At 59.0% G+C, this 56,570-nt stretch carries 55 protein-coding genes (2 of these 55 running past the window's edge); 30 read left to right on the top strand and 25 right to left on the bottom strand.

Translation table 11 applies throughout. The features are described 5' to 3' along the window. Window positions 1-530, top strand: the 3' portion of a protein-coding gene (locus F8B91_RS08085; RefSeq protein WP_196503202.1) for a hypothetical protein. The gene continues 193 nt to the left of window position 1, outside the view; only the last 530 of its 723 coding nucleotides appear in the window; its start codon lies beyond the left edge, outside the window; its stop codon occupies window positions 528-530. 54 nt (window positions 531-584) lie between these two features. On the opposite strand, the gene F8B91_RS08080 is transcribed toward F8B91_RS08085, so the two are convergent. From F8B91_RS08080 to F8B91_RS08070, 3 genes are read right to left on the bottom strand one after another with little or no spacing between them, the layout of a single operon-like run. Then, window positions 585-1,208: a glutathione S-transferase family protein gene (locus tag F8B91_RS08080; RefSeq protein WP_196503201.1), complete on the bottom strand. Its 624-nt coding sequence runs from the start codon at window positions 1,206-1,208 to the stop codon at window positions 585-587. Continuing rightward, on the bottom strand, window positions 1,208-2,218 hold the full coding sequence (locus tag F8B91_RS08075; protein ID WP_196503200.1) for a universal stress protein: 1,011 nt from the start codon (window positions 2,216-2,218) through the stop codon (window positions 1,208-1,210). Before F8B91_RS08075 ends, F8B91_RS08080 begins: the two co-directional genes overlap by 1 nt. Further along, window positions 2,215-3,762 (bottom strand): SLC13 family permease, encoded by a 1,548-nt coding sequence (locus F8B91_RS08070; RefSeq protein WP_196503199.1) that lies wholly within the window; start codon window positions 3,760-3,762, stop codon window positions 2,215-2,217. The genes F8B91_RS08075 and F8B91_RS08070 overlap by 4 nt, the downstream gene beginning before the upstream one ends. Window positions 3,763-3,835: 73 nt before the next feature. Here F8B91_RS08070 and F8B91_RS08065 point away from each other — a divergent pair, with 73 nt between their 5' ends. From F8B91_RS08065 to F8B91_RS08050, 4 genes are all read left to right on the top strand, one after another. Next, a complete protein-coding gene (locus tag F8B91_RS08065) occupies window positions 3,836-5,227 on the top strand; it encodes a M20/M25/M40 family metallo-hydrolase (protein ID WP_196503198.1) in 1,392 nt (463 codons plus the stop codon). Further along, a complete protein-coding gene (locus F8B91_RS08060; RefSeq protein WP_196503197.1) occupies window positions 5,228-6,625 on the top strand; it encodes a M20/M25/M40 family metallo-hydrolase in 1,398 nt (465 codons plus the stop codon). A gap of 71 nt (window positions 6,626-6,696) precedes the next feature. Continuing rightward, complete coding sequence (locus tag F8B91_RS08055) at window positions 6,697-7,305, top strand: hypothetical protein (protein ID WP_196503196.1); 609 nt, start codon at window positions 6,697-6,699, stop codon at window positions 7,303-7,305. A gap of 8 nt (window positions 7,306-7,313) precedes the next feature. Then, complete coding sequence (locus F8B91_RS08050) at window positions 7,314-7,649, top strand: nuclear transport factor 2 family protein (protein ID WP_196503195.1); 336 nt, start codon at window positions 7,314-7,316, stop codon at window positions 7,647-7,649. A gap of 6 nt (window positions 7,650-7,655) precedes the next feature. On the opposite strand, the gene F8B91_RS08045 is transcribed toward F8B91_RS08050, so the two are convergent. The 4 genes from F8B91_RS08045 to moaA all read right to left on the bottom strand — a co-directional run bounded on the left by F8B91_RS08045 (window position 7,656) and on the right by moaA (window position 10,981). Continuing rightward, complete coding sequence (locus F8B91_RS08045; protein WP_196503194.1) at window positions 7,656-8,300, bottom strand: pyridoxamine 5'-phosphate oxidase family protein; 645 nt, start codon at window positions 8,298-8,300, stop codon at window positions 7,656-7,658. Between the two features lie 91 nt (window positions 8,301-8,391). Then, complete coding sequence (locus tag F8B91_RS08040) at window positions 8,392-8,883, bottom strand: isoprenylcysteine carboxyl methyltransferase family protein (RefSeq protein WP_196503193.1); 492 nt, start codon at window positions 8,881-8,883, stop codon at window positions 8,392-8,394. Then, window positions 8,880-9,935 carry a type III polyketide synthase gene (locus F8B91_RS08035; protein WP_196503192.1) on the bottom strand — a complete coding sequence of 352 codons (1,056 nt, stop codon included), beginning with the start codon at window positions 9,933-9,935 and terminating at the stop codon, window positions 8,880-8,882. Before F8B91_RS08035 ends, F8B91_RS08040 begins: the two co-directional genes overlap by 4 nt. 47 nt (window positions 9,936-9,982) lie before the next feature. Then, complete coding sequence (moaA, locus tag F8B91_RS08030) at window positions 9,983-10,981, bottom strand: GTP 3',8-cyclase MoaA (RefSeq protein WP_196503191.1); 999 nt, start codon at window positions 10,979-10,981, stop codon at window positions 9,983-9,985. 78 nt (window positions 10,982-11,059) lie between these two features. Between moaA and F8B91_RS08025 the strand changes: the two genes are divergently transcribed. After that, on the top strand, window positions 11,060-11,755 hold the full coding sequence (locus tag F8B91_RS08025; RefSeq protein WP_196503190.1) for a DUF1194 domain-containing protein: 696 nt from the start codon (window positions 11,060-11,062) through the stop codon (window positions 11,753-11,755). A 5-nt stretch (window positions 11,756-11,760) separates the two neighbouring features. Next, the gene (locus tag F8B91_RS08020) at window positions 11,761-12,447 is read left to right on the top strand and encodes a DUF1194 domain-containing protein (RefSeq protein WP_196503189.1); all 687 of its coding nucleotides are present in this window, start codon (window positions 11,761-11,763) and stop codon (window positions 12,445-12,447) included. Here F8B91_RS08020 and F8B91_RS08015 read toward each other — a convergent pair. Then, window positions 12,444-13,895 (bottom strand): amidase, encoded by a 1,452-nt coding sequence (locus F8B91_RS08015; RefSeq protein WP_196503188.1) that lies wholly within the window; start codon window positions 13,893-13,895, stop codon window positions 12,444-12,446. The two genes, F8B91_RS08020 and F8B91_RS08015, sit on opposite strands and share 4 nt — an antisense overlap. Before the next feature lie 75 nt (window positions 13,896-13,970). On the opposite strand from F8B91_RS08015, the gene F8B91_RS08010 reads away from it, so the two are divergent. Beyond that, on the top strand, window positions 13,971-14,585 hold the full coding sequence (locus F8B91_RS08010; protein ID WP_196503187.1) for a dimethylsulfonioproprionate lyase family protein: 615 nt from the start codon (window positions 13,971-13,973) through the stop codon (window positions 14,583-14,585). Next, window positions 14,582-15,532, top strand: a complete 951-nt coding sequence (locus F8B91_RS08005; RefSeq protein ID WP_196503186.1) for a DMT family transporter — start codon at window positions 14,582-14,584, stop codon at window positions 15,530-15,532. The genes F8B91_RS08010 and F8B91_RS08005 overlap by 4 nt, the downstream gene beginning before the upstream one ends. Here the strand turns inward: F8B91_RS08005 and F8B91_RS08000 are convergent. Continuing rightward, the gene (locus F8B91_RS08000; protein WP_196503185.1) at window positions 15,529-16,149 is read right to left on the bottom strand and encodes a CGNR zinc finger domain-containing protein; all 621 of its coding nucleotides are present in this window, start codon (window positions 16,147-16,149) and stop codon (window positions 15,529-15,531) included. The genes F8B91_RS08005 and F8B91_RS08000 overlap by 4 nt on opposite strands. Before the next feature lie 83 nt (window positions 16,150-16,232). On the opposite strand from F8B91_RS08000, the gene F8B91_RS07995 reads away from it, so the two are divergent. Beyond that, window positions 16,233-17,006: a DUF2066 domain-containing protein gene (locus F8B91_RS07995; RefSeq protein ID WP_196503184.1), complete on the top strand. Its 774-nt coding sequence runs from the start codon at window positions 16,233-16,235 to the stop codon at window positions 17,004-17,006. Here F8B91_RS07995 and F8B91_RS07990 read toward each other — a convergent pair. Next, window positions 17,003-18,583 carry a trimethylamine methyltransferase family protein gene (locus F8B91_RS07990; RefSeq protein ID WP_196503183.1) on the bottom strand — a complete coding sequence of 527 codons (1,581 nt, stop codon included), beginning with the start codon at window positions 18,581-18,583 and terminating at the stop codon, window positions 17,003-17,005. The two genes, F8B91_RS07995 and F8B91_RS07990, sit on opposite strands and share 4 nt — an antisense overlap. A 152-nt stretch (window positions 18,584-18,735) precedes the next feature. On the opposite strand from F8B91_RS07990, the gene F8B91_RS07985 reads away from it, so the two are divergent. From F8B91_RS07985 to F8B91_RS07975, 3 genes are read left to right on the top strand one after another with little or no spacing between them, the layout of a single operon-like run. Next, window positions 18,736-19,128 (top strand): hypothetical protein, encoded by a 393-nt coding sequence (locus F8B91_RS07985; RefSeq protein ID WP_196503182.1) that lies wholly within the window; start codon window positions 18,736-18,738, stop codon window positions 19,126-19,128. Between the two features lie 37 nt (window positions 19,129-19,165). Further along, on the top strand, window positions 19,166-19,651 hold the full coding sequence (locus F8B91_RS07980) for a copper chaperone PCu(A)C (protein ID WP_196503181.1): 486 nt from the start codon (window positions 19,166-19,168) through the stop codon (window positions 19,649-19,651). A gap of 4 nt (window positions 19,652-19,655) precedes the next feature. Further along, window positions 19,656-20,255 carry an SCO family protein gene (locus F8B91_RS07975; RefSeq protein WP_196503180.1) on the top strand — a complete coding sequence of 200 codons (600 nt, stop codon included), beginning with the start codon at window positions 19,656-19,658 and terminating at the stop codon, window positions 20,253-20,255. 59 nt (window positions 20,256-20,314) lie between these two features. Here F8B91_RS07975 and F8B91_RS07970 read toward each other — a convergent pair whose 3' ends face one another. Both F8B91_RS07970 and F8B91_RS07965 read right to left on the bottom strand, forming a co-directional pair. Continuing rightward, complete coding sequence (locus tag F8B91_RS07970; RefSeq protein WP_246714991.1) at window positions 20,315-20,902, bottom strand: HupE/UreJ family protein; 588 nt, start codon at window positions 20,900-20,902, stop codon at window positions 20,315-20,317. Between the two features lie 64 nt (window positions 20,903-20,966). Further along, complete coding sequence (locus F8B91_RS07965) at window positions 20,967-22,178, bottom strand: cytochrome P450 (protein ID WP_196503179.1); 1,212 nt, start codon at window positions 22,176-22,178, stop codon at window positions 20,967-20,969. 41 nt (window positions 22,179-22,219) lie between these two features. Between F8B91_RS07965 and F8B91_RS07960 the strand changes: the two genes are divergently transcribed. From F8B91_RS07960 to F8B91_RS07920, 9 genes are all read left to right on the top strand, one after another. Further along, window positions 22,220-23,458: a multidrug effflux MFS transporter gene (locus F8B91_RS07960; RefSeq protein ID WP_196503178.1), complete on the top strand. Its 1,239-nt coding sequence runs from the start codon at window positions 22,220-22,222 to the stop codon at window positions 23,456-23,458. Window positions 23,459-23,527: 69 nt separating this feature from the next. Next, window positions 23,528-24,787, top strand: a complete 1,260-nt coding sequence (locus F8B91_RS07955; protein ID WP_196503177.1) for a sarcosine oxidase subunit beta family protein — start codon at window positions 23,528-23,530, stop codon at window positions 24,785-24,787. After that, window positions 24,784-25,029: a sarcosine oxidase subunit delta gene (locus F8B91_RS07950; RefSeq protein ID WP_196503176.1), complete on the top strand. Its 246-nt coding sequence runs from the start codon at window positions 24,784-24,786 to the stop codon at window positions 25,027-25,029. The genes F8B91_RS07955 and F8B91_RS07950 overlap by 4 nt, the downstream gene beginning before the upstream one ends. Continuing rightward, complete coding sequence (locus tag F8B91_RS07945) at window positions 25,029-25,487, top strand: endonuclease domain-containing protein (RefSeq protein ID WP_196503175.1); 459 nt, start codon at window positions 25,029-25,031, stop codon at window positions 25,485-25,487. The genes F8B91_RS07950 and F8B91_RS07945 overlap by 1 nt, the downstream gene beginning before the upstream one ends. After that, on the top strand, window positions 25,484-28,399 hold the full coding sequence (locus F8B91_RS07940; RefSeq protein ID WP_196503174.1) for a 2Fe-2S iron-sulfur cluster-binding protein: 2,916 nt from the start codon (window positions 25,484-25,486) through the stop codon (window positions 28,397-28,399). Before F8B91_RS07945 ends, F8B91_RS07940 begins: the two co-directional genes overlap by 4 nt. Next, the gene (locus tag F8B91_RS07935) at window positions 28,392-28,886 is read left to right on the top strand and encodes a sarcosine oxidase subunit gamma (protein WP_196503173.1); all 495 of its coding nucleotides are present in this window, start codon (window positions 28,392-28,394) and stop codon (window positions 28,884-28,886) included. Before F8B91_RS07940 ends, F8B91_RS07935 begins: the two co-directional genes overlap by 8 nt. A 91-nt stretch (window positions 28,887-28,977) precedes the next feature. Next, a complete protein-coding gene (locus F8B91_RS07930; RefSeq protein WP_196503172.1) occupies window positions 28,978-31,257 on the top strand; it encodes an NADP-dependent malic enzyme in 2,280 nt (759 codons plus the stop codon). After that, window positions 31,254-31,598, top strand: coding sequence for a DUF1491 family protein (locus tag F8B91_RS07925; protein ID WP_348641726.1), 345 nt, complete (start codon window positions 31,254-31,256; stop codon window positions 31,596-31,598). Before F8B91_RS07930 ends, F8B91_RS07925 begins: the two co-directional genes overlap by 4 nt. Before the next feature lie 72 nt (window positions 31,599-31,670). Continuing rightward, window positions 31,671-31,871, top strand: coding sequence for a hypothetical protein (locus F8B91_RS07920; RefSeq protein WP_196503171.1), 201 nt, complete (start codon window positions 31,671-31,673; stop codon window positions 31,869-31,871). Between the two features lie 26 nt (window positions 31,872-31,897). Here the strand turns inward: F8B91_RS07920 and F8B91_RS07915 are convergent, their stop codons facing one another. From F8B91_RS07915 to F8B91_RS07900, 4 genes are all read right to left on the bottom strand, one after another. Next, window positions 31,898-32,452, bottom strand: coding sequence for a hypothetical protein (locus F8B91_RS07915; RefSeq protein WP_196503170.1), 555 nt, complete (start codon window positions 32,450-32,452; stop codon window positions 31,898-31,900). Further along, window positions 32,449-32,997: a DUF1214 domain-containing protein gene (locus tag F8B91_RS07910; protein ID WP_196503169.1), complete on the bottom strand. Its 549-nt coding sequence runs from the start codon at window positions 32,995-32,997 to the stop codon at window positions 32,449-32,451. Before F8B91_RS07910 ends, F8B91_RS07915 begins: the two co-directional genes overlap by 4 nt. A gap of 52 nt (window positions 32,998-33,049) precedes the next feature. Then, window positions 33,050-35,347 (bottom strand): transglycosylase domain-containing protein, encoded by a 2,298-nt coding sequence (locus tag F8B91_RS07905; protein ID WP_196503168.1) that lies wholly within the window; start codon window positions 35,345-35,347, stop codon window positions 33,050-33,052. 93 nt (window positions 35,348-35,440) lie between these two features. Next, window positions 35,441-36,352, bottom strand: a complete 912-nt coding sequence (locus tag F8B91_RS07900) for a LysR family transcriptional regulator (RefSeq protein ID WP_196503167.1) — start codon at window positions 36,350-36,352, stop codon at window positions 35,441-35,443. 74 nt (window positions 36,353-36,426) lie between these two features. Here F8B91_RS07900 and F8B91_RS07895 point away from each other — a divergent pair, with 74 nt between their 5' ends. Beyond that, on the top strand, window positions 36,427-37,821 hold the full coding sequence (locus F8B91_RS07895) for an MFS transporter (protein WP_196503166.1): 1,395 nt from the start codon (window positions 36,427-36,429) through the stop codon (window positions 37,819-37,821). Window positions 37,822-37,830: 9 nt separating this feature from the next. Then, window positions 37,831-38,289 (top strand): YcgN family cysteine cluster protein, encoded by a 459-nt coding sequence (locus F8B91_RS07890; protein ID WP_196503165.1) that lies wholly within the window; start codon window positions 37,831-37,833, stop codon window positions 38,287-38,289. A gap of 4 nt (window positions 38,290-38,293) precedes the next feature. On the opposite strand, the gene F8B91_RS07885 is transcribed toward F8B91_RS07890, so the two are convergent. The 7 genes from F8B91_RS07885 to F8B91_RS07855 form a co-directional block, all read right to left on the bottom strand. Then, entirely contained in the window at window positions 38,294-38,578 is a 285-nt protein-coding gene (locus F8B91_RS07885) for a formate dehydrogenase subunit delta (protein WP_196503164.1), read from the bottom strand. Window position 38,579: 1 nt separating this feature from the next. Continuing rightward, window positions 38,580-39,347 carry a formate dehydrogenase accessory sulfurtransferase FdhD gene (fdhD, locus tag F8B91_RS07880; protein ID WP_196503163.1) on the bottom strand — a complete coding sequence of 256 codons (768 nt, stop codon included), beginning with the start codon at window positions 39,345-39,347 and terminating at the stop codon, window positions 38,580-38,582. Continuing rightward, entirely contained in the window at window positions 39,344-42,208 is a 2,865-nt protein-coding gene (gene fdhF, locus F8B91_RS07875; protein ID WP_196503162.1) for a formate dehydrogenase subunit alpha, read from the bottom strand. The genes fdhD and fdhF overlap by 4 nt, the downstream gene beginning before the upstream one ends. 9 nt (window positions 42,209-42,217) lie before the next feature. Then, window positions 42,218-43,774, bottom strand: a complete 1,557-nt coding sequence (locus tag F8B91_RS07870; protein WP_196503161.1) for a formate dehydrogenase beta subunit — start codon at window positions 43,772-43,774, stop codon at window positions 42,218-42,220. After that, on the bottom strand, window positions 43,771-44,271 hold the full coding sequence (locus F8B91_RS07865) for an NAD(P)H-dependent oxidoreductase subunit E (RefSeq protein ID WP_196503160.1): 501 nt from the start codon (window positions 44,269-44,271) through the stop codon (window positions 43,771-43,773). Before F8B91_RS07865 ends, F8B91_RS07870 begins: the two co-directional genes overlap by 4 nt. Window positions 44,272-44,365: 94 nt before the next feature. After that, complete coding sequence (locus F8B91_RS07860; protein WP_196503159.1) at window positions 44,366-45,247, bottom strand: hypothetical protein; 882 nt, start codon at window positions 45,245-45,247, stop codon at window positions 44,366-44,368. A gap of 396 nt (window positions 45,248-45,643) precedes the next feature. Continuing rightward, entirely contained in the window at window positions 45,644-46,117 is a 474-nt protein-coding gene (locus F8B91_RS07855; RefSeq protein WP_196503158.1) for a hypothetical protein, read from the bottom strand. Window positions 46,118-46,427: 310 nt separating this feature from the next. On the opposite strand from F8B91_RS07855, the gene F8B91_RS07850 reads away from it, so the two are divergent. After that, the gene (locus F8B91_RS07850) at window positions 46,428-48,017 is read left to right on the top strand and encodes a hypothetical protein (protein ID WP_246714990.1); all 1,590 of its coding nucleotides are present in this window, start codon (window positions 46,428-46,430) and stop codon (window positions 48,015-48,017) included. A gap of 5 nt (window positions 48,018-48,022) precedes the next feature. On the opposite strand, the gene F8B91_RS07845 is transcribed toward F8B91_RS07850, so the two are convergent. Both F8B91_RS07845 and F8B91_RS07840 read right to left on the bottom strand, forming a co-directional pair. Continuing rightward, window positions 48,023-48,760 (bottom strand): DUF4386 family protein, encoded by a 738-nt coding sequence (locus tag F8B91_RS07845; RefSeq protein ID WP_196503157.1) that lies wholly within the window; start codon window positions 48,758-48,760, stop codon window positions 48,023-48,025. A gap of 58 nt (window positions 48,761-48,818) precedes the next feature. Then, on the bottom strand, window positions 48,819-49,709 hold the full coding sequence (locus tag F8B91_RS07840; RefSeq protein WP_196503156.1) for a LysR family transcriptional regulator: 891 nt from the start codon (window positions 49,707-49,709) through the stop codon (window positions 48,819-48,821). 168 nt (window positions 49,710-49,877) lie between these two features. Between F8B91_RS07840 and F8B91_RS07835 the strand changes: the two genes are divergently transcribed. The 5 genes from F8B91_RS07835 to F8B91_RS07815 all read left to right on the top strand — a co-directional run. After that, window positions 49,878-50,327, top strand: coding sequence for a DMT family transporter (locus tag F8B91_RS07835; RefSeq protein WP_196503155.1), 450 nt, complete (start codon window positions 49,878-49,880; stop codon window positions 50,325-50,327). 333 nt (window positions 50,328-50,660) lie between these two features. After that, window positions 50,661-52,403, top strand: coding sequence for an NF038122 family metalloprotease (locus tag F8B91_RS07830; protein WP_196503154.1), 1,743 nt, complete (start codon window positions 50,661-50,663; stop codon window positions 52,401-52,403). A gap of 96 nt (window positions 52,404-52,499) precedes the next feature. Continuing rightward, window positions 52,500-53,042: a hypothetical protein gene (locus F8B91_RS07825; RefSeq protein ID WP_196503153.1), complete on the top strand. Its 543-nt coding sequence runs from the start codon at window positions 52,500-52,502 to the stop codon at window positions 53,040-53,042. Next, on the top strand, window positions 52,969-54,222 hold the full coding sequence (locus F8B91_RS07820; RefSeq protein ID WP_196503152.1) for a terminase large subunit domain-containing protein: 1,254 nt from the start codon (window positions 52,969-52,971) through the stop codon (window positions 54,220-54,222). Before F8B91_RS07825 ends, F8B91_RS07820 begins: the two co-directional genes overlap by 74 nt. A 90-nt stretch (window positions 54,223-54,312) precedes the next feature. After that, window positions 54,313-56,570: the 5' portion of a baseplate multidomain protein megatron gene (locus F8B91_RS07815; protein WP_281432933.1), read on the top strand. 169 nt of this gene lie beyond the right edge of the window; 2,258 of the gene's 2,427 nt are visible here — the first part of the coding sequence; it begins with the start codon at window positions 54,313-54,315; the stop codon falls past the right edge of the window.

Here is a 56,570-nt window from a genome sequence, read left to right as displayed (position 1 = left end):
CAAGGAAGCAGGCTGAAACCGTGGGCGCTCCGCCGCCGCCATCGCGCGTGGCAGTGCCCGCACCGGTGAGTTCGCCGCAGGACAATGCCAAGGCCGGGGCCTTTTTCAACAAGAAGACGCCGGAGGCAGAAGCGCTGTCCGCCGCCGAGGCAGCAGTGGCTTCCGTGGCCGGCATTTCGCGCGATGAAGCCGACGCCGCGCTGAAGGGTGCCGGCGTGCAAGTGACCGACACGATCAACGCGCTGGAACAGGCCAAGAAAGACATCATCAAATCCATCGGTGGGATGGATGCAGCAGACGCCGCTGAAGATGATGATCGCCCCGGACCGGAAGATCATGCCGAGGCCGCTCAAAGCGCATCGGGTGCCGAAGGCCTGTTTGTCGTCGAGGAAAAAGTCATCCGTGGCCGCGCCGCACGCGTGCTTTCCGATGACACGATCGAAGCCGAAACCGATGAAGGTTGGATGCGCTTCGAAGATTTCGACCACCTGAACGAATATCTCGACTCGATGGAAGAGCAGGCGGGTTAACTTCCCCGCTGCTATTCGCGATCACGTCATGCCCGCGTAAACGGGCGTTTCTTTTCAAGCCTTCGCCTTCCTCGGCATCAGATCATACGGATGCTTCCAATGTGGCAGCGCCTTGACCCGCTCGGTCCAAGCCGTCACATGCGGCAGCACTTCGAACGGCAATTCATCACCGTAATAGAGATACCCCACCAGTGAAATGTCAGCGATGGTAGGCCTGTCACCGAGCAGGAATGCCCGGCCTGCGAGGTGCTTGTCCAGCACACCCATCGATCCATTCACCCGCCCGCGCAGCCATTCAATCACGGCAGGATCGCCGGTTTTGGCCAGCGTGACCAGGAATCGCAGCGTGGCGATGTAGCTGGTGAATTTGTGATTATCCCACAGGATCCAGCGCAAGATTTCGCGCCGCTCATCCGCATCGCGGCCGGAGAATTTACCGGTCAGGGATGACAGATAATCGAGGATCACGCCGGACTGGCTGAGCATTTTGCCATTGTGGTCCAGCACCGGCGCTTCGCCCATTTCATTCACATCAGAGCGATACGCATCGCCGCGCGTCTCGCCATTGAAGAAATCGACCAGTTCCGGCCGCCATTCCAGATCGCACAGATTGAGCATCAGCGCGGCTTTATAGGAATTGCCACTCTCGCCAAAACACCACAGTTTGAATTCCGCCATCATCGCACCTCCAGAACGCTAGTCGCCGCCCGCCGCACCACTTCCGTCGCCACCGATCCGCGTAACAGGCGCTCCATCTTGGTGCGCCGCTCGTCATTGACCACAATGGTACCGTAGTTGTTGCCCACTTCGACAATAGAGGTGGCCACATCCCCCACGGCAACTCTCGCCTCAAGCGTAGTGATGCCCATGGCTTTGAGTAGGGCCTGCGCATTGGCCACCGCCTCTTGCGCCGCTGGACGCGCCGCTTCATCGGGCGCCACGGAAAGCAGGCTGATATCGCGTTGCATCACATGCGCCAGCACAGCACCGCGCCGCACCAGTTGCATCGAGCGCGCCGTGCCATCAATGGCGAACAGAAAGCCCATGCGCTCATTCTGCTTTCTGGCCACCATCACCGAACAGGGCGCCATAGTGGCAATGGTTTGCACCACGCCGGAATCAAACAGCGACCGGAATTCCGAGCGCCACCGCGAAGGCGCGCCCACGATTATGAGGTTATACGGCCCCAACTCATATTGATCGAGAATGCCCACCGCCACATCAGGCGCGGTCTTTAGCTTCAGCACCACGCTGCGCCCGGTTGGGCCTTTATACTCAATCTTGTTATCACCCGCCGGATCGCCCCAGGCATCCTGGTTCTGCACTTCGCGACTCCAGTCGCTCACATCGAGCCCTTCGGCCTTGAGGATATCGAGCGCGCGTTTCAGATGGCTCACCCCCGGCAGCTCGAAGCCGGATTCCATCATGTTCTGCCGCGCCAGCCGCACTTGCAATCCGCCCGAATGCAGTCCCGTATCGATGGGCCGCACGTAGAGAATAATGATGTCGCATTCATCCGACGCGCCAAACCGCGCCGCCTTGCGCACGCTGATGAAGCTTTCGTCTGTTCCGTCAATGCAGGCCAGGATGCGGAACCGGTTGCGCCGCTGCGCACGCAGATGCGACACGGTTTTCTGGATGGCGGCTTCCTGCCGGTCCGGCAGCACATTGCGGCGGAACAGGCTCATGATAATTGCGGCCAGTAATATTGCGCCAGCAGCATCAGCACCATGAAGGACAGGATCATCATGCGCACGCCAATTTTCATAAAGTCAGATGCCTTGAGATAGCCTGACGCATACACAATCGTGAACGCCGGTTGCGCTGCAGGCGTCAGATATCCAAAGGCTGATGAAATCGCTGACAGGAAACCAGTGGCCAACGGATCATGCCCCGAAGCCACCGCCGTGTTCAGCACGATGGGCGCCAGCACCGCCACGGCAGCACCCGCAGTCATTGTGTTGGACACGAAAATGGTGAGCACTGAAATGGTGAAGTTGAACGGGAACAGCCCATTGGCATTCACCGCTTGCATGCCATGCAGCATGCTGTGCGCCACCCATTCGGCAGCGCCCGTGGCCTTCATTTCCACGCCCAGCGAAATCGCGGCAGCATAAAGCCAGATCACCCCCCAGTTCACGCCGGCATTGATGTCTTCCCAGCGCACCAGGCCGAAAATCAGAAACGCTGCCGTGCCGGCAATCGCAATCGTGCCCAGGCCCAGATGCTGCGAAAAGCCGACCCAGGCGGTGATGGTGACGCCGAAAATCAGGATGGTCATCCATTCCGAACCACGCATCGGCCCCTGCATGGCAACCTGCGTGCGCAGCCGCGCGATGGAGCGCGTCATGTCAGTGGTTTCGGGCTTGAAGGTCCAGGCCAGCAGCAGCGTGACGAAGGGCAGGCGCAGCAGGAACATCGGGAAGGCGTAAAGTGCCCAATGCAGGTAATCCATGATGTAGCGGTTGGTGGCCGGGTCCTCCGGGTTGAAGAATAGCGATTTCCAATAGGAAATCATGATGGCATTGCGCGCGCCGCCCGATGGCGTGGCTACGCCGGCAATCGAGCAACCATAGCAGATCGAGAACAACAGCACGGCGGCCACATTGCGCACTTTGGTGGGTTCATTCGAGGTCAGTGAAATCAGCGTCACGCCCACCGGCAGCATCATCGCCGCCACTGTATGTTCACCGATAAAGGCCGCCAGCAAACCGCACACAACGACCAGTCCGAAACTGATGGCGTAAAGATTGGTGCCAGTGATCCGCACGATCCACCAGGCAATGCGTTTGTCGAGACGCTGCTTCACCACCGCCACGGCCAGCATCAGCGAGCCCATGATGAACAGCACAGAGTCCGTCATCAGGCTCTGCGCCACCACCGTGGGGTCAATTCCCAGCAGCACCACTTCGCCGACAATAATCAGCAACGGCACTGTGGGCAGCGGCACCGCCTCGCTGGCAAACAGGATCGTCGAGATCAGCGACATGCACAGAACGATCTGGCCCTGATGCGTCAGCCCCGCAGGCGTGGGCGCCGTCATCAGTGCAAAGCCAAGGAACATGGCAATGATGAACCAGCGCCGCTTCCACAGCAGCGAGAAATCGATGAAATTCTTCCAAAGGACATAGCGCTGGTAACCGCGCCGGCGGATGCGGTGAAGGCCAGACGACACCTCGTTTGCCAGCAAACTGTCGCGGGCTAAGAGGAAGCTGGCCTGTTCTGCGCTCATCGCGTGGTCTTTGCCCTTTTGCAGCGGCCCGTGGTAAAGTTAACGCCGGAACCCCGGATTCGCCACGCCAGCCATGCTTCAAGCCGTACTCTCAAAAATCGATGCCGCGCAAGAAGAAAGCTTGGAAATTTTGTTCCGCTTGGTGAAATTCCAGAGCATCGCAACCGACCCGGCTTTTGACAGTGAATGTATCGCTTGTGCCCACTGGCTGAAGGCCCATTTGGAAAGCTTTGGCGGCCGGGCCAGCTTGCACAACACCACGGGCCAGCCGGTGCTTCTGTCCCGCTGGAACGAAGGCCAGGCCAGCCTGCCGCATGTTCTGTTTTACGGCCATTATGACGTGCAGCCAGTCGATCCACTCAACCTCTGGGCCACGCCACCTTTCGAGCCACGGATCGGCAAAACGGCCAGCGGCGTGAAGGCCGTCTTCGGCCGCGGTGCCGCCGACGACAAGGGCCAGTTGCTAACCTTCCTAGAGGCCGTGCGCGCCTGGATGGCAATTCACGGCACGCTGCCCTTCCGCCTCACCGTGCTGCTTGAAGGCGATGAGGAGGGCAACAGCGATGTGCTGGATGCTTTCCTGAAGGAGCAGGGCGCGGCGCTGAAGGCCGATATCGCCATGATCTGCGACACCGAAATGTGGGATGCCAAAACACCCGCCATCACCACATCGCTGCGCGGCTGTATCAGCGAAGATGTGGTGGTCACCGGGCCACGGCTCGATTTGCATTCCGGCTATTTCGGCGGCCCCGCCCGAAACCCGCTGAAGGCGCTCTCGAGCCTCATCGCCAAGCTGCATGACGCCAAGGGCAAGGTCACCGTGCCCGGCTTCTATGACGGCGTGAAGCCGGTTTCCAAAGCCAAGCTTGCCAATTGGAAACGCTTGAAGCTGACGGAGAAGGAAGTGCTCGGCCCCATCGGCCTCAAGACTTCCGCAGGCGAAAAGGGCTTCACCCTGGCCGAGCAGCTCTGGGCCCGGCCCACGCTGGAGGTCAACGGCTTCTGGGGCGGCTATACCGGCATCGGCGGCAAGACGGTTCTGCCCGCCAAGGCGCAAGCCAAATTCTCATTCCGTTTGGTCGAAGGCCAGAAACCAAAGAAAGTGCGCGCCGCCTTCCGCGCTTTCATGAAGGCGAACCTGCCGCCCGATTGCAAAATCAGCTTCCATTCCCATGCCGGTGATTCAACCGGCATCGCCGTGAAGGAAGACAATCCATGGATCGCCGAGGCCGCAACCGCCCTGAGCGAAGAATGGGGTGTGAAGACCGCATTGGTCGGCAGCGGCGTTTCGATCCCCGTCGTCGAATGTTTCCGCAAGCATCAGAAAATGGAAAGCCTGCTCGTGGGCTTCGCCCGGTTTGATGATGCGGCCCACAGCCCGAACGAAAAATATGATCTTGAAAGTTTTCACCGCGGCACGCGCTCTTGGGCGCGGCTGTTTGGCAGCATTGCAAAAAGGACGTGAATGATGAGTGTAGATAAAGTTGTCAGCGCAGCAGAAGCCGGCTTCAAATCCAGCCTCGACAGGTTGTTTGAACTTCTGCGCATCCCGTCCATTTCAACCGACCCCGCCTATGCCGGCCCCTGCGATGATGCCGCCGCCTGGCTGGTGAAAGAGCTCAAGGCCTTGGGCTTCGAAGCAAGTGTGCGCCCCACGCCGGGCCGCCCGATGGTGGTGGCGCATTACACGCCGCAGGGTGCCACGCCCAAAACACCGCACGCACTTTTCTATGGCCATTATGATGTGCAGCCCGTCGATCCGATTGAGCTTTGGCACACCAAGCCTTTCGAGCCCACGCTGAAAAAAGGCGCCGATGGCGTGGAGCGCATCTATGGCCGCGGCACGGCGGATGACAAAGGCCAGCTGATGACTTTCGTTGAAGCCGCCCGTGCCTGGATCGCCACCACGGGATCGCTCCCGGTAAAGGCTACTTTCCTCATCGAAGGGGAAGAAGAGTCGGGTTCGCCCTCACTCATTCCCTTCCTGAAAGCCAACAAGGCAGAGCTCTCCTGCGATGTCGCCTTCGTCTGCGACACTGGAATGTGGGACGAGAAAACCCCTGCAATTACAACCCGCTTGCGCGGCCTTGTTCATGAGGAGGTTGAAGTCGAAGGCCCATCGATTGATCTTCACTCCGGCATGTATGGCGGCCCTGCGACGAACCCTATCCGCGCATTGTCGAAGCTGGTCGCCTCGCTGCATGACAAGAATGGCAAGGTCACCATTCCGGGATTCTATGATGGTGTTGCGCCACTGTCCAAAGCCACCAAGAAGCAATGGGCCTCGCTGAAATTTTCGGAAAAGAAGTTCCTTGGCAGCGTGGGCTTGAAATCCGCTGCCGGTGAAAAAGGTTTCAGCGTGCTGGAGCAAATCTGGGCGCGGCCCACAGCGGAAGTGAACGGCATGTGGGGCGGCTATACGGGTGCGGGCACCAAGACGGTGATCGCTTCCAAGGCGCATGCCAAATTCACCTTCCGTCTGGTCGGCAAGCAAAGCCCGCAGAAAGTGCTGAAGGCATTTCAGGCCTTCGCCAAAAAGCAGATGATGCCCGATGCCAAACTCCGTTTCTCCGGCAAAGGCAGCGGTGCACCTGCATCCGAGATTGCTGATGGCAGCGTTTACATCCAGAAATCTGCAGCGGCCTTGAAGGCCGAATGGGGCAGGGAGACGATGCTGATTGGCGGCGGTGGCTCCATCCCCATCGTGCGCCACTTCAAGGATATTCTGGGCATGGATTCGGTGCTTGTGGGCTTCGGCCTGGATGACGATGCCATCCACAGCCCGAATGAGAAATACAACCTCACCAGCTTCCAGCGCGGCATCAAAAGCTGGGTGCGCATTTTTGGTGCGCTGGCGAGATGAATTTGTCGCTTTTCAAACGTCAAAAATCCTGATATTTAAGGTTGTGGGACGCAATTTGAATGGGGTGAAATATGAAGTTCCTTAAGAACTTTGCTATTTTGAATTGCAATCTTTGCTTGTTTGCTCCCGTTGCTCAGGCGGCAAGTGGCGATACAATTGAAATCAACCCGCCTGCAAAACTTATGTCAGGTTCTGCGCCTTTCAGTTTTGGGTTAAGGGCAAAACAGGCAGCAAGTTCGGGCGTAGGTTGGATCTGGTTTGGAATTCGATCAGGCGATTGGTGGACGCAGTTGGACCCGCCCCAACCGCAAAACGGACTTTATGCGTCTGCCTGTACCGTCCATGGTTCGCCAGCAGGGGTGTCATCGGAGCTTCAGCCAGCCAATCCCGGTGAAGATGCTCAAGAAAAGGGTTTTGACACCGGTTTCCAATGTGGTCGCGCTTTTGGAATGGCTGTCAACATAAATGGGTGTACCGCAAAATTCCAGGCTCACGGATATTCACATACTGATGCACCCCTGATCACCTATATGGGCTTTAGCGTTTTGGAAATTGAGCTGAAAAAGCGTAACGACCACAAGGGTTCCATGAAGGTGGTTGTTTATACTCCGGCTGGAAAAAATATGATGTCCGGCGAAGTAACAGGCGCAATCAACATGCCATCCTGCAACTTGCATTAAGCCGCGCCTTGCATCAGCTAAAACAGCGTTTGGCAAACTACACGGCAGCCCTCAACCGGTTTGACATGGACACTGTGGAACGGATGTTCGCGGAGGATGCCGTCTATGCCTCGCCGGGGTTAGCTTCAGTAATACAGGGTAGGGCGGCAATCATGGCCGCCTTCCGCGCCTATTTTGCGAAGCATCCAGATCAGGTGAATGGAGACGAGGATGTCCGCGAAGAAGGCCGGTCGGTAACGGCAAGATGGACCTTGCGTTCATCTAGCTCTCAGCGCAGCGGCATGCAGGTGATCCGCTTCAACGAGGCAGGAGAAATTGATCGCATCGACGTGACGGACGACTAAAGAACTTCACCCAATCCGGTATTTCGTCACATGCTCCGGCGGTGTCAGCCCCTCCGGCAGTCGTGGGCAATCCATCGGTGCGAGGAACTGCGTCTGCATCGGAATCACCCCGGCCCAGATCGGCAGGGCGAAATCTTCTTCATCATCGCCCGGCCCGCCATTGCGAACCTTGGCAGAAACCTCATTCAGCTCCAGCCCCAGGATCATCGTGGCCTTGAATTCCTGCTTCGACATTTCGCGCAGCATCTCCCAGCGGCCGGGAAACAGCGTGTCGACGAAGGTTTTCATCTTCTGCTCTTTCTCTGCCGGGTCGCTCACCTTGAAGGCTTTGCCAAAGGCCATGACCGAGCGGTAATTCACCGAGTGATTGAAGGCCGAACGCGCCATCACCATGCCGTCAATCAGCGTGACATTCACGCACACTTCCGCATCCTCGCTGGCTTCGAGCGCGCGGCTGGCGGATGAGCCGTGCCAGTAAATATGGTTGCCCTCGCGCCATTGCATGGTGGGCGTCACAAAAGGCACGCCCTTAAAAATGTAACCCACACTGCAGAAAGGCTGCGCATCCAAGATGGCATGCACCGTGTCGGCATCATAGGCGGCCCGCTTGGCCAGGCGCTTGATGCGGGTTTTGTCTGAAGGTGCGTTCATGTCATTGGCTCCGTGGTTCCGGGATGACGCATATAGAGAACCCAGACCGGCCTTCAGGTCCAGTCCGGAATGAAATCTGGATCCCTTTGTATCAATTGTCGCCGCGCAGGGCCCGGTTTTCCACGCTGATGCGCAGCCGCAAAATGGCAAGGTTGATCAGCCCGCCAACAATGGCATAGCCATAAAGCCCGAAGGCCAGCGGCAGGATGAAAATTTCCGCCGCAACCACAGCATAATTCGGATGGCTGAAAAACCGGTACGGACCGCGCGCCACCAGCTTCTCACCCGGCACGATCAGGATGCGCGTCGTCCATCTTTCGCCCAGCGTGGCCAGCACCCAGAGCCGCAAGCCCTGCAGGATCACAAAGCCCGCAATGATAAACCAGTCCACTTCAGCGCCGCGTGCCAGCCAGAACAAGCCCAGCAGCCAAGCCGCGTGAAAGCCCACGATCAAGGGATAATGCGTGGCACCCACTTCATGCGCGCCGCTGGCAAGAAGCTTCGCCGTGTTGCGCCGAGCCAGAACCAGTTCCAGCAGCCGCTGAACCGCCACCAAGGAAAGAATGATGATCGACCAGCTCATGCCGGCTGCATGGTCATCATGCTGGCGGTGAAGCCGGGGCCGAGAGAGCCCAGCAGGCGGCGCCCTTTCCATTTTTCTTTCAAGGCCCGCGCCAGCACGAACATCACTGTGGCGGCAGACATGTTGCCATAGTCCGCCAGCACCTCGCGCTCATCCTGCAAACGGCCCTGGTCCAGATGGAAGGCCTTTTCCAAAGCGGTGATCACCTTGGCGCCACCGGGATGAAAGCTGAAGGCATCAATATCATCCAGCGTCAGGTTGTGCCGCGTCAGGAAGGCATCGGCCACGGGCCGCAATTCATGCGTGACGAGATCTGGAATATCACGTGAGAAGATGGCGCCGAACCCATCCGGGTCCACCCGCCAGCCCATCACGTCGATGGAATCTGGCCAGGTATGCTCGCCCGCATGTTCAACCGCCGCCAGTCCGCCAGGCCCTGCTTCCAGCACCGCAGCCGCAGCGCCATCGCCAAAGATCGCGGTGGCCACGATATTGGCCTTGGTGAATTCATTCAGCTTGAACGCCAGCGTGCAAAGCTCGATCACCACGAGCAACACTTTCTGCCCTGGCTCGGCCACCGCCAGCCGCGCGGCGAGTGAAAGGCCGGAAAGCCCTCCCGCACAGCCCAGCCCGAAAACCGGCACGCGTTTTACATCGGTGCGAAATCCCAACTCACCCATCACATGCGCTTCCAGCGAAGGCGTGGCGATTCCGGTGGTGGAGACAGTGACGATGGTGCTGATCTCGCTGGCAGCCACACCAGCCTGCGCCAGCGCATCGTGCGCTGCTTTCTTGAACAGGTCCTTGCTGGCGCGCATATATTCAGCCGTGCGTTCCGGCCAGCCCTGCTTTTCATAGAACCATTCCGGCGGGCACACCGAATAGCGCCGCTTGATGCCGGAATTTCCGAAGATCGGCAGCAGATGTTCAAACAGGCTGCCACCCAAACGGCCAAAGACCTTGGCCGCTTCCCGCCGCACAAATTCTGTTTCCACCACATGCGGCGGAACGGCGGTAGCGATACTCAGAATTTTTGCGGCATGTTTTTCCATGGTGGCTCCTTCTGATGAATACGCAGGAACCATCAGGTTGGTTCAGTTTAACCACCGGTCACGCTCATGTGCCGCGCCAGTGCCGGGCGGTTGTGGTCACGGTCGATGATGAAATCATGCCCCTTGGGCTTGCGCGAAATTGCCTCGCGAATGGCGCCCATCACCAGCTCATTGCCGTCAGATGCGCGTAGCGGCGCACGCAGGTCGGCCATGTCATCCTGGCCCAGGCACATGTAAAGTTGCCCCGTGCAAGTGAGGCGCACGCGGTTGCAGCTCTCGCAAAAATTATGGCTGAGCGGCGTGATGAAACCCAAGCGTCCGCCGGTTTCCTTCACGGTGACATAACGCGCCGGGCCGCCGGTCTTGTAGGCGATTTCATCCAGCGTGAATTCGTCCATCAAATCCGCGCGCACTTGAGACAGTGGCAGATATTGATCGGTGCGATCACCCTCGATGTCGCCCAGCGGCATGGTCTCGATCAGGGTGAAATCCATCCCTTCGCCATGCGCCCAGCGGATCATGTCGGGAATTTCAAACTGGTTCACGCCCTTCAGCGCCACCGCATTGATCTTCACCGCGATGCCGGCGTCCTGCGCCGCCTTGATGCCATCCTGCACCTTGGCCAGATCGCCCCAGCGGGTGATGGCGCGGAACTTCGCGGCCTCCAGCGTGTCGAGCGAAACATTGATGCGCTTCACACCATGCCGCGCCAGGTCAGCTGCATATTTGGTCAGCTGGCTGCCATTGGTGGTCAGCGTCAATTCTTCCAGCGCGCCGGTTTTGAGATGGCGGGACAGCGCCTCGACCAACACCATCAAATTCTTGCGCACGAGCGGCTCACCGCCGGTCAGCCGCAATCTCTTTACGCCCAGATCAATGAAGCTGGAACACAGCCGGTCCAGCTCTTCAAGGCTCAAAAGATCAGCTTTCGGCAGGAAGGTCATGTTTTCGCTCATGCAATACACGCAGCGGAAATCACACCGGTCAGTCACCGAAACGCGCAAATAGGAAATATCCCGGCCGAACGGGTCCGTAAGTTGGCTCATTTCCGTTATTTGGTCGGTCTGGCGGCACCCGTCAAGTCACGCCTTGGAGAGGCCCAGTGATCGGTGTAAACAGGTGCCATGCCCTCTTTCACGCCCAGCCGGAGAGAGTTCCTGGGCGCGGCTTTTGCCAGCGCCTTGCCGGGCATGGCTTTGGCCGAACCGCCGGTTGATCTGGCGCTGGCGCTGGCCATTGATTGCTCGCTCAGTGTCGATGATTATGATTACAAATTGCAGCTGCGCGGCACCGGCCAGGCGCTGATTGATTCGACCTTGCTGCAATTGATCGAGCAGGGCGAGAACCATGTCATCGCCGTATCGGCCTTCCTCTGGTCCAGCCCTAAGGCGCAACAGGTGATCGTGCCGTGGCGCATTGTGCGCACCGGGGCCGAAGCCAATGCGGTAGCTGATGCGGTGTTGACCGCGCCACGCACCATCCTGGCCGGATCAACTGCCACGGGAAACGCTCTCGCCTTTGCTGAAAAACTGCTGCTCTCAGCGCCCGTTGCTGCGCGCCGCGTCATCGATGTTTCCACCAATGGCCATTCCAATATGGGCATCGAAGTGAAGCCGGTGCGTGACCGTCTTGTAAGTGCGGGCGTGGTGATCAACGGCCTCGCCGTCACCGATGGCCATCCTGATCTTGCCGCTTACATGAAAAGCAGCGTGGCAGGCGGCGCGGGCAGCTTCGTAATCGAGGCCGATAATTTCAATGCTTATACACGGGCCATCCGGTTGAAACTCTTCCGCGAGATTGCCGGGGCAAGACCCGCCTGAGCACCATGTCTTTCACCCGGCGTGCAGTTCTCACGGGCCTCGGCGCAACAGCCCTCACCCCATCCGCTGAAGCTGCACTCGCGGTGGACTTGGCCTTGGTGCTGGCGATTGATTGTTCGTACAGCGTGGACCCATACGAATACCAAGTGCAGATGCGCGGCACGGGCCAGGCATTTCGCCAGCCAGAAATCCTCGAAGCCGTGCGATCCGGCCCCAAAAAGCAGATTGCCGTTTCGTCCTTCCTATGGTCAGCGCCAGATACCATCACCGTGCTGCTGCCTTGGCAATTGCTGCGCAACGCCGCCGACGCCACAAACATCAGCAACTTCTTCTTCCAAGCCCCGCGCGGAGTAGAACGTGGCACCACGGCCACGGGCTCCGCCTTGCTCTATGCGCAAGGCTTGCTGGACACAGCCCCCAAAGCCGCGCGCCACGTCATCGACATTTCAACCGATGGCACCTGCAATGAAGGCCCGCCAGTGCAGGCCGTGCGTGACGCGCTGGTGGAAAAGGGCACAGTGATCAACGGTCTCGCCATCACCACCGATGTGTATGATCTGGTGGACTACCTGACCAACAATGTCATGGGCGGCCACAACAGTTTCGTGCTCAAGGCCAACAGGTTTGAGGACTATGGCCGCACGCTGCGTGAAAAGCTGTTCAAGGAAATCACCAATGTCGATGTGAACTAATAACCCGGTGGTGCGATGAAGCCGCCGAAATCCTTCTCCAGCAATTCGGCAAACCGTATGGCTTTCAGATCATCATATTCACGGGTGATGATCTGCACGCCTACTGGTAATCCGTCTTCAGCAAGACCCAGCGGCGCTACGGTTGAAGGCAGATAATAGCCGCCGGAATAACCAGCCCAGAAGCGCTGGTCGATCACCGACTGTTGCTTGCCATTCACCGGGATCAGGCGCTCATGCCGCTCGCCCTTGTAGTTCTGCACAAAGGCAGTGCTGGCCGCCACCGGGCACAGCATCACATCCCAATCCTCAAAGAATGCATCCCAGGCCAGGCGCATCTGGTTGCGCCGGTCATGCACGCGCAGCCAGTCGCGGTGCGACAAAGCAAAGGCCCGCGTCATCATCGCCACGTAGGAACGGTCTGAATTCGAAAGCTGCTTGGCACGTGCAACCGCATCGAAATATTGAACGTCGCTCAGTTTCTTGGACGCGGTGGACCGCAGCAGCGTGATGAAAATCTGATAGTTTTCTTCATCCGAAAAATCCGGCGCAGCGGTCATCGAAAGCCTGGCCACGCGCTTTTCCAGCGTGGCCGCCAGCTTCGCGATCTTGTCCTGCACCTGATGGTCCACATCTGTCACAGGACTGGTCAGCTTCACCGCCACCCGAAAATCTTTCAGCGACTTCTGCTCCGGCTTGGGCAGCGACACTTTGTAGGCGCGCGCCTCTGGTTCCGGCGGCCCCGCCAGAATGCCGAGCAGCACAGACAAATCCTTGGCCGAGCGCGCCAGAGGGCCTGCAACAGTAATATCAGCGGTAGAGACTGAGCCCGGCAAGCCATGCCCCTTGTAGGACACCAGCTGATAAGTGGGCTTGTGGCCATAGACGCCGCAATAATGCGCCGGGTTGCGGATGGATGCGCCAATGTCGGAGCCCACTTCAATTGCACTCATGCCGGTGGCCAGTGCTGCCGCAGCGCCGCCGGATGATCCCCCCGGTGTGCGCGACAATTTCCAAGGATTGTTGGTCGTGCCATAAACCGCGTTGGAGCTCTGCCAGTCAGACAAATCCAGCGGCACATTGGTCTTGCCGTACAGCACAGCACCCGCACCCGTCAGCCGTTTGATCGCATCGGAATCGCTGGTGGCGATGTTGTCGGCAAAGGCCGGGTCGCCAAAGGTGGTCGGCGTGCCTGTCCAGTTGAAGCTTTCCTTGGCCGTCATTGGCACGCCATCGATGGGCGAAAGCGGCTCTCCCGCATCCAGCCTTTTGTCGGCCGCCGCCGCCGCCTTCATCGCCTGCGGAATATCAGTCACCACAATGGCATTCAGCGCTTCATTGTGCTTGGCAAACTGGTCGAGGCAGGCTTGCAGCAACTCGCGCGCTGAAATTTTCCGCGCCTTGAGCATTTGGCCCAAATCGGTCGCTGATTTGAAGATGAGGTCCGTCATGCCGGCAGATTACCCATGCGCGAAAAGCGGGCAAGGGGAGGGCGACAAAAATGCGCTGGCCGCCTATGAAAGGCCATGACTTTCGCGACCTCCCGCCGTCTGATTGATACAATTGCCGCTGCCTTGGCCCAAAGTAGTGAACACGGGGCCAGGGAAATCACCCGCCGCCTGGCAGAGCAAAATCTGGATGAATCTCAATTTATCCCGCCAACACCCGTCGCCTTGCCGGTCCTGAGGCACCTGCCGGCCTGTATTGACGAGGCCCGGAAATTTGATGCCAAACTGGGCGCTGACATTGACGCCGTGTCCGCTGAACTGCGCTGGCTGCAAACTTCCGCCTATACCGATGCCATCTTGGGTGAGGGCTTCAGCCTCAATTACGGCTGGGCTGAATTGATCGGACCCAAGGGCTTTTTCACAGGCGACGACTTTTTGCTCGGCCTGCTGATGCTGGGGCCGCAGCGCCACTATCTGGATCACTACCATCCCGCCGCCGAACTCTATTGGCCTTTGACCACCGGCTCCCTGTGGCGCGCTGCACCCGGTGGATTTGTCGAAAAGCCGCCTGGTGCCATCATCTGGCATGAACCCAACCAACTCCACGCCACCAAGACGGGCGACCAGCCGCTGCTAGCCGTCTGGGCATGGCCCAGCGAGACCGCCACCCCAGCGCGTCTGGCCACCTCATGAACCGTCAACTTCTGCTGGGTTATTTCTACGCCGCCGCAGGCTCGGCGCTGTTCTCCACCAAGGCGATCTTCATCAAGCTGGCCTACATGGACAAGGTGGATGCCGCCTTGATGCTCGCCCTGCGCATGATGACGGCGCTGCCGTTTTTCTTGGGCGTGGCGATCTATGTGACCTGGAAAATGAAACGCGAGGGTAAGCCCATGCCGCCGCGCCGCGTGTGGATCATGGCCATCGTGATCGGCTTCATCGGCTATTACCTGTCGGCGCTGCTGGATTTCGAAGGCCTGGTTTACATCACCGCGCAACTGGAGCGGCTGGTGCTGTTCACCTATCCCGTCATGGTGATGGTTCTCGGCTGGTTGTTCTTCAAGGGTCGCATCACCTGGATGGGCTGCGTCGGGGCCGCTGTTACTTATGCGGGCCTGATCGTCGTGTTCCTGAAGGCGCTGCCCGAAGGTGGCCACGACACAATTCTGGGCACCAGTCTGGTGCTGGCTTGTGCCTTCACCTTTGCCGTCTATCAGCTGCTAGCCAAGAATTATATCAGCGTAATGGGCAGCCTGCTGTTCACCGGCGTGGCGCTCACCAGCTCCGCCGTGGCCTGCATCATCCATTACATCGTTGTATCAGGCGGTTTCGATTTCTCCGCCACGCACCGCTTCTATTGGCTGGCAGCGGGCTGCGGTTTCTTTGCCACCGTGTTGCCCAGCTTCATGGTCAATGCCGGTCTGTCGCGCACATCCGTGCAAGCCAGCTCCATGATCGCCTCGATCTCGCCGATCGTCACCATCGTGCTGGCCGTGGCGATCCTCGGCGAAAAGTTTGAACTGGTGGACGCCATCGGTTCTGCAATGGTGATTGTCGGCATCGTGATTTTCGCTGTCACCGACAAGCGCCCGGTATCAGAGCAGAAAGAAACCAACCCGGTGGATATCGAGGCCGCCTAGCTGCTGGACTTTCGGGCCTTACGGAACCGCGCCGCCTTGGCGCGGTTGCCGCAACCATCCATCGAACACCAGCGCCGTGGCTTGGAGCGGCTCGTGTTCAGGAAGAACCCTCCACACCCATCGGCTTCACATTGGCGAATGTCACCTTGCGGCGAAAACAGCACCAACAGGCAGGCCGCTGCCGCGATACGCAGCAGGGGCAACCGCAAGGCGGTTACGGTTTCATCGGCCAATGTCAACAGTTCGCCGAGAGCCACGCCATCACCCAGTTTATCGATGGCCGCTGCAAAGGTTTTTTGGGGCACGCGCCTGTGGGGCAGATTTACGGCGCTGGCCGCGAGCCAGTTCTTTAGCACCGCCCGGAACGCCAGCGCGTCGGCGTGCAGCATGGCAGTGCGTTGCGGATAGTCCTTGGCCACGCGAAGCACATGCCGCATTTCCTTATCAGACAGCAGGTGGGCTGGCCCGCAGAATTCGACCAAGGCACGGTAGGTGGGAACGAAGTCGAGCAGCTCGCCGTCACGCCAGTGCAACGTGTTGGCAAAATCGAGCGCCGGAGTGCCCGCCAGCATCCTCATGCGCCCGAGGGGAGATTGGTAGGCCCGGACGATTTCCATTGATTCCATACTGCCAATATGTAACCCTTTAAACAGTTACTCAAGGGGTGAAAGTTGCTATGGGCAGGGCTTGGATTTCGGTTTTGGCATTTCTGTTCTGCTCGGCGATTGCCCATGCCGATGATGATATCCTTTATCGGGCCGGCGTCATTGTCACAGGGGTCCGCGATGAGACGCGCATTCCGGCTATCCCTACAGGCTTTGAATTGGCGGCCGGCAAGCTGACGGGCAATCCCGATATCGCGCAGAAACCTGGCTTTGCGCCGCTCGCTGCCAAGTCCAGCGGCATGGTCTGGTCTTTCACCTATCACGATCGCCTCTTCGGCAAACCCATTCACGACGAGCAGGGAACGCGCGACCGGCCTTTCGATCTTACCTTTCAGTTCGACAGAAAGATGATGGACGCAGCGATAGCAACACTGGGCGAAAGGCCGTGGCTAACGCCGCGTCCCAGACTGGCCGTGGTGCTGGAAGTGACCGACATGGCGCGCACCTATCTGCTCGCTGCCGATAGTGGACACGGTGTGGACCAGCGGGCCAGCTTCGCGGACGCATCTGCGCGCTTTGCCATGCCAATCACCTTTGCGACGGAGGCCGATTTATCGGCAGCCGGGATCACACCATCCCGGCTTAACGCCGTTTCCCATGACGTGTGGACGGAACTGCTGGCGAAGCTCGGTGCCGATGCGATCGTCACCGGGCATTTAGACTGGGACGCCAAGGCGCTGGGATGGCACGCCGCCTGGCGTCTGCCGCTGAAACCCGAGGCAGGGAGCTGGGAGATCAGCGGCGTAAATTTTGACGCTGCCTTCCGCTATGCCATCGGGGGCGCCGCCAAGCGCCTCCGCCCAAACTAGCTCATGCTGTCCGGCAACACAGCCTTGCGCTGGGCGATGAAATCCTGCAGCGACTGGTCGATGCCGGGATCAAGGGCTGGCGCTTCATAGTCGCGCAGCATCTGCTTCCACTTGGCATTGGCGCGCACCACTATGTCCTTCGAACCCTCGTCCTGCCACTGCTCGAACGAGTTGTTGTCGGCGAGGCTCGAACGCCAGAAGGCCGTCTGGAAATTGGCCTGTGTATGCGCGCTGCCCAGATAATGCGAGCCGGGGCCCACTTCGCGGATGGCGTCCATTGCCTGGCCATTTTCCGAGAAGTCCACGCCTTCGGCGAATTTCTGGAACATGGTCAACTGGTCGGCATCCATGATCAGCTTTTCGTAGCCTGAGGCGAGACCGCCTTCCAGCCAGCCTGCAGCGTGGAGGCAGAAATTCACGCCAGACAGCAAAGTCGGCCACAGCGTGTTGGCGCTTTCATAAGCGGCTTGCGCATCCGGAATTTTCGAGCCGCAGAGACCGCCGCCTGAACGGAACGGCACGCCCATGCGGCGCGCCAGCTGCGCGGCACCGAAAGTGACAAAGGCCGGTTCCGGCGTGCCGAAGGTCGGCGCACCCGATTGCATCGACATCGAAGCCGCGAACGTGCCGAACACCACCGGCGCACCGGGGCGGCACAGCTGGGTGAAAGCAATGCCGACCGAGGCTTCGGCCAGAAGCTGAGTGAGCGTGCCCACGGTCGAGACCGGCGACATGGCGCCCGCCACGATGAAGGGAGAAATCACGCAAGCCTGGTTGGCCCGCGCCAGAACTTTCAAAGCACCGAGCATCACGCCATCCCACACCATGGGAGAATTGGCATTGATCAGCGAGGTCATCACGCAGTTCTGATCGACGAAATCCTTGCCGAACAGCAGCTCGCACATGGCCACCGAATCTGCCGCGCGCTCACCCGAAGTGACCGACGACATGAATGGTTTGTCGTTATACTTGATGTGGCTGTAGATCATGTCCAGATGGCGCTTCGGCACTGGCACGTCCACCGGTTCGCACAGCGTGCCGCCCGCGTGATGCAGGCTGGGCAGCATGTAAACCAGCTTGGCGAAATTGCGGAAATCTTCAATCGTCGCATAGCGCCGGCCTTCATCCAGATTGCGGATAAAGGGAGGACCATACACCGGCGCAAATACGGTGTTGTTGCCGCCGATGGTCACATTATTGGCCGGGTTGCGCGCATGCTGCACATATTCGCGCGGCGCTGTCTTGATCAGTGAACGCACCAGGCCCTTGGGGAAGCGCAGGCGGAACCGGCGCGGCTCATTACCCTGGGTGACGGTCGCACCGGCATCCTTCCACATCTGTACCGCTTCTTCGTCTTCATAGAAGTCGATGCCGGTTTCCTGCAGCACGATCTCGGCATTGTCTTCGATCAGCTGCAGCTGCTCGTCGGTGAAGGGCTCATAGGGCTTGATCGCCCGGCGAATGAAACCTGCTTGGGTGATGGTGGTCGCAGTGCGGGCAGCGCGGCGGGCATCAGCACCACCGCCGGAACGGCCACGGCGGCCAGAGGAAACAGGAGCAGCGGATTCGTCAGTCATCTTGGCCTCGGTTGAAAAACTTTCACCTATTTACGCCTGAAATCACGTCCGAAGGCGGCATCAAGCGGCTTCAAAAGCGCCGGAAACGACGAAATCCATGTGACAGCAATTCTCATGGACCAGCACGGTGCGTATCGCGTAAAATAATACGCATGTGGACCGCTTGCAAAAGGGCAAAGACTGAAATCCGCGCCCTGATTGTGGGCTGGCTCACTGTTGCCTTGCTGCTGCCCGCCTTGCTGGCCCCGGCCGCAAGCCAACCGCTCACGCCGGCCGAAGCGCTGTTCCACCAGATCGAACAGGCCAATTGCCTTGCGATGGGTGAAAAAAGCCCTGCGCCTGGGCAGCACAAAGTTCATGATCATGAATGCTGCCTGCCCAATTTGACTGCGGCGCAGTTTCTGACTGCACCCGCTGTTACATTGCGCGCAGCGGCGGTCACTCAACTCGCGGCCGTTGATCCAGCTAGCTGGAACACGCCCGCCACCCACCCGCATCAAAACCAGTCCGGCATTCCGCGAGGGCCTCCATCTCTCCTCATCTGAAACGCATTCTCTGCATTCAAATTTTGAGGAAGATAAAATGAAACTCTTGAAATCAGTGGCTCTGGCCACCGCTCTTTTTGCCGTCACCGCTGCTGCTAGCGCCCATGAAATGAAATTGGGCAACCTGGTCATCCATCACCCGTGGATCAAGCCAGCGCCCGCCGGCAGCGTGGCCGCCGCCTATACCGTGATCGACAACAAGGGCAGTACTGATGACAAGCTGATCAGCGTCACTGTCGAAGGCGTTCCCACTGTCATGATCCATGACATGAAGATGGTCGGCGATGTGATGAAGATGGATGAACTGAAGGATGGCCTGCCCATTCCGGCGGGGCAAACGGTTGAAGTGAAGCCCAAGTCTTTTCACATCATGCTCATGGGCCTGAAATCGCAATTCATGGAAGGCGAGGAAGTCAAGGGCACGCTCACCTTTGAAAAGGCGGGCAAGCTGGACGTGGATTTCGAAGTCGTGGCACCCGGTGCCGATGATGCCGGCACCATGGCCGGCATGAAGATGAAGTGAGGCAATGATGGCATCTCAACGCTCATTTCGTTTGGCTCTGTGGGGAATGGTGCTGCTCTGCGTGGGCATCCTTGGCCTCGTCGCCTATGGGCAGTTTTCCGGCAAATCCAACACCATCAGCAGTTTCGGTGAGCCTTTCAAGCTCGCCTCCACCGCAGGCGGCGAGCTGGATTCAGCAACCCTGAAGGGCAAGCCTTACGGCTTGTTCTTTGGCTTCACCCACTGCCCGGAAGTGTGCCCCACCACGCTGTTTGAAATGTCCACCGCGCTGAAGGAGGTGGGTGACGCTGGCAAGGATTTCCGGCTGTTCTTCATCACCGTCGATCCCGAGCGCGATACGTTGCCGGTGGTGAAAGATTATCTCGCCAATTTCGATCCGCGCATCGAAGGCCTGGTGCCCACGGTGGCGCAACTGCCCGGCTTGGCCCGTGGCTTCCACATCTACTACAAGCAGGTGCCCACCAGCGATGGCAGCTACACGATGGACCACACCGCCACGCTGTTCCTGATGAATGGAGAAGGCGGGTTGGCCCGCACCATCTCCTTCGATGAACCGAAGGAGACCAAGATCAGTAAATTGAAAATGCTGCTGGCGGGAAAATAACAAAACAAAAAAGCCTGAACTCGCGTTCAGGCTTTTCGCATTTCGCTTCCGTGTGAAACTTAGATCACACCAGCCATCATGCCCAGACCCGCAGCGGCCATAGCGCCGCCAGCAATCTTGAGCACGGCAGGCTTCTGGCCAGCAATGCCAAGGCCCAGCGCAATGCCCGCCACATGCAGCAATGCGGTGGCGGCGATGAAGCCAATTCCATAGGTCACGCCCGAAGCGGCCAGTGGCATTTCGGCACCATGGGCATGGCCATGGAACACAGCAAAGAAGCCAACCAGCGCCATCGCAGCAGCGGTGGGCAAGCTGAAGTCGAGAGCGACAGCAGCGCCCAGCACGATTACCGAAGCGGCAATGCCGAATTCAACGAAGGGAACAGTGACACCATTGATGCCCAGCACGCCGCCCACGCCCATCATGGCCACGAAAGCTGCGGGAACCAGATATAGCGCTTTGCCACCAAGGCGCGCGGCAAAGAGACCGACAGCTACCATGGCCAACAAGTGATCAAGGCCCGAAAGCGGATGCATGAAGCCATGGGTGAAACCCATCGTGCTGCCCACGCCCACATGGGCTTCGGCGGCACCAGCCATGCTGGCCAATGCAAGGGTTGCGAAAATCAATTTGTTCAGACGTGCCATATGCCGCTCCTATTGCTCTTGCTCGGCATCTCCATGATGCCTTCAGGCGTGTTACACAATAGCCTCAGCGCAATTTGACGCGCAAGGCCTCCAGCCCGTGAAAATGATAGACATCCTTGTAGTGTGGCTGTTCCGCCAGCGACATTTTGGGAAAGCGCGCGCATAAAACCTCCAGCGCCACCTGCATTTCCAGTCGCGCCAAGGGCGCTCCAATGCAGAAATGAATGCCGGCACCGAAAGCCACATGGGCATTGGGCGTGCGCGTGACGTCGAATTGTTCGGGGTTGCTGAATTTTGCAGCATCATGATTGGCCGCGCCCAGCATCAGGCCCACGGTTTCGCCCTTCTTCAGCGTGATGCCTTCATATTCAATATCATCCAGCGCATAGCGGGTGAACATATGCAGCGGCGGATCAAAGCGCAGGATCTCGTCCACCAGCTCCGGCGTGACCGGTCCGGTAATGCCGCGCTCCAGCATCGCCTTCAAACCATTGCCCAGCGAATGCACCGTGGCCTCGTGGCCGGCGTTGAGCACCAGGATGGCCGTGGTCACCAACTCATCCTCGGTCAGCTTCTGGCCCTCGCTTTCGGCGCGGATCAGTTCCGACAATAAATCCGATCCGAGATTTTTACGCCGCGCCGCGATCAGCTGGCGCATGTAATCAGAGAAGGCACTGACAGCGGCCACGGCTCTGTCTTCAATCGCCCGGTCGCGCTTGGCCATATACATGGCCACATGATCATGGCTCCACGCCAGGAATTGATCGGCCATTTCAGGCGGTGCACCCAGCAGATCGCAAATCACCAGCACGGGAACAGGCGTGGCAAACGCGGCCAACACATCCACTTCTTGCTGATCAGCAAAACCATCCACCAGCGTGTTGGCCATATCAGTGATCACCGGCCGCAAGCGCTCGATCTGGCGCGACAGAAAAGCCCGCGAAATCAAACCACGCAATCGTGTATGAACCGGCGGCTCCAGCTCCAGCAGCGAATGCTGCTCATGATCAGTGAACACCTTGATATGCTGAGGTGGTTCCGCCCAGCCCAACTCCTCGCGCGTGGCCATATGCAGGATTTGCCGTCCAAAACGCCGGTCACGCAGCAGATTATTCACATCCTCATGCCGGGAAAAACACCAATGCCCATATTGCTCCCATTTGAAGATGGGGCACTCCGCATGCAGCCTCCGGTAGGTGGGGTAGGGGTTCTGGTAGAACTGCGTGTCACGCGGGTCGAGGTCAACCAAACGATGGGTGGAATCGATCTTCATCATGGTCTAATAGACGCCCTCTTTCCCGGAAATCATTAGCCCAAATGACGCAACATCACACGCCAGAATTTGAATTTATCGCACTCGTCGCGCTGCTCACCGCACTTGTGGCCATGTCGATTGACACGATGCTGCCAGCACTTGGCATCATGGCGCATGAGCTGAATGCGGCGCATGAAAATGACCGCCAGTTCATCATTCTTGGATTCTTCGCCGGGCTCACTTTCGGCACGCTGGTTTTCGGGCCGATCTCGGATTCACTCGGCCGTAAATCACCCATCGTGGCAGGCCTGGCGCTCTATATCATAGGTGCTCTTTTGTGTTTCTTTGCGACCTCATTCCCCATGCTGATCATCGGTCGCGTGCTGCAGGGCTTTGGCGCTGCCGGCCCGCGCATCGTGTCGATGGCCATGGTGCGTGACAATGCCGGCGGTGCTGCCATGGCGCGCATCATGTCCTTCGTCATGTCGATCTTCATGCTGGTGCCGATCCTTGCACCCTCGATTGGGCAAGTGGTTCTGTTTATCGGAAGCTGGCGGCTCATTTTCGGTGGTTTCGTCGTCGCCGCCATTATTGCAGGAATTTGGTTGGGCACGCGGCAGGAGGAAACTCTGCCATTGGAAAAGCGCCATCCCTTCAAGGCCAGCGAGCTCGTCGCCAGCGCACTGGAAGTAGTGAAGAACCCCGTTTCGCTGGGCTACACCATGGCGGTTGGCGCCATCTTCGGCGCCTTCACTTGCTATCTGGGCACATCGCAGCAGATCTTTGCAGAGCAATATCATCAGGGCGAGCGCTTTGCGCTGTGGTTTGGCGGCCTCGCGGTGGCCATTGCGGTTGCGATGATTTTCAATGGCCGCAATGTAGTGCGGCTCGGCATGCGCAAAATTTCGAAATGGGCCCTGCGCGGCTTCATCATCACCTGGGCGCTGGTGTTGGCTCTGTGCTTTATCTTCGCCGGGCAGCCGCCGCTCGTGGTGATCGGGCCGATGTTCTTTGTATCCTTCTTCTGCAGCGGGTTGCTGTTCGGCAATTACAATGCACTGGCGATGGAACCCATGGGCCACATTGCGGGCATGGCAGCCGCCGTCACTGGCGCGCTGTCGTCACTCATCGCCTTGGTGTTCGGTGGCATGGCGGGCCGTACCTATGATGGCACGCTGTTTCCGTTGGCCTACGCCTTTTTGGGCTTTGGCCTGCTGGCGCTGGTTTTCTCCGAATGGGCCGAGCGGAACCGCAAGCCGGGCACTGGATCAGTGCCCATCATGGATGCCGGCCACTTCTAAAACAGCTGAAAAGGGCTCAGGTGAATTTCTCTGACTTGCCTTGCACAATTCTGCCGCTAAAAGAACCGGATGGCCAAAGGCTACTCGATATTTTCCATCCTCAAACACGCGGCGCGTGGCGCTGGTCCCTGGCCTGAAGCCTGGGCCAAGCCCACACCGAAACCCAATTATGATGTGATCATTATCGGCGGCGGCGGGCACGGCCTGGCCACTGCCTATTACCTGGCGAAGAACCACGGCATCACCAATGTCGCGGTGCTGGAAAAGGGTTATATCGGCTCGGGTAATGTGGGCCGCAACACCACCATCATCCGCTCCAACTATATGCTCGGCGCCAACACGGCCTTCTTCGAAAAGTCGCTGCAGATGTGGGAGGGCCTGTCCCACGAGCTGGATTTCAACTGCATGGTCTCGCATCGCGGGCAGATCGTGGTGGCGGTATCGCCCGTGCAGATGGATGCCTTCGCCCGCCGTGGCAACACCATGCGCCTGCATGGCATCGATGCCGAACTGTTGAGCCGCAGCGAGCTTGAGAAGGAAGTGCCCTATCTCGATTACTCGAAGGATGCGCGCTTCCCCATCCATGGCGCGATCCACCAGCGCCGCGCCGGCACGGTGCGCCATGACGCGGTGGCCTGGGGCTATGCCCGTGCCGCCTCGCAACTGGGCGTGCACATTATTGAGAATTGCGAAGTCACCAAAATCCTGAAAACCGGCAACAAGGTCACGGGTGTGGAAACCACGCGCGGCAAGATCCTGGCCGATAAGGTGGGCATCGCGGTCGCCGGCCACACCTCGCAAGTGGCCAAGATGGCGGGCATGAAGCTGCCTGTCGAAACCCATATCCTGCAGGCCTTCGTGACTGAGCCGGTGAAGCCGCTCGTCCATCACGTCATCTCTTGGGGTGCGGAACTGTTCTACCTGTCGCAATCCGACAAGGGCGGCATGGTGTTCGGTGGCCATCTCGATGGCTTCAATACCTTCACCCAGCGCGGCCAATATTTCAAAATGAAGGACGTGATGGAATGCGCCGTGGCGCTCATGCCCTTCATGGCGCGCATGCGTCTGTTGCGCCATTGGGGCGGCATCAATGACATGACGCCTGATGGCTCGCCCTTCATTTGTACGACGCCCGTAGATGGCCTCTACCTCAATGGCGGCTGGTGCTATCAGGGCTTCAAGGCCACGCCGGCTTCCGGCCTCACCTTTGCGCATACGATTGTCAACAACGCCCCGCATGAACTCAATGCCGGCTTCGCGCTCGACCGCCTGATGAAGGGCAAGGAGCTTGACGAGCATGGCATCGGCAACTGGACATACAAGCAATGAGAATTCCCTGCCCGCATTGTGGTGAACGCGACGTCAGCGAATTCCGCTATGGCTCGGATGCATCGAAGGCGCGCCCTGAGCATGGCGCCAAGGGTATGAAGACTTGGCACGATTATGTGTTTGTGTTCGACAATCCCAAAGGCCCGCATGTGGAATTTTGGCAGCACACATTGGGCTGCCGCCAATGGTTCCGCCTGCGCCGCGACACATCCACCAATGAAATCCTCGGAGGCGTGGAATAATGCCTGCCTCATCTCCAAGCCAGACCCTCCCCTTCAGGGGGAGGGCGGCTGCGAAGCAGCCGGGTGGGGCCGCTCGTGCCCGCCAACTCCGCAACTCCCCAACAGATGCCGAAAAAAAAATGTGGCACATCCTGCGCGACATCGATTGGCCAAAAGCTCACTTCCGCCGCCAGGTACAAATCGGCCCGTATTTCGCAGATTTTCTCAGTCACCATTTCAAGCTGATCATCGAAGTGGATGGCAGCCAGCATTCAGAAGATGCGGGCCTGCGGAAGGACGCGGCGCGAACAGAATTTCTGAACAAAGAAGGATTCAAGGTCCTGCGGTTCTTCAATATCGACGTGCTGAAAAATTCGGCCGGAGTGCATCACGCTATCGAGTGTGAACTGCAAGCACTCATCCCCACCCCAAACCCCTCCCCACAAGGGGGAGGGGCTGAACAGGTGGTGCAGCCATGACCAAGTTTCGTCGTCTCAGTGAAGGGGGCCGTATTGATCGCGGCCAAACGCTTTCGTTCCGCTACAATGGCAGCACGCTGAAAGGCTTTGCCGGCGATACGTTGGCGTCTGCCATGCTGGCTAACAACGCGATCCTCAATGCGCGTTCGTTCAAATATCACCGCCCGCGCGGCATCATGAGTGCTGGCGTGGAAGAGGCGAATGCGCTGTTCACCATCGGCAAGGATGGCGCTGAGCAGCCCAACACCCGCGCCACAACATTGCCGCTTACTGAAGGCCTCACCGCCAAAAGCCAGAATGCCTGGCCCAGCCCGGCATTTGATTTCGGCGGCATCAATCAGCTGTTCTCGCCACTCTTCGGCGCGGGCTTTTACTACAAGACCTTCATGGGCCCGGTCCAGAAGGCCTGGATGTTCTATGAGCCCTTCATCCGCAAGGCGGCAGGCCTGGGCAAAACCGGCCCGCAAGGCACGTCACAGCGCCATGATTCACGTTACGGCTTCTGTGATGTGCTGGTGATTGGCTCAGGCCCGGCAGGTCTGGCGGCGGCTTTGGCTGCAGCCCAGTCAGGCGTGACCGTGGTTCTAACCGAACAGGATTCAGAACTGGGCGGCAGCATCCTCTCGTCGCGCGATGAGAAATTGCTGCTATGGCGCGAACAATCGGTGGCCACCCTTAGCAAGGCCGCCAATGTGCGCTTGTTGACCAAGGCCACTGTGGCCGGCCTCTATGACGGTGGCCAGGCCATCATCACCATTGGCGATAATCTGTTGGAATCGCTCCGTGCACGGACGATCATTCATGCCACCGGTGCCATTGAGCGCCCGCTGGTGTTCCAGAACAATGACCGCCCCGGTGTGATGCTGGCCTCGGCCTTGCGCGCCTATGCCAACCGCTATGCCGTCGTGCCACAAACCCGCGCCGTCATCGCCACAAACAATGACAGCGCCTATGATGCAGCTTTTGATCTCGCATCCCACGGCGTTTCCGTGTTTGTGGCGGATGAGCGGAAGGATATCGCAGGCGACCTTCTCACCAAGGCCGCCAAGGCAGGTGCTGTAGTTTTCGCCAATAGCGGCATCGCCAAGGTGCATGGCACCAGCAGCGTCGAGTCCGTCGAGCTTTCCGGCCCGCATGAAATCACTCTGAAATGCGATGTGGTCGGCATGAGCGGCGGCTGGAACCCGATCGTCCATCTCACCTCGCATCTGGGCGTGAAGCCGGTTTACAATGAAGCCATCACCAGCTTCGTGCCGGGCAAATTGGTTGCCGGTCACTTCGCGGCAGGCGCTTGCGCCGGGAATTTTGGAACGCGCTCCGCGGTGGAGCAGGGCGAAGCGCAGGCGAAAGCCGCCATCGTGCATCTGGGCAATAGCAATGGTAAATCCGTCGGCGTTGCCCGCCCGGACATTGCGCCCGACAGACCTTATGCTATCTCCAATATCTGGCCCGCCCACAAGGCTCCGAAGGCCTTCGTCGATTTCCAGAATGACGTGACGGCGAAAGACATCGCCCAGGCCAAGGATGAAGGCTATCTGCAGGTCGAGCACTTGAAGCGTTACACCACGCTGGGCATGGGCACCGACCAGGGCAAGACGTCGAACATCAACGCGCTGGCCATGATGGCGAACCTGCGCAATGACGACATCGAAAAGGTCGGCACCACCACCTTCCGTCCGCCTTTCACGCCACTCACCATTGGCGCAATCGTTGGCCGCAGCATGGGCCATCATATGCGTCCCACCCGCCGCACGCCGCTGCATGACTGGCACGAAAAGAATGGCGGTGTGTTCATCGAAGCCGGCCTGTGGAAGCGCTGCTGGTATTACAATTGGGCCGGCAACACGCCCGAAGAAGCTTATCTGAAAGAGATGGACCTCGTGCGCCGCAATGTCGGCATCAGCGATGTGTCCTCCCTCGGCAAGATTGATATTCAGGGCAAGGATGCCGCTGAATTCCTCAACCGCGTTTATGTGAACGGTTTCGCCAAACTGCCCGTCGGTAAGGCGCGCTATGGCGTGATGTTGAATGACGATGGCCTGGTACTGGATGACGGCACCACCAGCCGCATTTCCGATACGCAATATTATATGACCACCACCACCGCCCAGGCCGGCGAAGTGATGAGCTGGCTGGAATTCCTGTTGCAGATGCATTGGCCAGATCTGGACGTGCACCTCGCCTCGCTCACCGATGAATGGGGTGGCCTTGCGGTTGCAGGCCCCAATGCGCGCCGTGCGCTGGAACTGGCCTTCATCCACGAAAACCTTTCAACCGAAAACCTGCCCTATATGGGCGTGAAGGACATCAAGTTTGAAGGTGTCACTTTGCGCATCCTGCGCGTCTCCTTCTCTGGTGAGCTGGCTTATGAAGTGCATTGCCCCGCCAATTATCTGCCTGCTCTATGGGAACGCATCCTGAAAGCGGGCGAGCCCATCGGCCTCAAGCCTTATGGCCTTGAAGCCCTGGCATCCTTGCGCGTCGAAAAAGGCCACGTCGCCAGTCAGGAACTCGATCACCGCAACACGCTGGATGATCTGGGCCTCGGCAAGATGGCATCCAACAAAAAGTCCTTCGTCGGCGAAGTGCTGCGCGAGCGTGAAGACAATATGTCACCTGATCGCTGGAGCCTTGTGGGCCTCGAACTTCTGGAGCCCGACAAGAAGCTGCGCGGCGGCGCCATTCTGTTTGCCGCCGGTGATGAGATCAAGGGCCATGGCCGCGGCTATGTCACTTCGGTCACTTATTCCACCGATCTGCAAACCTTTGTGGCGCTTGGCTTGTTCAAGGAAGGTTTGAAACACGAGAACGAGGAAATCATCGCGGCCTTCCCGTTGAAGGACGAACAGGTGCGCCTGCGCATCGTCAGCCCGCATTTCATCGACAGGCAGGGAACCAGGCTCAATGCTTGAAGCAACATCACCTCTGGGCAAGGAAGCCCGCTTCGAGATTGAAGGCCTCACGCTTTCCGAAGGTACGAAGCTGCAGCTCACCCAATATGCTGCCACGCAGCGCATCCTGGAACGCGAACTGGATGTAAAACTCGAGTTCGGAACCGCGCAGTCTTCCGGTGGCCGCACGGTTTTGCAGGTGAGTGAGGATCAGGTCTGGTCAATCGGCCCGGTTGTCGATTCAAAATCGCTCTATGTCACACCGCTGTCATCGGGCCGCACCCGCATTGTGCTGGAAGGCGACAAGGCACGCGCACTTCTGTTTGCCTGCGCCCCGGTGGATTTCTCGCCATCGGTCTTCAGCACCGGACACTATGTGATGACCGGCATCCACCACACGCCGGTGACCATCCATTGCGTCAAGCCCAACACATTCCATATATACGTGATGCGCACCTTCGCGCTTTCGATGTGGGAATGGCTGACGGACGCCGCTGAAGGCCTCTGATACCGCAGTGCAGTATGACTGGCTGACGCTTGTCATACAATTCAGCTAAGTACAGACTCGTCAAGATTCTGAAAGGCTTGGGTTACAGTCTATGGTTCAACAATCCAACGACGTGCGCAGCGGTTCCCTTCTCTATCACGAGCAGGGCAGGCCGGGTAAACTTGAGATTAGGGCGACCAAGCCTCTGGCCAACCAGCGCGACCTGGCACTGGCCTATTCGCCCGGCGTGGCTGCCGTTTCCGAAGCCATCCATGCCGATCCATCACTGGCCGCCAAATACACCGCGCGCGCCAATCTGGTTGGCGTGGTGTCGAACGGCACAGCCGTGTTGGGCCTCGGCAATATCGGCGCGCTGGCGTCAAAGCCGGTGATGGAGGGCAAGGCCGTCCTCTTCAAAAAATTCGCTGACATTGACGTGTTCGATATCGAAGTCTCGCCCACCAATGTGGATGAGCTGGTGCTCGCCATCTCGGCACTGGAGCCCACTTTCGGCGGCATCAACCTCGAAGACATCAAGGCCCCGGAATGTTTTGAGCTGGAAGCGCGCCTGCGCGAGCGGATGAAAATCCCGGTCTTCCATGATGACCAGCATGGCACCGCGGTGATCGTCGCCGCCGCCGTCACCAATGCGCTCACGCTGGCCGGCAAGGATCTGGCCAAGGTCAAGATCGTGGCGTCAGGTGCGGGGGCCGCCGCACTAGCCTGCCTCAACCAGTTGATCGCCATCGGTGCAAGCCGCGAAAACATCTGGGTCACTGATCTGGAAGGCGTGGTCTATGAAGGCCGCAACAAATTGATGGATCCGTGGAAGGAAAAATTCGCGCAGAAGACCGATGCGCGCGTGCTTTCCGAAGTGATCCATGACGCTGACGTGTTCCTCGGTCTCTCCGCCGCCGGCGTGCTGAAGCCCGACATGGTGGCCAAGCTGGCCAAGGACCCGCTGATCCTGGCTCTGGCCAATCCCAATCCTGAAATCATGCCGGAGGAGGCAATGGCCTTGCGGCCCGATGCCTTCATCTGCACCGGCCGTTCGGATTATCCGAACCAGGTGAACAACGTTCTGTGCTTCCCTTATATTTTCCGTGGCGCGCTCGATGTGGGCGCGACCACCATCAATGAGGAAATGAAGCGCGCGGCAATTGAGGCCATCGCCGGCCTGGCGCGCGAAGCCCCGTCAGATGTGGTGGCCCGCGCCTATGGCGGCGAAGCGCGCTTGTTCGGCAAGGACCAGTTGATCCCTTCGCCGTTTGACCCTCGCCTGATCCTGCGCATCGCCCCCGCCGTGGCCAAGGCCGCGATGGAAACCGGCGTGGCCACGCGCCCGATCACCGACATGGACGCCTATGAAGACAAGCTGCAGCGCTTCGTTTTCAAATCCGGCTTCATCATGCGCCGCATCTATCAGGCCGCGCGCAAATCGCCGGGCCGGGTGATCTTCGCCGATGGTGAGGATGAACGCGTGCTGCGCGCCGCCCAGGCGCTGATCGAGGAAAAGATGGCCACGCCCATTCTGGTGGGCCGCCCGCATGTGATCGAGACGCGCCTCAAGCGTTACGGCCTGTCGATCAAGATGGGCACCGATTTCCAGATCACCAATCCGGAAGACGATCCGCGCTACCGTGACTATGTGGCCACCTATGTGGAAATCGCCGGCCGCAAGGGCGTGACCATTGATGCCGCACGCGCATTGGTGCGTACCAACAATTCGATTATTGCCGCACTCGCATTGCATCGTGGCGAGGCCGAAGCGATGATCTGCGGGTTGGAAGGCCATTACCGCTCCAAGCTGCGCGCCATCACCGACATTGTGGGTTTCGCCCCCGGTGTGAAACAGCTCGCCGCAATGAGCCTGATGATCACTTCGCGCGGCATCGTGTTCCTGGCGGATACACATGTGCAGCCTGATCCTTCCGCGGAAGCCATCGCTGAAACGGTGAAGCTCTGCGTCGAACATATCGGCCGCTTCGGCGTTACGGCCCGCGTGGCCCTCGTCGCCCATTCCGATTTCGGTGACCATGAAACGCCTGTGTCTGCCCGCATGCGCGGCGCGCTGGAAATTATCCGCCGCCAGCAACCGGGACTGGAGATCGACGGCGAGATGCGCCTCAACACGGCTCTGGTGGAAGAAGTGCGTGAGAAGAAGCTCTCGGCCTCCACCCTCACTGGTGAAGCGAACTTGTTGGTGATGCCTGATCTCGCATCGGCCAACGTGGCCTATCAGGCGATCAAGATATTCGGTGATTCACTTGCTGTAGGCCCCATCCTTCTGGGCACCGCCAAGCCCGCGCATATCCTGACCGGCTCGGTCACCGCGCGCGGCGTGATGAATCTCGCATCGATTGCAGTAGCCGAGGCCTGCGCCGGCAAGTGAGTGCCAATATCAAATCACGCATCTGGGTGGAGGCGCTCTTGCGCCGCTGCCAGGCGGAAGGAAAATTCGGCGCGGTGGTGCATAGCGGCGCTGATGAGGCCGGTGCGGTTTTCGTGGCCATCAATCATCTCGATGGCACCTATGACCTGCTGGCCCCGCCTGTAGGGCCTGCGCATAGTGATTATGGCGAACGGCTCTTCACCCAGGTTTTCGAACAGCCCCAACCTTGGGCGGAGCTTGCGCCTTACATTGAACGGCAAAGAAAATTCGATTCCGATCTCTGGCTGGTTGAAATCGAAGACAAACAAGGCCTGGCAGGCCTTAAACCGGCTTCATTTTGAACAATCCATTAGCCTCTTGTTAACCTCCTGGGTTTTAGCTTGGCCCTAACCATATGCGGGTTCGAGAGTGTCATGAGCAATGTGATTTATCTGAAAGGCCGAGAGCAAGGACGCAAGTCCAGGCCGCTGCCTGACGGCATGGCAGCGGAGATCGTGATTTTCCACGGAGTGCGTTTCGAGCGTTTGACCGATGACATGATCGACGACAGCAAGGTCAAGAACCGCCGCCTTCCTTCACGCAACAATCAGGCGATTGCCGAAGATCTCGAATAGAGCGCTTCCCACTTCTCCAACTGAATCTATTTCGGCTCGCAGCGCGTGGCTTTCACCACGTTTTCAAGCTCGGCCCGGCGCAACCCGTCCGCCACTGGCACCCACACCACCACAATGCCCTTGCTGTCGCTCAGTTCGGCGTGCCAGCCCACATTGGAAATGGCATTGTCTTCCTGCTCGTTCTTGCTGGTCAATTGTTGCAGCACGCTGCGCGCCTGTGACAGTTCGACTGTGAAAGCGCCAGAAGCGGCTTCCGCATCATTGATGCCGTAAACCTGCCGCCCGGTGGAATCAAAAATCGAGAAGGTCCAAAGGCCGGCCGGTACCGAAGCCGAGATCACCACCTTGCCCTTGTTCACATCAACCAGGCACAGCCCCACAATGTCATTCTTCGTCGCCGTCGAAACCAGCGCCGTCTGGTCCTCGGGCTTCATGATGAAGAAGCTGTTGGGCGGCATGCCTTCGGTCAGGGTGGTAAGCGTGCGGTGAAACAGCAGGCCCGGCATGTAAAGCACGGTCGCCAGGTAAACCGCAGCCCCCGTGGTGGCCAGCGTGATCAGCCAAAACAGGCGCCCCATCATTCGCAGGTGACTTTCTTCAGGCTGGGCAGCTTCAGGGCCTCATCCTTCTTCGGTGGATAGGGGGCATTGAGCACCAGCGTCACTCGCATCGGCCCGAAATCCTCGACCTGCAGAAGATTGCCCGGTTGCATGTGACGCGAAATTGCCAGCTTCAATTCCTTGTCGCCCGTCAGCACGGCATCGGCGGCGGTCAGCGATATGGCTTTCTGCGGCGTGCCTTCCGGCATGGCATTCACCGACCACCAGCGCGCAGCAGGTTCTTGCCCGCTCAGAATATAGGAACAGGTGGAACGTAGCGCATTGCCATCTTCATCAAGATCGCGCGTGTAATAGGCGGTGTCGTGCCCCGGTGGCAGAAGCCCCAGGCTGCGGAAATGACCGAGCGCATAGATCAGATAGACATCTTTGGGATTGGTGGTTTCCTGCTTCCAGTGCCCGCCTTCACCCACAGAATATTGCCCGGCCTTGCCCAGCGCTTGAACGCCGGCCACATAGCCGGCGACCGCACCGGCAACCAGAACTGCAGGGCCGAAGGAAATCCTCATTTTTGGGGCTGTTCCGTTCTGCAGTGTGGCATCGTTGATATTGCTAACACTTTTAATGTCGCCCGAATAGCAATTCAAACAGGCTCTTGCGCTGTGCCTTGGGTGCAGGCGCCTGGGCCTGCTTGATGCGGGGCTTCTTGCGTGGCGCTGCAGCGGCCGTATCTGAAGACGTCGGCTGGAACATATCAATCATGTTGTTCAGGATGTCCTTGGAATCCGTATCAGCCTGCTCGCCCGCATCCGCCGTTGCGGCGAGGGCTGTGGCTTCATCATTGGATGCCACCTGTGGACTGGCCTGTTCGGCCACCGCATTTGGCAAAGCCGGATCAGGAATGGAGGTGGGCGGCGCTGAATAGCTGCCATCCAGTGGCACACCGGGAATCCCAATGGGCTTCAGGCCAAACTCAGCGACACTCATGATGCGCTTCCAGGCCGGGGCTGGCACCACACCGCCGGTGACAGCCAGGCCTTTAGAGCTGGCCATCGGTGAATTGTCATCATTGCCGACCCAAACACCGGTGAGATAATGCCCGGTGAAGCCCATGAACCAGGCATCGCGGAAATTGGCATTGGTGCCGGTCTTGCCGGCGACGGGCTCAAATCCCAGATCGGCGGCGGTCGCGGTGCCGCTGGTCACAACGCTGCGCATCATGGTGACAAGCTGCGCGATTTTCGCGGCGGGCACCACTTGTGGCAGGTCTTTCTCATTGGTGTCATGATTATAAATCAGCGATCCATCGGGCCGGCGAATTTCCTGGACAGCATAGGGATGCGCCAGCTTGCCGCCATTGGCGATCGTGGCATAGCCGGTGCTGAGATCCATCAAGGTGAGAGCGCTGGTGCCGATCGCCATCGTGGCATAGGGATCGAGATTGCCGGTGATGCCTACCAGGCGCGCAGTCTCTTCCACTTTTTTGCGGCCCGCTGTGGCGTTGTTGTTGCCTGCATAAAGCAGCAGCTTCACCGCAATCGTATTGATCGAATGGGTGAGCGCAGTTTTCAGGCTGATCGCACCGCGGAAGCCGGGCGAGAAATTATGCACGCACCAATTGCCAACGCAGACCGGGCCATCAATCACGATGGTCTCAGGCGTGTAGCCCTTGAGAAGGGCGGTGAGATACACGAATGGTTTGAAAGAAGAACCCGTCTGCCGGTAGGCATTGGTGACGCGGTTGAACTGGCTGTCTTCATAGTCACGTCCGCCGACGATCTGGCGCACCGCGCCGTCCGGCGACATGGTAACAGATGAGGCCTGGGTGAAAAGACGGTCCGGCCCGATATTGTCGATCACATCATTGAGAATGGCCTGCGAGGCGTTTTGCAGGCGGGTGTTGATGGTGGTCTTCACCTCGAGCACATAGTCATTCTTGATGTTCTGCCGCTTCAGCACATCAAGTGTGTCCTTGTAGGCGAAATCGAGAAACCAGTTCGGGCTGGCCAGAATATTTTGTTCGACGATTTGTGCCGGATTGCGCTTTGCCTGCAACAGCTCGCCCTGGGTGATGGCACCCGCATCCAGCATGCGGTAGAGCACCACATCGCTGCGGGCGCGCGAGGCTTCAGGGTTGGCATGCGGCGCATATTGCGTCGGCGCCTTGAACAAGCCGGCCAGCACGGCGGCTTCCGGCAGATTGATATCGCGCACGGATTTGCCGAAATAGAATTGTGAGGCTGCTTCCACACCATAAGTGCCGCCGCCCATATAGGCGCGGTCAAGATAGAGCTTGAGTATCTGGTCCTTGCTGAAACGCTCTTCCAGCCACAGCGAAAGAAAGGCTTCATGCACCTTGCGCTGCATGGTGCGTTCCGGGGTGAGCAGGATGTTCTTCACCACCTGCTGGGTGATCGACGAACCACCCTGTTTGGAGCCGCCATGGGTGTTGTGGATCATGGCTCTGAGCGTGCCGATCACGTCCACGCCGAAATGGTCGTAGAAGCGCGCATCCTCGGTGGCCAGCACCGCCTTGATCAGAACCGGCGGGATTTCATTCAGCGGAATATTGTCATTCTGGCGGATGCCACGGCGGCCGATGATGTTGCCATCCGAGTCGGTAAAGGTGATCGCGTATTCGCGGCCATTGTTGAGCATGGTGGCTGGATCGGGGGCGCGCGGCACGGCATAGGCCAGAAGCGCAAAACAGATCACCACCCCGAAGGTAAAACCATCGTCGATCAGATCAACCAGCACACGCTGCAGGCCGGAAATGCGGAACCATCGGTAAAGCCAGGCAGAATAGCTCCAATAGGCAGACTTGATCGCGCGCAGGGTTTCAAACACGGCCGAGCTGATAAAGGCATCGGCCGTCCACATCATGCGGAAAAAGCGGTTGCGGGTAGGGAGCTGGCTCAACTCTAATGTTCCGTTCTGGCGCTGATTATCGCCCCTGACCACCCAAAAGCAAGTTGCTTAGACGAAATGGTTAGCATCGCTTTTGAGGGCCAATCAGGGCAATTCCATGGAAGCCTGGCGCGCTCTGATCGCCGCCAGAAAAGCGGCAAAAGCTGGGGTGGGCTGGCGGCGGTTGGGATAATACAGGTGATAGCCGGCATAAGGCGGGCACCAATCCTCCAGAACCGGGATCAGCTTTCCCTTGGCGATGTAAGTTGCCAGAACATCCGCCGGCAGATAGGCAATGCCCAGCCCTGAAAGAGCCGCCTGCAGGCGGATATCCACGCTGTTGGTTAAAAGCGGGCCTTCCACCTTCACATTCACGCTGCGCCCGGCCTTTTCAAACTCCCAAGCATAGACATTGCCCAGCGTGGGCAGGCGGATATTGATGCAGGCGTGCCCGGTCAAATCCTCGGGGCGCTTGGGCTTGGGATAGGTTTTGAAATAGGCTGGGGAGGCTGCGGGCAGCATGCGCAGTTCAGGCCCGAGCGGCAGGGCGATCATGTCCTTGGCCACCAGCTCGCCGTGCCGGATGCCGGCATCGAATTTCTCGGTCACGATATCAATGAGGCCGTTATCGACAGTGATTTCCACCTGCACATCAGGGTTTTGCGCCAGGAATTTTTCGATTCGGGGCCAAAGAGCCGAACGCGCTGCATGTTCGCCGCAACTGATGCGGATGAGGCCGGAGGGCTTATCCTTCAGCGCATTGAGGGATTGCAGCTCGGCACTGATCTGGGCGAAGGCCGGTTGCAGCGAACCCAGCAATCGCTCGCCCGCTGCTGTGGGCGCCACGCTGCGCGTCGTGCGAGCCAGAAGGCGAAGGCCCAAGCGCTCTTCCAGCCCCCTGATTGTATGGCTGAGCGAGGATTGCGAAATGCCAAGCTGGGCGGCGGCGCGGGTGAAGCTGCGCTCGCGCGCCACCACCATGAAGGCCTGCAAGGCCGCATAATCAGGCGTTTTCATTTATGAATGCTGCTCATAGGCTTATGACAATTATAGCCCGTTATCGCATGGAACCGGTGGGCCTAGATAGGGGCATGACAACCGCCGCTGTAGCCCACACCATGTTCTCCACCGATAAGACCGAAGCCGACCGCCAATGGGCGGTGCTGACCATTGTTCTGGCCACTTACCTGCTGATTTTGCTCGATACATCCATCGTGATCACTGGCCTGCCGGACATCGCCAAGGATTTCGGCTTCTCGCCCTCATCCCTTAGCTGGGTACAAAATGCTTACACGTTATTCTTTGGCGGCTTCCTCATGGTGGGCGCGCGGGCGGGGGACCTGTTTGGCCGCAAGCGCGTCTATCTCACCGGCGTTGCCATTTTCACTCTGGCCTCATTGGCGATCGGCCTGGCCCAATCAGGCACCATGCTGGTCGTGGCGCGTGCCATACAGGGCGTGGGCGCGGCGATTCTGGCACCCGCTACGATGGCGCTTCTGACCATTCATTTCCCCGAAGGCGAGCCGCGCACCAAGGCGCTCTCAGCCTATGCCGCCACGGCGGGCATCGGTGCCAGCTTGGGCTTGGTGCTCGGCGGCTTCTTCGCCGGCGCTCTCTCTTGGCGCGTTGGCTTTCTGGTCAACGTGCCCGTCGGCATCATTCTCTGGTGGGCGGGCCGCAGCTTGCTGGTTGAAACACCGCGCACCAAGGGTGCGCCAGATATGCTGAGTGCGGGCCTTTCCACCTTGGGCATGGGTAGCCTGGTTTACGGCATCGTGTCCTCAGCCACGGGCTGGGCGCAGATCGAAGCCTGGGGTGCATGTGTTTTAGGGATCGCCCTGCTGGCCGCATTCTTCCTGCGCCAGGCCGGGGCCAAGGCACCGCTGCTGCCGTTGAGCCTGTTTGCTTCCTCCAGCCGCACCGCCTCCTATGTGGCGCGCATGATGTTCATCGGGGCGATGGTGGGCTTCTTCTTTTATGCCACGCAGCTGATGCAAGTGGTGATGGGCATGACGCCGTTTCAGGCCGGCCTTGGTTTCCTGCCGATGACTGCGATGACCTTTGTAGCCTCACTGCTTATCCCGCGTGGCACGCGGCTGATCGGAACGGGTGGCGTTCTGGCCTTGGCTTTCCTCTGCGCGGCTCTGGGCCTGTTCTGGCTTGGCCAGCAACCTGCACATTCCACCTATCTGTGGAATGTCGGCCTGCCGATGCTTTTGCTCGGCATTGGCAATGGCGCAGCTCTTGGTCCTTTGACAGTGGCTGGCATGAGCGGTGTTGCCAAGGCTGACGCGGGCGCGGCCTCTGGCGTGGTCAACACCGCGCATCAATTGGGCGGCACACTGGGCCTGGCCAGCCTGGTTGCACTGGCGGCAACCTTCTCGGATTCTCTGGCCGATCATATTGTGTTGGGATTTAACGCTGCGGCAATTCTGCAACTGGCGGGCCTTGCACTCACATTGCTCTTTGTTGCCCGTCCGCGCTAAAAGGCGGTGATGTCCGAACCATTCTGGAAAACCACATCGCTGGCCGAAATGTCTCGCACGCAATGGGAAAGCCTGTGCGATGGCTGCGGCCGCTGCTGCCTGAACAAGCTGGAAGACGAGGACACCGGCGAATTTCTGTACACGCGCACGGCCTGCAAGCTGTTGAATCTTAAAACCTGTCAGTGTACGGATTATCCCAACCGCGCCAAGCGCGTGCCCGATTGTGTGACGCTGACGCCAAAGAACGTGGCCGAGTTGGGCTGGCTGCCGGAAACCTGCGCATACCGGCGTTTGAACGAGGGCAGGGAACTGTCCTGGTGGCACCCGCTGGTGTCAGGCCGGCAGGAAACGGTGACCGAAGCTGGAATTTCGGTGGCGGGCGAAGTCTATTCCGAAAAGGGCATCAGTGTGGACGAGCTGGTGGAGCATTTGTGGAAGCTGCCGAAGGCGAAGCGCAGGGCCAGATAGCGACTCAAGATTCCTTGGGCTCCATCGGCAGACCTGATTTGTGGTCCACCGGCTCGCGCATGTTGGAGTTATGATTGTCGGGCTTGCGCACCAGCTTGGCGGCTTCCAGCACCAGCGGATCAAAACCAGCACCACCGCTGTCGAGATGCTTGAAAAACTGTTCGCGCATCCGGGGCTCCCAGAAATTATTGAGATGCGACGAGATCTCCTTCTTGGCCTCATCGGTGCCATAGCCCCTGAAGAAGCTGGCGATCTGGTTCGCCATGCGGATCATGTCTTGCTGTTCCATCTCAAACTCCAAACATCATGATGCCCTGCGGCGCGCGCGAGGCCAAACTGATACCAGCCTGTCTGGCCAGCGATAAAGCAAAAGCGGTAGGTGCGGAAAGCGTGGCGAGGGCGCCGAGGCCCACGCGAGCACATTTCTGTACCAGTTCCGACGAACAGCGCGACGACATCAGCACAAAGCCATCATCCGGCACTTGGGCCTTGCGCGCCATGGCGCCGATCACCTTGTCCAGCGCATTGTGCCGGCCCACATCTTCGCGCGCCAGTAGAATTGATCCGTCCACGGAGCAAAAAGCTGCGGCGTGCACCGAATGATTGGCCGCATTCATAGGCTGGTGCTCGGGCAGCGCATCAAACGCCATCGCCACCGCCGCCGCCGCCAGCGGCACAGGCTTCACCTTGTCACGCGGCATGCGTAGAGCGTCAGAAAGTTCGGCCACGCCGCACAAGCCGCAACCTATGCGGCCTTCCATATTGCGCTTCACATAGGCATCGCGCAGCAGATGAGCCTCATCGATGGCCACATCAACACTGTAACCTTCGGGCTGTTGCAACAGCAGGATGCCCTTCACATGCGAATGATGCGCCACGATGCCTTCGCTCAACACAAAACCCAACGCGAAATCTTCAAGGTCCGCAGGCGTTGCCATCATCACGGCATAGGAATTGGAATTGAGCAGAATGGCCACCGGCACTTCTTCCGGCACCAGCCATGTTGCGGCTGCGCCGTTCAGAAGCCCGCTGGCGGAAATGGATGCTTCCGCAATCACTCCGCCGCCACGCGCTTGTTCATTTCCTCGCGGTCTTCCCATTCCTTCTGCCATTCAGATGGCTGGTTGGATGGGTTGACCTGCACGGCCGTCACCTTGAATTCCGGGCAATTGGTGGCCCAATCCGAGAACTCGGTGGTGATCACATTGGCGCCCGAAACCGGGTGATGGAACGTGGTATAAACCACGCCCGGCGGCACACGCTCGGTTACATCGGCGCGCAAGGTGGTGCCGCCGATGCGGCTGGCAATCGACACCATCGAACCATGCTTGATGCCGCGCATTTCCGCATCGGACGGGTGGATTTCCAGAATGTCTTCCGGATGCCAAGCCACGTTTTCAGTGCGCCGCGTCTGCGCGCCCACATTATATTGCGAGAGGATGCGCCCCGTCGTCAGGATCAGCGGGAAGTCGCGGTTGGTCTTTTCCGGCGTGGGCACATATTCGGTCAGCATGAAGCGGCCCTGGCCACGCACGAATTTGCCGACATGCATGGTGGGCGTGCCATCCGGCGCATTGGCATTGCATGGCCACTGGATCGAACCCATCTCGTCCAGGCGCGCGAAGGACACGCCAGCGAATGTGGGCGTAAGCATGGCGATTTCGTCCATGATCTGCGAGGCGTCATCGTAGCGCATGTCATAGCCCATGGCTTGCGCGAGCTCACTTACCACTTGCCATTCCTGCTTGCCTTGCAGCGGCGCCTTGACCGGGCGCACGCGGTTGATGCGGCGCTCGGCATTGGTGAATGTGCCATCCTTTTCGAGGAACGACGTGCCCGGCAAGAACACATGCGCGAAGGCTGCGGTTTCATTCAGGAACAGATCCTGCACGATCAGGCAATCAAGGCTTTCGAGCGCATGGTTCACATGATGCGTGTTCGGATCAGATTGCGCGATGTCTTCACCTTGAATGAACATGCCACGGAAGCTGCCATCAATGGCGGCGTTGAACATGTTGGGAATGCGCAGGCCCGGTTCATTGTCGATCTGCGTGTTCCACACTTCTTCGAACATCTGGCGCACGGCATTGTCCGACACATGGCGGTAGCCCGGCAATTCATGCGGGAACGAGCCCATGTCGCAAGAGCCTTGCACGTTGTTCTGGCCGCGCAGCGGATTTACGCCAACACCTTCGCGGCCGATATTGCCGGTGAGCATCGCCAGATTGGCCATGCCCATCACCATGGTGGAACCCTGGCTGTGCTCGGTCACGCCGAGGCCGTAATAGATCGCACCATTGCCGCCGGTGGCATAAAGCCTTGCGGCACCGCGCACGCGCTCAGCCGGAACGCGCGTCAGTGCTTCCACATTTTCTGGCGAGTGGCGCGGGTCCTTGATGAAATCCATCCAGCGGCTGAATTCCGTCAGGTCACAACGTTCATCGATGAATTTCTGGTTCTGCAATCCTTCCGTGACGATCACATGCGCCAGCGCATTGACGATGGCCACATTGGTGCCCGGCTGCAAAGGCAGATGGAATTGTGCTGCCACATGCGGCGCATTCACCGCTTCGGTTTCACGCGGATCGATCACGATCAGCTTGGCGCCAGCGCGGATGCGCTTCTTCATGCGCGAGGCAAAAACCGGATGGCCCTGCGACGGGTTGGCGCCGATCACCATGATCACGTCAGCCTTGGCGACCGATTTGAAATCCTGCGTGCCAGCAGACGTGCCGAAGGTTTTGGAAAGGCCATAACCGGTGGGTGAGTGGCACACACGTGCGCAGGTATCGGTATTGTTGTTCTTGAACGCAGTGCGGATCATCTTCTGCACCACATAGACTTCTTCATTGGTACAACGGGACGAGGTGATGCCGCCGATGGACTGGCGGCCATATTTTTCCTGGATCGCTTTCAGGCGCGTGGCCGCTGTGCCGATGGCTTCTTCCCAGGAAACTTCCTTCCACGGATCGGTAATCTTGTCGCGCACCATTGGTTTGGTGATGCGGTCCTTGTGCGTGGCGTAGCCCCAGGCGAAGCGGCCCTTCACGCAGGAATGGCCTTCATTGGCGCCGCCATCCTTGTAAGGCACCATGCGGATGACTTCATCGCCCTTCATTTCGGCTTTGAAGGAGCAGCCCACGCCGCAATAGGCGCAGGTGGTGACGACGGAATGTTCCGGCTGGCCTTTGGCGATCACGGTCTTTTCGGTGAGCGTGGCGGTCGGGCAGGCCTGCACGCAAGCGCCGCAGGAGACGCATTCGGAATCAAGGAAGCCTTCATCCATGCCGGCGGAAACGTGTGATGCAAAGCCGCGGCCATCAATGGTCAGCGCGAATGTGCCTTGCACTTCCTCGCAGGCGCGCACGCAGCGCGAGCAGACAATGCACTTGGCCGGATCGAAAGTGAAATACGGGTTGGATTCATCCTTGGCCTTGAAACGGAAATTCTCTTCGCCATTCTCACGCTTCTTGAAAACGTGATTGTCGCCTTCATAGCCATAGCGCACATCGCGCAAGCCCACGGCACCAGCCATGTCCTGCAATTCGCAATCGCCATTGGCCGCACAGGTGAGGCAGTCGAGCGGATGGTCGGAGATGTAAAGCTCCATCACGCCTTTGCGGAGGCCGGCGAGACGGTCGCTCTGCGTTTTCACTTTGATGCCAGCAGCAACCGGCGTGGTGCAGGATGCAGGCGTGCCCTTGCGGCCTTCAACCTCGACGAGGCACAGGCGGCAAGAACCAAAAGCCTTGACCGAGTCCGTAGCGCAGAGCTTGGGGATCTTGGTGCCCAGCGACATCGCCGCACTCATGATCGACGTGCCTTCCGGCACTGTCACCTCATGGCCATCGATTTCCAGCGTGACCATTTTGGTCGACTCTGACTTGGGCGTACCGAAATCAATTTCCTTGATCAGCATGGTCTTGTCCTATTCCGCCGCAAGGCGTTTGGGTTTCGGAAGACCGAAGTCCTCCGGGAATTTGGTGAAGGCGCTCATCACTGGCATGGGCGTCAGGCCGCCCATCGCGCAGAGTGAGCCATCGGTCATCGTGGTGCAAAGATCTTCCAGCAGCACGGCATTGTATTCACGGTTCTCGCCCGCGATGATCTTGTCGATCACTTCAACGCCGCGTGTCGAGCCGATGCGGCAGGGCGTGCACTTGCCGCAGGATTCAATGGCGCAGAATTCCATCGCGAAACGCGCCTGCTGTGCCATGTCCACGCTGGTGTCGAACACGACGATGCCGCCATGGCCGAGCATCGCACCATTGGCCGCCAGCGTTTCATAATCCATCTTGAGATCAAGCTGCTCGGCGCTGACATAGGCACCGAGGGGCCCGCCCAGCTGAACGGCGCGCAACGGCTTGCCCATGTATGGCCCGCCGCCGAAATCCTCGACCAGCTCGCGCAATGTCACGCCGAAAGCCTTTTCGACAATGCCGCCGCGCTCAAGATTGCCGCCCAATTGGAAGGGCATCGTGCCGCGCGAACGGCCCATGCCCATATCGGCATAGGTCTTCGCACCCTTGGCCATGATGTAAGGCACGGCAGCGAAGGAGAGCACGTTATTGATAATGGTCGGTTGGCCGAACAGGCCTTCCAGCGCGGGGATCGGCGGCTTGGCACGCACCATGCCGCGCTTGCCTTCCAGGCTTTCCAGCATGGCGGTTTCTTCACCGCAAATATAGGCACCTGCGCCACGGCGCACTTCCAGCACGAAAGATTTGTCCGTGGACTGAATATTTTCTCCGAGCCAGCCTGCCTTGGTGGCGATGGCAATCGCTTCCTTCAGCGTGCTGATGGCGTAAGGATATTCCGAGCGGCAATAGATGAAGCCCTTGGTGGAACCGGCAGCGAGGCCCGCAATCGTCATGCCTTCAATCAGCATGAAGGGGTCGCCTTCCATCACCATGCGGTCAGCAAAGGTGCCGCTGTCGCCTTCGTCAGCATTGCAGCAGACATATTTCTGTTCGGCCTTGGCCTCGGAAACGGTTTTCCATTTCAGGCCGGTGGGAAAGCCCGCACCGCCACGTCCGCGCAGGCCGGAGTCGAGAACTTCCTTCACGATGTCAGCGCTGCCCAAAGCCAGCGCCTTCTTCAGGCCTTCGTAGCCGCCATGGGCAATGTAATCTTCGATCGAAACCGGATCGGTGATCCCGGCGCGTGCGAACATCACGCGCTCCTGCTTCTTCAGGTAGGGGATTTCTTCGACAAGGCCCTGCGCCAAAGCATGTGCGCCGCCATTGAGGAAGTTGGCCTCGAAAAGACCAGCCACATCCGCCACCTTGACGCCGCCATAGCCGATGCGGCCTTCCGGCGTTTCGATTTCAACGAAGGGCTCAAGCCAGGCCATGCCGCGTGACGAGTTGCGAATGATCTGTACACTGATGTTTTTCTTTGCGGCCTGATCGGCAATGGCAGCTGCCACTTCATCGGCCCCCAACGCAACGGCCAGCATGTCGCGCGGAATGAAAATCTTGGTCATGAGGCCAGCTCCGCGACGAGAGACGCAGCCGTATCAGGCTTGATCGCGGCCTTCGGCTTGCCATCCACCAAAGCAGCCGGGCCCATCGGGCAGAGGCCCAGGCAATAGACGGCCTCAAGCGTCACCCGTCCATCCGGCGTGGTTTGCCCCAGCTTGATGTTGAGGGTTTTTTCCAGCGCCTCAATCACCGCCATGCCGCCGGCACTCTGGCAGGCTTCGGCACGGCAGATCTGGATTGTGTGCGTGCCTGTCGGCTTCAAATGGAAATCATGATAGAAGGTGGCCACGCCATAAACTTCAGCACGCGACAAGTTCAACGCTTGCGCGATAGCGGGGAAAGTGGCTTCCGGCACATGGCCCAATTCCTCCTGCAGATCATGCAGGATTTCCAGCAGGGCATCGGCTTTATTCGAATAGCGGAGAGCGATTGCGCGGGCAGTTTGATCTGCCGGCGTCAATTCGATGGGCCGGGCTTTCGGCTGGGCTTTGCGTGTCATGGCCCATTGTGCCCCAAACCGGGGGAAAATGCCAATACGGCTGGCCTATCATCCCATAGGCAGGGCTTATCAATGTGGCGGGTGGTTAACGAACTCAATACAGCGCATTCGAACTGGCAAAAACGGGCTGGATGCTCGGCTGGGTTGCGATCTTCCAATTCATTTTCGCAGGCGGCAGAAGATTGAGCGTTCCCGGCATCGCCAGGCTGCTGGCAACCGGCGGGGCAGCGGAAACAAGCGTCCCGGTGACAATCGGATCAGACGGGGCTGCAGCGGCCTTGATAGGCTTCTTCTTGCCGTTCTTGTCCGGCGGCGGGCCGAATGAATTCACCATCGCTGCCGGAGCTGGCGTTGCGACAGCGGTCAGTGGTGCGCCCGCAAGTGCGGGATCCTTCTTCGGAGGATTTGCCGCAGCCACCGCCGTCGTTTTGGCCGGCGCATCGTTCCAGCCCTCTTGCATCCAGGCGCCATTTTTTGATTCCGGCGTGACGCCGCCACCAGCATTGCCCATGCGGGCCAGCTGGATTTCCATCTTCAGGCGTTCGATTTCCAGAGCGTAGAGCTGGCTGCAATCCAGCCGGTGCGCCACTTGGCCCAGCGGAATGACGACACGGCCATAGGCAGCGGCGGTTGCATTGGTCGTGTCGTTTTGCGGCGCACCGATCACGCCCATATCCATATAGGCACCGTTGCCACCCACCGCCGAACGGCACGATGTGCCGTCCGACGAATGGATTTCATCCTGGCCCGTGGGCAACGCGGCGGAAGGCAAGGTCATGCCAAAGGTCGCACTGTTCACCGACGAGGTTGTCGTGGTGATTGTATCAGCCCTCGCAACAGCGCTGGTCTCGGCGGCAAGCGCCAGCACAGCGGCCCCCGAGAGAAGCGTTGCTGCGAGGATCGATGCCACCTTGACGGCGAACCGCTGTTCGGCGCGAATAAACTCGCGCAGCTCAGCGAAACTCAGCCGTGCCACAGGAATCTGGCTTACTGACCTATATGTCTTGCTAGATATCTTCCGCATACTTGTGTTCTCACCCCCGACTGATTGGCGTTCGCAAACATGCCCTCTGCGCACACACGGACCTTACGTTGCTGCATGCCTTGGAACGGCACGCGCACGGAGACCATGGTGGTTTCATCCGGTGGCATCCGGAGGCCTGGGGGAGTGACGATGGCTTCGATGGGTTGAAAGTTCTCATCATAGACCCGCACATCAAAACCGACGGCGCGGGGATATGGATTGCCCACCGTGATACGGAGGGCGAACTCATCCGCAAAGCTTGTCACCGCACCACGCATCGGAGTGACCGACTGGGCATGGGCGGCTTGGCTCCCGAGTACGAGCGCCAAGCACGCAAGCGTGTGAAGCTTATTCACACCGGACCGTCACAGTGGCAGTGTAAGTGCCAGCTGGGAAGGTTCCGGAAGCTTTTGCTGCATCGAGATTGACGGCGATCTGTGAATTGCCCGCATTGAGTTTGGTGGCGGTGGCCCCTGGCACCTGATAGGCCGAGGTAGCGCCGTTCACATTGTATTGGGTGGCGAAAGCAACATTCGAGCTGTCGCCGACCGAGAACGAAGTCGGGGCAATGGTCTTGATGGTGTAATTGCTGCTGGTGGCCATGGCATTGACCGAGGCCGAAGCGCCGCCTGCATTGGAGCTGGACAGCTTCTTGAAATCAGCAGCGGAGGTCAGCGTACCTGCCGTGCCTGCAGCCAAAACGCAGGTATCTGCGACTTGGCCATTGAAGATCGCATCAGCCGACGATCCAGCGGCAAATGCCTCGCCACCAGAAATGAGGGCAAGGGTAAACGAACTCACGAGAACAAACTTGATTGACATTTTTTTGTACCTTTCAACATCATGTCGATAGCGGAAAGGCAGTACATTCCACCTGTTCCGATGTGGGTGGTACGGCTAAGTGATTGAATCAGCAATCCAAACTGATCAATACAATGAATGGCGAGTTAATTTCAAATTTGAGGCAATGCGTTAGGAAAGCGTTCACCATGCTGCAATTGCTCCGTACACGGAACAAAATCGGGGTGTTTTCGGGTAAGCTCGCTTGGGCGGAGGCTGATCGCAATGAGATTGACAGCCTCCGCCGTTTTCACTCTTATTGCTCATCTGTAATGGTTGGGGGGCAGAGACGATGCGAGCCACTTTTGGAAAACTATGCAGGGCTGCACTTGCCGGCGTGATTTTCACAGGCCTGGCCTGGGCTGACCCGCCACCCGCCGGAACGGAATTCCACCCGTTCAATCCCGCGCAGCAGCAACCTGTCACCAAGGATGGTGTGACCGACTTCCATCTCGCGCCCGGACTATGCAGCAGCAAGGATTATGGTGACGGTCGGGGCGAGAATGATTGCAACAATGGCAATCTGCGTTCGGTGTTGCGCTGGAAATCCGAAGCGCACACCGGCGATACGGTTGAATACAAGTTCGACCTGAAGATCGACCCGAAGCTCACTTATCCGGGTTTCAAGAGCATGGCCGCTTTGGGATATTATCCCAATGGCATCGACAGCCACTTGCGGCTGGCAAGCTGGGAAGGCCCGTTCCTGCACAACTTCATCTACATGCTGAAAGCCGATACGACCAACGGTGTCAGCTTTCTCGCACAGCAATGCCAGGCGCCAGCTGATTTCGGCACATGGCTCACCTTCTCGCTCAAGGTCCATTGGTCCGCCGGCGATGACGGCTGGGCCAAAGCCACGTGCAATGGCAAGGTGATCTATGGGGATGAGGCGATTGCCACCAATCAGGCGCCGCACTGCTGGCCCAGCAACCAATGCGAACCCGGGGTGCCGAAAGATCCGAAGAGCTTCAACTTTCTCGTGGGCCCGGTCATGTCGGGTTTCGGCCCCGATTGGAAGAAGATTCCCGGTGCCAAATCGCTGTTTGACGAAATTCAGCCGGATGGGATTGGCGTGCAGGTCCGCAATCTTTCGGTACTGCGCAAGGCCGATCTCTATGACGCGGCTGACCGCGAAGCGGTGAAGCAGTTGCAGCAGAAGCTCGCAGCATTGGGCTGCAATGCGGAAGCCCCGGACGGAACCGTGTCACCCGCGCTGCGCCAGAAGGCGCAGGATTGCCGCAAATTTCCGGATGGAACGCTGCCAGCCAAACTCACAGTGGCCACGCTGCACGATTATCTGGCGCTCTATTCACGCCCCGACACAGCAAGCCTGCCGGCCGGCACTGGCGCAGCGAAGCCCGCTGAAAGCGTCGCATCGCAATTTGTCGTTCACGCCGCCGAGGAAAGCGCACAGAACGCCGGCAAGGACCAGAAAGTGAATTCCAACATGGAAGGCACGATCAAAGGCGCGAAGAAGGGCGAAAACAAGCTGTTCTTTATCCTGTTTGGCCAGTTCGACTTCAAGGGAGAAAACTTTTCGGAGCTGGAATACATCCTGCAGGATAATCTGGACAAGAAGGCGCAAGCGGCGCTCGCGGCCTGCGACGCGCCGACAGTCACCTATCCCGACGGCACAGTGCATCTGCGCCTGGTGATGCTGAAACGCAGCGGCGACATATTCGCGAAGCCAAAGAGTGCGGCTTGCTCGGTCAAGGCCTTGCCACCGGGGCAGGCCGCTGAGGCCCGGTTTCTGCTCGACCACTTCCCGGACATTGCGGTGGGCATGGTGAAGGACAAGACCGTCAACAAGATGCGCCATGACGGGGCAAAGACCTTCATGAAACGAGTGGCGGCTGGTGAGATCACCTTTGTGGATGAGTGAACAAGTCAGGCGCTGCGGCGGATCAGATTGATACCCGTGGCGATCAGCCAGAGCGTGAGGCCGAGGAAGCCCAGGATTGTGGCGATCGAGAACACAGCACCTGATCCGCCCAGCACGATGCTCAGGCCTTCACTGGTGCCCAAAGCGATGCACAGCGTGGCGGCAAATCCGATGAGGCTGGTGATCAGCCAGCCTTCCTTGCGCTGGATGAGCGAAAGCTGCAGGACGAACAACGCGGTGAACCACTGCCCCATATGTTCACCGATGGCGACGCCGCCCCAATTGTTCAGTGTACTGAACATCTGCTCTGCGGCGAACTTGGCTTGCTCTGTGGCTGCAGGATCAGCATGGGCTGCTGCAATCGCCGGAATGGCAAACACCCAACGGAAAAGCCCGATGGCCTGCGTGATACTCGCCGCTGTACCAGCCAGTGCCGCACCGATGGCCAGAGCCGGCGAATTGAAAACGCGCTTCGGCGTGATCGACAGTGCGATGGCCAGTGGCGTGAGTGCCAATGCGGCAAAGGCAAAGCCATACCAGGTGAGGATCAAGCCATTGCCGCCTTCTGCAAACTTGTCGAGCGCTTCACCCGCTGGCTTCCGCAGGATGGCGGGATAATCAAAGGTGGCACCCAGAATGGAAAAGGGAATATTGAACAGAATGGCAAAGACAATGGCGGCAACACCCTTGGCCACACGGCAGGACGAGCCCTGCTGCAAATCCTGTCCTACCCGATGTTCCATTGGCTTTCTCCCTGTCCCGCCTTCATCCTAGAATCCGGATTACCGATTTGCAATCAAGCTAAGCGAGTGTTTTGGCTGCTGCGAACAACATCGCCGTGAGCGTGGGCACCGGATCGCGCGGCATGGCCACAAGGCCGACCGAATGCGAAACAACCGGATCAACCAGCGGCACGGCGGCAACACCTTCCAGCGGCCCCAAGGCATTTTCAAAATAGCCCGGCATGATGGCGCAGAGATTCATGCTGCGCACCGAAGCCAGCAGATTCATGATCGAATTGGTTTCCAGCCGCGGGGAAGGCTTCACCTTGGCCTCATGGAAGGCGCGGTCAATGATGCGGCGGTTCTGCATATTGGGTGTCAGCAGGCACAACGGTTCCTGCGCCGCTGCGGCCCAGGTGACCGAGGTGCTGGATGCCAGCGCATGGCCTTTCGGCACAAAGAGCGCATAGTTCTCGCGGTAAAGCTCTGTGGCCAGCAGGCCCTTCACCGGCTCATTGTCGAGATAAGTGATCCCGGCATCAATCGAGAAATCATTCAGTGCACGGATGATTTCTTCCGATGAATGCGACAGCACGGTGAAATCCACCGATGGATGCTTGGCATTCATCGCCTGTGTCAGCCTGCTCACCATCGGCAGAGCGGAGGGGATGACGCCGAGAATGATACGGCCGACAAGTTCCTTGCTCTTGCCCTTGATCTGCGAAAGCTCGCCTTGCAGGGAGTTCCAGTTGTCGAGGATCAGATGCGCCCATGTGAGCACGCGCTCGCCCTCCGGTGTGAGGCCGATATAGCGCTGGCCACGCTCCACGATGGGCACGCCGAGTTCCTGTTCCAGCTGGCGGATGCGGCCTGACAGCGTGGGCTGCGATACATTGCAGGCGGCGGCCGCACGGGTGAAATGCTTCTCGCGCGCCAGCGCGGCCAGATATTGCAACTGCCGAATGTCCATTACCGAACAATAGATTGGCGGCAGTACATAAGCCCGTCAAAAAATTAAATGCCCGTGACAGGAAAAGAGTGCTCGGTGGCTTGTGATTTGCCAACCTCTCAAGTTGGTGCAATCCTTGCGAGACACGGATGAGCCCAACGGCCTGGCCGTTGACGCATGAGGTTTGCAATGTCGCCCGAAACATTCCGCTATGCTGCGATCATGCTGCTTGCTGGTGTCGGCATTCCCCTCATGGCCGCGCTCAATACGCAACTCGGCAAGGGCATTGGATCGCCTGCAGCCGCTGCGACTGTGCTGTTCACGGTGGCGCTTATTGCCTCCGCGACCGCGATGATGCTTACCAGCGGGCCGCAGCCGCTGCGCCTTGTGCCCTCCCAGCCGATCTTTCTTCTTTTTGCCGGATTGGGCGTGGTTTTCTATGTGCTGTCTGTCACCTGGATTGCGCCGCGCTTCGGCATCGGCAATGCGATCTTCTGTGTGCTGCTCGGACAAATGATTGCGGCCACAGCAATTGATCACTTCGGGCTTTTTGGCGCCGTGGTCAAACCCTTGGGCATGCTCCGCGCCAGCGGCATCGGCTTCATGATACTGGGCATATTGCTCATTCAGAAAGCTTGATCAGATAACACCAAAAAGCCTATCATAGGAAAATAATACTTGACACCGCGCGGTGCGTCGTGTAGTTCTCAGCACACTCCAGAAAAGCGGTTGAGCGTAGCGCGCTGAAAGTTGGCGTACTTTTCCTTGCAATCATCCCGGCGGCCTTGCCCCAAGCTGATCGTCGCAAGATCGGATTTCAAAATTTGCAATGAATCTTTGATTCAACTTTTGATATCCTGCTTTCCGAAGTCCTAACGAATCATCGGTTTAAGTCATCCGCGGAGTTTGCGGGTCCAGAGCCTTTCACTGACTCCGGCAAGCAAAGCGACAACCACATCAGAGAGTTTGCGCATGAAAAACAGTTCTGCAATTGAAGGTGGGTTGTTTGTGAGCCATGGCGACCACGTCATGGCGCAAGGTGCGCCGTGGCAGGCCGGGCATGACTATTCCCACGCTGGAAAAGCCGATGGATTGGGGGCTGCCCTGGGTGCTGCAGGGACTTTCGCCGCTGTGTCTTCGGGCGGAATCACATTCAATCTCTTGTTTGATGCCGCAGCCGCGGCCGCACCGCAGAGTTTTCGCGACGGCATTGCCCAAGCGGCACTGTTGCTGGCCAATGTGATCACTGACAAAATCACCGTCAATCTGAACATCGATTATAGCGGTACGGGCGGTGGCGCGGCCGCCGGCCCCGACAGTGGTTACTATTCAAGCTATTCCACCTTGCGCTCCCAGCTTTTGGCCAGTGCAGCGCCAGGTGACACGACATTTGATGCCCTTCCGGTTGGAACTTCGATCCAGGGCCAATCGAACGTGGTCGTCTGGAATGCCCAGGCAAAGCTGTTTGGCGGGCTCGCCGCCAATGACGCCACCACCGATGATGGCAGCGCATATTTCGCAACCGACATCAGCCCCAATCTTCTGGTGGGCGTGGCCTTGCATGAATTGACCCACGCACTGGGCCGGGTTCCCTATGGCACAGCGCCGGACATCTTCGATCTTTTCCGCTTCACCAGCCAAGGCAACCGGCTGTTCAACGGCGGCGCCACCGCACCAGCCGCCTATTTTTCGCTTGATGGCGGGGCCACCAAGCTGGCGGATTTCGGCAGGAATTCCGACCCGAGCGATTTCCTGAATTCCGGGGTGCAGGGCGGGAATGATCCTTTTGACGAATTTTATACGGGATCGACAACACAGGCCCTCACCAATGTTGACCTGACGATCCTCCACACCCTGGGTTTCCATATCGGATCCAACGTAAACCCCAACCCGGGTCCCAACCCGCCGCCCGCGCCGGCTTCTGCCGATCTCACCATTTCAGGCATCACCTTTGACGGGGCCAAACTGGGCTTCACGCTCAACAACACGGGAGCGGGAGCCGCCGCCGCCTCGGTCACGGGCCTCTATTTGTCCACCGACAAGACCATCACCACCGCTGACACGCTGGTTGGCTCGTTCCAGGCATCGAGCCTGGCGGGCGGTGGATCGCAAATTGAAAGCATTGCCTTGGCCCTGCCGGCCAATGCCAAGGCGGGCACTTACTATCTCGGCGTGATTGCCGATTCCACAAACCAGGTTACCGAAAGCAATGAAGCCAACAACGTGGCAGCACTCGCCACTGTGGTCTTGGGCAATGGCAGTGGCAATTCACTGTCTGGCAGCAACGTCGTGATGATCGGCCTGGGTGGCAACGACACGCTCACGAGCAAGGGCGGCAACAACGTCATGGTGGGTGGCGCCGGCAGCGACACGCTGCGCGGTGGCAGCGGCAATGACCATTTTGTCTATCTCGCGGCCACTGAAGGGTCAGACAAGGTGGCCGGGTTCCACGCGGGAGATCATTTTGATTTCTCCGCAGCCGGATTTGGCGGTCAGCTTGCGGCGGGTGGTGCGGATGCCGGCATGCTGGATGCGTCCCACTTTGTTGCCGGAACAACGGGTGCCGCAAACACCGCACAGGAATTCTGGTTCAACACGTCAAACCATACGCTTTATTTTGACGCTGATGGTTCGGGCTCTGTGGCCCATGCCGTTGCAATTGCGCAGCTGCAGAACAATTATGTTCTCCACAACACAGATATATTCCTTGTCTAGGAAAATAGTGCTTGACACCGTACGGTGTCTCGTGTAGTTCTCGTCACACTCCAGAAATGGGCCGAAAGAGACGCGCCCTTCGAGAATTTACATCACATGACAGACACACAAGAAGCCCCAGTCATCGACTGGGACGCCGTTCGCTTGCGCTATGAGGCGGGCGGCGAGAGCGTTGTTGCCATCGCCGCCACCTTACAGATTTCGCGCCAGCAGTTGATTGATGAAGCGCGGGCGCGGGGTTGGAAGCCACGCAATGCCAAGTCGGCCAAGCCCAAATCTGAATCCACCCGCGAAACATTGCGCCGCCTGAAAGAGGCGGTGCAGAAGCGCCTGAACCAGTTGGAAGGCGAGATCGGGGCGTTGAAGGACGAGGCCAATGCGCTCGGCAATGAGCGTGACATCCGCAACACCAACACATTGGTGCGCACATTGGAAAAGGTTCTCGAACTTGAACACAAGGAACGCAAGAAGCGTGGCGGACGTGCAGCAGAAACAGCCCGCCTCAATGCCGCCCAGCGTGATGAACTTGCGCGCCGCATTGCAAGCCTGGGCGCCGAACAGCCAGATGCTGACACGGAAACTGACGATTCAGGAAGTGCGCGCACTGCTGTGGGAATGGCGCCTGTGGGCGAGACGTGACCAGCTGCCACCCGCCGGCGCATGGCGCGCCTGGCTTCTGCTTGGCGGGCGCGGCAGCGGCAAAACCCGCGGCGGTGCCGAATGGGTGCGAGCTCTGGCCATGCATGCCTGGGATGAGGAACGCACGCCCCGCCGCATCGCTCTGGTGGCACCCACTTTTGATGAAGCGCGACTGGTAATGATCGAAGGCCCATCCGGCCTGCTGGCCATTCACCCCGATGGTGAGCGGCCGAAATTTGAACCCTCCAAGCGCCTGCTCACCTGGCCCAATGGCAGCATTGCGCATGTGTTTTCGGCGGAAGAGCCGGACGGTTTGCGCGGGCCACAATTCGATGCGGCCTGGTGCGATGAGCTGGCGAAATGGAAACAGGCCGAGAGTGTATGGCAGATGCTGAATTTCGCGCTGCGCCTGGGTGAAAACCCGGTGGCGGTGGTGACCACTACGCCACGCCCTATCGCCATTGTGAAGAAGCTGCTGGCTGATGAGGCCACCGTGGTTTCGCGTTCGAAGACGGCCGACAATGCCGCCTTTCTGGCACGGCCTTTTTTGAAGGATGTGACTGCGCGTTATGCGGGGACGCGCCTTGGAAGACAGGAGCTGGACGGCGAATTGATCGAGGATGATCCCGATGCGTTGTTCCGGCGCGACGACATAGAGCGGCTGCGGATGAATGCGGCACCTGAGCTGAAGCGGGTGATTGCGGCGGTGGATCCTCCGGCCAGTTTCAACGCCCGCAGCAATGCCTGTGGCATCGTAGTGGCAGGGCTGGGGCTGGATGGCCATGCCTATGTGCTGGCCGATCTTTCAGTCGAACGTGCGCGCCCCGCGCAGTGGGCCCGGAAAGTTGTGAGTGCCTATGAGAATTATAATGCCTCGCGCGTGGTGGCCGAAGTGAACCAGGGCGGCGCCATGGTGGAACAAGTGCTGCGCGAAGTGGAGCCGGGGATTGCTTACCGCGCCGTGCATGCCAGCGCGGGAAAGCGGGCGCGGGCGGAGCCGGTGGCCGCACTCTATGAGCAGGGCCGCGTGCATCACGTCGGCGCTCTGCCGGCACTGGAAGATGAAATGTGTTCGATGATCGAAGATGGCCGCAGCCCCGATCGGCTGGATGCGCTGGTCTGGGCGGTGACGGAACTGATGCTGCGCAAGCAGGCGGAGCCGCGTGCGCGCGTGGTGTGAAGTACTGGAAATTTGAAATGCTGAAAACCTTGAAATCACTTTTGTTGCGCGAAACAAAATCGGCCGCCTTCGCACCGATGATTCAAGACGCTGGCGGCGGATGTGAAAGCCATTCTGCCTGCTGCGAAGATTTCCTATGGCGCGGACTGGAGTGAATATTTCGGGCACCAGCCCAGCGATGGCAGTGGCGATGTGATTTTTCATCTCGATCCGTTCTGGGCGGACAGCCACGTGGATTTCATCGGCATCGACAACTATTTTCCGCTGACGGACTGGCGCGATGGTGCGGATCATCTGGACCGCGCGAGCGGTGCCAGCAGTATCTATGATCAGGGCTATCTCACCTCACGCATCGCGGGTGGCGAAGGGTTTGACTGGTACTATGCCAGCGATGCTGATCGTGACGCGCAGGCGCGCACGCCAATCACTGATGGCGCCTATGGCAAGCCCTGGATATTCCGGCCCAAGGATGTGCGGAGCTGGTGGCTGAATGCGCATCATGACCGGCCGGGTGGCATTGAAAGCGCTGCCGCCACAGCATGGGTGCCGCAATCGAAGCCGTTCTGGTTTACTGAACTCGGTTGCCCGGCGGTGGACAAGGGCACCAACCAGCCCAATGTTTTCGTCGATGCGAAATCATCCGAAAGCGCGCTGCCATTTTATTCGGATGGCAAACAGGATGCTGAGCTGCAACTTGCTTACATCCAGGCGATGCAGACCTATTGGGCGAACAATAATCCAGTGTCATCCGTCACTGGCGCGCCGATGGTGGATGTGGGACGGATGTTCCACTGGTGCTGGGATGCCAGGCCTTTCCCCGCCTTTCCGGCGCGCAGCGATGTGTGGGCCGACGCGCCGAATTATGCCCGTGGTCATTGGCTGAACGGGCGGCTGGGGGCAGTTTCGCTGGCCAGCCTGATCACTGATCTGGCCGTGCGCTATGGCCTTGATGATGTGGATGTGACGGAAGCCCACGGTCTGGTCGATGGCTTCGTTCTGGACAAGCCGATGTCGGCCCGCGAGGCGCTGGAAGGTTTGCTGCAAGCCTTTTGCATTGATGCTCTTGAGGCCGAAGGAAAGATGAAATTCGTCAGTCGGCGGATCAATGCGCCGCTGGAAATTTCGGTTGATGATCTGGTGGACGATGACAAGGCCTCGCCGCTGCTGATGCAATACCGCGCACAGGAGGCGGATCTGCCGCTGGCCGTGCATGTTGGTTTTTCGGAAAGCGGATTGGATTACCGCCAATCCGCCGTGTCGCAACGGACCATTGGCAGCACCAGCAAGGCCGAAGTGGTAATTTCAGTGCCTGCGGCGATGACGCAGAAAAGCGCACAAGGCCTGGCAGATGTGGCGCTGGCTGAAGCCCATGCCGCGCGCGAGACTGCACAGTTTGTCTTGCCGCCTTCATTTGAAGCGGTGGAGCCCGGCGATGTGCTGGCACTGGCCGGAAATCTGTGGCGGGTGAAATCGGTGACGGCGGGCACCGCGTTGAAGATTGAGGCGCTGGCCTATGATGCCGCCGCCTATGATCCGCCGCCTGCGCCCGATCGTGGCGTGACCTTTGATTTGCCGCCAGTTTATGGCGCGGCGGATGCTTTGCTGATGGATCTGGCGCTGGTGAGCGACGATGGCTCGGTGGCCCCACGCCTCGCTGCACAGGCCACGCCCTGGCCCGGTAGTCTGGTTCTGTACCGGCAAACCAGCGATGCGAGTTTGAAATTCAACCGGCTGGTCACCCAGCAGGCCAGCTTGGGCGTAACGTTGACCGCGCTGCCCACCGGTCGCACCGCGCGGGTGGATTTCACCACCACTCTGGATGTTGAAATGAGCAGCGGCACGCTCTCGTCGATTTCGGCTGAAGCGCTCTATGGCGGCGGTAATGCTGCGGCACTGGGCACGCCGGAGACCGGATTTGAAATCCTGCAATTCCGCGATGCGCTGCTGATTGCACCGCGCACTTATCGGCTCGCGGGACTATTGCGCGCGCAAGCCGGTTCGGGCCCTGAAATGCTGACGTTGCGCGCGGCGGGTCAAAATGTCGTGCTGCTCAATGCAGCGGTGGTGCAGCCGGTGGCCAGCTCGTCGGAATCGGGCTTGCCTTCGGTGTGGCGTTTGGGGCCGCAGCAGCGCGACCCTGGCGATCCTTCCTATGTAGAACTGGAAAGTGCTGGCACGTTGAAAGCGTTGCGGCCTCTCTCACCTGTAAGCTTGGCGCTGAAGAAAGTGGCGGGCGGCTTCAGCATCAGCTGGATCCGCCGTACGCGTGAGCAGGGCGACTCCTGGGAGTTTGCAGAAGTGCCTCTTGGCGAAGTGAGTGAGTCTTATCGCCTCGACATCATGAATGG

The organism is Aestuariivirga litoralis, assembly GCF_015714715.1.
GTDB lineage: Bacteria > Pseudomonadota > Alphaproteobacteria > Rhizobiales > Aestuariivirgaceae > Aestuariivirga > Aestuariivirga litoralis_A.
This window is presented reverse-complemented; position numbering and strand designations above follow the sequence as displayed.

Excerpts from the sequence above, each read along its gene's own strand:
- F8B91_RS08080 (WP_196503201.1), bottom strand. The coding sequence starts at position 1,208 with ATGGCGGAATTCAAACTGTGGTGTTTTGGCGAGAGTGGCAATTCCTAT.
- F8B91_RS08075 (WP_196503200.1), bottom strand. The coding sequence starts at position 2,218 with ATGAGCCTGTTCCGCCGCAATGTGCTGCCGGACCGGCAGGAAGCCGCC.
- F8B91_RS08070 (WP_196503199.1), bottom strand. The coding sequence starts at position 3,762 with ATGAGCGCAGAACAGGCCAGCTTCCTCTTAGCCCGCGACAGTTTGCTG.
- F8B91_RS08065 (WP_196503198.1), top strand. The coding sequence starts at position 3,836 with ATGCTTCAAGCCGTACTCTCAAAAATCGATGCCGCGCAAGAAGAAAGC.
- F8B91_RS08060 (WP_196503197.1), top strand. The coding sequence starts at position 5,228 with ATGATGAGTGTAGATAAAGTTGTCAGCGCAGCAGAAGCCGGCTTCAAA.
- F8B91_RS08055 (WP_196503196.1), top strand. The coding sequence starts at position 6,697 with ATGAAGTTCCTTAAGAACTTTGCTATTTTGAATTGCAATCTTTGCTTG.
- F8B91_RS08045 (WP_196503194.1), bottom strand. The coding sequence starts at position 8,300 with ATGAACGCACCTTCAGACAAAACCCGCATCAAGCGCCTGGCCAAGCGG.
- F8B91_RS08040 (WP_196503193.1), bottom strand. The coding sequence starts at position 8,883 with ATGAGCTGGTCGATCATCATTCTTTCCTTGGTGGCGGTTCAGCGGCTG.
- F8B91_RS08035 (WP_196503192.1), bottom strand. The coding sequence starts at position 9,935 with ATGGAAAAACATGCCGCAAAAATTCTGAGTATCGCTACCGCCGTTCCG.
- moaA (WP_196503191.1), bottom strand. The coding sequence starts at position 10,981 with ATGAGCCAACTTACGGACCCGTTCGGCCGGGATATTTCCTATTTGCGC.
- F8B91_RS08025 (WP_196503190.1), top strand. The coding sequence starts at position 11,060 with ATGCCCTCTTTCACGCCCAGCCGGAGAGAGTTCCTGGGCGCGGCTTTT.
- F8B91_RS08020 (WP_196503189.1), top strand. The coding sequence starts at position 11,761 with ATGTCTTTCACCCGGCGTGCAGTTCTCACGGGCCTCGGCGCAACAGCC.
- F8B91_RS08015 (WP_196503188.1), bottom strand. The coding sequence starts at position 13,895 with ATGACGGACCTCATCTTCAAATCAGCGACCGATTTGGGCCAAATGCTC.
- F8B91_RS08010 (WP_196503187.1), top strand. The coding sequence starts at position 13,971 with ATGACTTTCGCGACCTCCCGCCGTCTGATTGATACAATTGCCGCTGCC.
- F8B91_RS08005 (WP_196503186.1), top strand. The coding sequence starts at position 14,582 with ATGAACCGTCAACTTCTGCTGGGTTATTTCTACGCCGCCGCAGGCTCG.
- F8B91_RS08000 (WP_196503185.1), bottom strand. The coding sequence starts at position 16,149 with ATGGAAATCGTCCGGGCCTACCAATCTCCCCTCGGGCGCATGAGGATG.
- F8B91_RS07990 (WP_196503183.1), bottom strand. The coding sequence starts at position 18,583 with ATGACTGACGAATCCGCTGCTCCTGTTTCCTCTGGCCGCCGTGGCCGT.
- F8B91_RS07985 (WP_196503182.1), top strand. The coding sequence starts at position 18,736 with ATGTGGACCGCTTGCAAAAGGGCAAAGACTGAAATCCGCGCCCTGATT.
- F8B91_RS07980 (WP_196503181.1), top strand. The coding sequence starts at position 19,166 with ATGAAACTCTTGAAATCAGTGGCTCTGGCCACCGCTCTTTTTGCCGTC.
- F8B91_RS07975 (WP_196503180.1), top strand. The coding sequence starts at position 19,656 with ATGATGGCATCTCAACGCTCATTTCGTTTGGCTCTGTGGGGAATGGTG.
- F8B91_RS07970 (WP_246714991.1), bottom strand. The coding sequence starts at position 20,902 with ATGGCACGTCTGAACAAATTGATTTTCGCAACCCTTGCATTGGCCAGC.
- F8B91_RS07965 (WP_196503179.1), bottom strand. The coding sequence starts at position 22,178 with ATGATGAAGATCGATTCCACCCATCGTTTGGTTGACCTCGACCCGCGT.
- F8B91_RS07960 (WP_196503178.1), top strand. The coding sequence starts at position 22,220 with ATGACGCAACATCACACGCCAGAATTTGAATTTATCGCACTCGTCGCG.
- F8B91_RS07955 (WP_196503177.1), top strand. The coding sequence starts at position 23,528 with ATGGCCAAAGGCTACTCGATATTTTCCATCCTCAAACACGCGGCGCGT.
- F8B91_RS07950 (WP_196503176.1), top strand. The coding sequence starts at position 24,784 with ATGAGAATTCCCTGCCCGCATTGTGGTGAACGCGACGTCAGCGAATTC.
- F8B91_RS07945 (WP_196503175.1), top strand. The coding sequence starts at position 25,029 with ATGCCTGCCTCATCTCCAAGCCAGACCCTCCCCTTCAGGGGGAGGGCG.
- F8B91_RS07940 (WP_196503174.1), top strand. The coding sequence starts at position 25,484 with ATGACCAAGTTTCGTCGTCTCAGTGAAGGGGGCCGTATTGATCGCGGC.
- F8B91_RS07935 (WP_196503173.1), top strand. The coding sequence starts at position 28,392 with ATGCTTGAAGCAACATCACCTCTGGGCAAGGAAGCCCGCTTCGAGATT.
- F8B91_RS07930 (WP_196503172.1), top strand. The coding sequence starts at position 28,978 with ATGGTTCAACAATCCAACGACGTGCGCAGCGGTTCCCTTCTCTATCAC.
- F8B91_RS07920 (WP_196503171.1), top strand. The coding sequence starts at position 31,671 with ATGAGCAATGTGATTTATCTGAAAGGCCGAGAGCAAGGACGCAAGTCC.
- F8B91_RS07915 (WP_196503170.1), bottom strand. The coding sequence starts at position 32,452 with ATGATGGGGCGCCTGTTTTGGCTGATCACGCTGGCCACCACGGGGGCT.
- F8B91_RS07910 (WP_196503169.1), bottom strand. The coding sequence starts at position 32,997 with ATGAGGATTTCCTTCGGCCCTGCAGTTCTGGTTGCCGGTGCGGTCGCC.
- F8B91_RS07900 (WP_196503167.1), bottom strand. The coding sequence starts at position 36,352 with ATGAAAACGCCTGATTATGCGGCCTTGCAGGCCTTCATGGTGGTGGCG.
- F8B91_RS07895 (WP_196503166.1), top strand. The coding sequence starts at position 36,427 with ATGACAACCGCCGCTGTAGCCCACACCATGTTCTCCACCGATAAGACC.
- F8B91_RS07890 (WP_196503165.1), top strand. The coding sequence starts at position 37,831 with ATGTCCGAACCATTCTGGAAAACCACATCGCTGGCCGAAATGTCTCGC.
- F8B91_RS07885 (WP_196503164.1), bottom strand. The coding sequence starts at position 38,578 with ATGGAACAGCAAGACATGATCCGCATGGCGAACCAGATCGCCAGCTTC.
- fdhF (WP_196503162.1), bottom strand. The coding sequence starts at position 42,208 with ATGCTGATCAAGGAAATTGATTTCGGTACGCCCAAGTCAGAGTCGACC.
- F8B91_RS07870 (WP_196503161.1), bottom strand. The coding sequence starts at position 43,774 with ATGACCAAGATTTTCATTCCGCGCGACATGCTGGCCGTTGCGTTGGGG.
- F8B91_RS07865 (WP_196503160.1), bottom strand. The coding sequence starts at position 44,271 with ATGACACGCAAAGCCCAGCCGAAAGCCCGGCCCATCGAATTGACGCCG.
- F8B91_RS07855 (WP_196503158.1), bottom strand. The coding sequence starts at position 46,117 with ATGTCAATCAAGTTTGTTCTCGTGAGTTCGTTTACCCTTGCCCTCATT.
- F8B91_RS07850 (WP_246714990.1), top strand. The coding sequence starts at position 46,428 with ATGCGAGCCACTTTTGGAAAACTATGCAGGGCTGCACTTGCCGGCGTG.
- F8B91_RS07845 (WP_196503157.1), bottom strand. The coding sequence starts at position 48,760 with ATGGAACATCGGGTAGGACAGGATTTGCAGCAGGGCTCGTCCTGCCGT.
- F8B91_RS07840 (WP_196503156.1), bottom strand. The coding sequence starts at position 49,709 with ATGGACATTCGGCAGTTGCAATATCTGGCCGCGCTGGCGCGCGAGAAG.
- F8B91_RS07835 (WP_196503155.1), top strand. The coding sequence starts at position 49,878 with ATGTCGCCCGAAACATTCCGCTATGCTGCGATCATGCTGCTTGCTGGT.
- F8B91_RS07830 (WP_196503154.1), top strand. The coding sequence starts at position 50,661 with ATGAAAAACAGTTCTGCAATTGAAGGTGGGTTGTTTGTGAGCCATGGC.
- F8B91_RS07825 (WP_196503153.1), top strand. The coding sequence starts at position 52,500 with ATGACAGACACACAAGAAGCCCCAGTCATCGACTGGGACGCCGTTCGC.
- F8B91_RS07820 (WP_196503152.1), top strand. The coding sequence starts at position 52,969 with ATGCTGACACGGAAACTGACGATTCAGGAAGTGCGCGCACTGCTGTGG.